Source organism: Pseudomonas hefeiensis, assembly GCF_030687835.1.
GTDB lineage: Bacteria > Pseudomonadota > Gammaproteobacteria > Pseudomonadales > Pseudomonadaceae > Aquipseudomonas > Aquipseudomonas hefeiensis.
Map to the genome: position 1 here is coordinate 5,279,786 of NZ_CP117449.1, position 56,299 is coordinate 5,336,084.

The following is a 56,299-nucleotide window of genomic DNA, read 5'->3' on the forward strand; positions in this document are numbered from 1 at the left end:
GCCAGGGAAATGGGTTACAGCGGCGTCTGCGAAAACTCCATCGATGCGGTGGCCAGCCGCGATCACGTCGCCGAATTCCTGTTTATTGCCAGCATGCTCGGGATCAACATTTCCCGCCTTGCCGAAGAATTCTGTCTGTGGTCATCGCGGCAATTTCGCTGGGTTGCCCTGGACGATGCCTACGCCACCGGCAGCTCGATCATGCCGCAGAAGAAAAACCCGGACATTGCCGAACTGGCCCGGGGCAAGGCAGGTCGCCTGATCGGCAACCTCACCGGTCTGCTCTCTACCCTGAAATCGCTGCCGCTGTCATACAACCGCGACTTGAGCGAAGACAAAAACGGCGTGCTCGACAGCGTCGACACCTTGCTGCTGGTCCTGCCCGCCATGGCCGGGATGGTCGCGACCATGAAGGTCAACGTTGAAGAGTTGCGCCGCCAGGCACCGCTCGGGTTCACCCTCGCCACCGAAGTGGCCGACTGGCTGGCGGTGCGCGGCGTGCCGTTCAAGGAAGCCCATGAAATCACCGGCGCGCTGGTTCAGGCCTGTGAGAAACACGACATCGAGTTGTGGGAAGCCTCGCCGGCGCTGTTGGCCGAAATCGATCCGCGCCTGACCCCGGAAGTACGCGACAGCCTGACGCTAGAAGCCGCCATCGCGGCGCGTAGCGGTTGGGGTGGTACCGCGCCGCAGCAGGTGCGCGAGCAGATCGGCCGGTTGAAAACCGCCCTCGCCGCGCAACACGAATGGACCGAGAACTATCAGGGCTTGCGCCTCTGATAGACAACGCAAAACCCGGTAGGCGCTGGCAAGCCGGCGCCTACAAGGAAATGTGGTTGACCTGCAATACCCGTGTTTGGAGAAACAACATGAGTCAGACTCAGGCAGAACGACTTCAGGCGGAGCGCAAACTGGCGGAAAACCAGTTTGATATCACCCAGTACGATCACGTGCCACGGCGTTATTACGGGCGGATTTTTTTCGCCACCGTGATCCTCATAGCGATCATCGGCCTGGTGCGTGCCTTTGCCGAAGGCAAGATCGAATGGTCGTACATCGGCCAGTTCCTCACCTCCCAAGCGATCATGTGGGGCTTGCTCAATACCATCGTCATGGCCGTGCTGGCGATGGGGCTGGGTATTGTGTTCGGGGTGATCACGGCGATCATGCGCATGTCGGCCAACCCGATCCTGCGTTACGTGGCGGTGACCTACACCTGGCTGTTTCGCGGCACGCCGCTGATCCTGCAACTGCTGTTGTGGTTCAACCTGGCGCTGATCTTCCCCACCATCGGCATCCCCGGCGTGTTCGAAATGGACACCGTGAGCCTGATGACGCCATTCGCGGCCGCCCTCCTGGGCTTGAGCATCAACCAGGGTGCCTACACCGCCGAAGTGGTGCGCGCCGGTCTGTTGTCGGTGGACACCGGGCAGTACGAAGCCGCCAAGTCGATCGGCATGCCACGCCTGCAAGCGCTGCGGCGGATCATCCTGCCGCAGGCGATGCGGATCATCATTCCGCCGGTCGGCAACGAGTTTATCGGCATGGTGAAAATGACCTCGCTGGCGAGCGTCATCCAGTACTCGGAACTGCTCTACAACGCCCAGAACATCTACTACGCCAACGCCCGGGTGATGGAGCTGCTGATCGTCGCGGGTATCTGGTACCTGGCCACCGTCACCGTACTGTCCTTTGGTCAAAGCCGTCTGGAGCGTCGTTTCGCTCGCGGCGCCGGCAAGCGTTCTTGAGGAGCCCCCCATGAGAAGCATCGTCAAGGCCGTGAGTCTGAACAAGTATTACGACCAGTTCCACGCGCTCAAAGACATCAATATCGAAGTCGACCAAGGTGAAGTGCTGTGCATCATCGGCCCGTCCGGCTCCGGTAAAAGCACCTTGTTGCGTTGCGTCAACCAACTGGAAAAGATCGACAAGGGCGGCCTGTGGGTCGATGGCGAACTGGTGGGTTACCGCATCGTCGGCAACAAACTGCACGAACTCAACGAGTCCCAGATCGCCCGTCAACGTCTGTCCACCGGCATGGTGTTCCAGCGTTTCAACCTGTTTCCGCACATGACTGTGCTGCAAAACATCATCGAAGGGCCGTGCCAGGTGCTCAAGCGTTCGCCCAAAGAGGCGAATGAAGAAGCCCTGGAGTTGCTCGCCCGCGTCGGCCTGACCGACAAGCGCAACAGCTACCCGATCGAGCTTTCGGGTGGCCAGCAGCAACGCGTCGCCATTGCGCGTGCATTGGCCATGCGCCCCAAGCTGATGCTGTTCGATGAACCCACTTCGGCACTCGACCCGGAACTGGTCGGTGAGGTGCTGTCGGTGATGCGCGATCTAGCGCAGACCGGCATGACCATGATCGTCGTCACCCATGAACTGGGCTTCGCTCGCGAGGTTTCCAACCGCATGGTGTTCATGGACGGCGGGCAGATCGTGGAGGCTGGAAGCCCCGAAGAAATACTAATAAGTCCGCAAAACCCTCGCACCCAAAGCTTCATTTCTGCCGTTCGAACCTAAGCGCCCGTTGGCGCTCACAACACTCAAAAGAGAACGACCATGAAGAACTTCGTAATCCCAGCAGTACTCGCAGGCTTGATGGCCTCCAGCTTCAGCTTCGCCGCCGAACTGCCGGCCAGCATCAAGGAGAAGGGCGAGATCGTCGTCGCGATCATGCCGAACTATCCGCCGATGGATTTCAAGGACCCGGCCACCAACCAGTTGACCGGCCTGGACTATGACCTGGGCAACGCCTTGGCCGAACGCTTGGGCATCAAGATCAAATGGCAGGAAACGGGCTTCGAGCAAATGATCAACGCGCTCACCACCGACCGCGTCGACATGGTGCTGTCAGGCATGACCGACACCGCCGAACGTCAGGCCAGCGTGACCTTCGTCGACTACTTCACCAGCGGTCCGCAGTTCTACACCCTGCAAAAGAACAAAGACACCAACGAGATCGTCGACCTGTGCGGCAAGAAAGTCGGCACCAGCCGCCGCACCACCTTCCCATCGGAAATCGCCGAGTGGAGCAAGGCCAACTGCGAAGCAGCGGGTAAACCGGCGATCAACGTGGTGGGCACCGAAGGTTCCGCCGACGCCCGTGCGCAACTGCGCCAGAGCCGTATTGACGCGGCGATGCAAGGCAGCGAAACCCTGCCGTACCTCAAGACCCAGGAAAAGGACATGTACAAGACCGTGGGCCTGCCGATCTCGTCGCAGTTCACCGGCCTGGGCGTCAGCAAGAAAAAACCGGAGCTCAGCGAAGCGGTGAAAGTCGCGCTGCAGAGCATGATCGACGACGGTAGTTACCAGACGATCCTGAAGAAATGGGAGCTGGAGCTGGGCGCGATCAAGACGGCGACCATTAACGCCGGGAAGTAAACGCGCAGGCAACCTGAGTCCAATGTGGGAGCGGGCTTGCTCGCGAATGCAGTGTGTCATTCAACGTCAATGTTGCCTGACTTGACGCCTTCGCGAGCAAGCCCGCTCCCACAAGGGTCTGGTGTTTGCAGATAAACAATGGAGCACCACCGATGCCCTCCTTACCCACCTGGCCTGACAAATACAAAGCCTGCCTCGCCCTGGCCTTCGACCTCGACGGCCCCACCGGCGATGCCATGCTCAACGGCTCGATCTGGCACAAGCCCGAGTACTTCGGTTTCGGTGGCTATGGCCCTTACCGGGCGCTGCCGCGACTGCTCGATCTGCTCGACGCCTTCCGCATCCCGACCACTTTCTTCGTCCCGGCCTGGGTCGTGGAGAACTGGCCGAAGCAGTGCCAGGCGATTGTCGAGCGCGGGCATGAGGTGGCGTACCACGGCTACAAACATGAATCCTTTTACGCCCTGACGCTGCAACAGCAGAAGGACGTGATGAAGCGCTGCCGCGAGGTGTTCTGGAACCACCTGAACATCCGCGCCGAAGGCTTTCGCACCCCCTCCGGCGACTGGCGCGCCGAGACCCCGGCGATGCTGGTCGAGGCCGGCGTGACCTATTCCAGCAGCATGCGTGGCGATGACCGCCCGTACCTGGTGAAGGTGCCGGGTTTCGACACGCCCCTGGTGGAGATCCCCGGTCGCTGGGAAATGGATGACTACGCCTCACTGGCCTATACCCGTGCGCCGGATTTTCCGTCAGGGCTGGATCGCACCGCCAGTTATGAGCTGACCCTGGACAACTGGTGTCGCGAATACGACGGCGCCATGAATGAAGGCCTGTGCCTGACCACCCTGTTCCATCCCAAGATCACCGGCAAGCCGGGACGCATCCTGCTGCTGGAAAAACTCTTCGAACACATGCGCCAGCGCAACGACGTGTGGTTTGCCACTTGCCGCGATGTCGCGCAGTGGTGGCTCAAGGAGCATCACCATGGCTGATTCGGTTTTCTGGCCCCAGGGCTACCGCTGCGCTGTCGTGTTGACGGTCGACTACAACGACATCCACGGCATTCTCACCCAGGCCCCGGAAGTCGCCGGACGCGACAAGACCCTCTCCGTGTGGCGCTACGGCACACAACGGGGTGTCGAGCGCCTGTTGGGGCTGTTCGACGAACTGAAGGTGTGCAGCAGTTGGTTCATTCCCGGCATCGTTGCCGAAGAAAACCCGCAGCACATCCAGGCGATTCAAGCAGGCGGGCACGAGATTGCCTGCGCCGGTTATCGCCACTGCAACTACGACACCCTCGATCTGGCGCAGCAGCGTGACGAAGTCGCCCGAGGGTGTGCAGCGTTGCAGGCGCTGACCGGCCAGCGCCCCAGCGGTTTTCGCATCCCCGCCGGCAATGGCGCACCGGGGTTCATCGAGGCCTTGGGCGAACACGGTATAAGCTGGTCGTCGTCATGGCGTGGCGATGATTTGCCTTTCGCTCACCCCACGGCACCCGGGATTATCGAACTGCCGTTGCACTATGAACTGGAGGACGAGCCCTACTTCGCCTTCAACCTGAGCCCGGCGGTGCCGCCTGCGCAATCGCGGATCGCTTCCTACAGTCACACGCTGGGCAATCTGCAAATGGACTTCGCCGGGTTTCACCGCTTTGGCCTGTGTTACCTGCTGCGCCTGCATCCCGAGATCATCGGCACGCCCGGGCGGATCGGCGTGTTGCGCGAGCTGCTGCAGGGCATCCAGCAGCACGATGATGTATGGATCGCCCAAGGTTGCGAAGTCGCCCAATGGTGGGCGGACTCGGCGCTGCCAACGGCCAGCGATCACCCCGCCTCGGTGTACGAGCGGCACTATCGGGACTACCTGCTATGACCGAGCGCCTGCAGCGACTGGCGCAGTTCTGCGTCGACACCCGCTTCGAAGACTTGCCAGCGGCACTGGTGGCGCAAGCCAAGCGGCACATCCTCGATACGTTCGGGGCGGCATTGGCCGGCGCGGACAGCGACGTCGCACGGCAGGCACGTCAGGTCTTCGAGGGTGAAACCGGCAGCAACCTGGTCTGGGGCACCAACCTGCGACTCGGCGCCGCCCAGACGGCGATGCTCAACGGTGTCGCCGCGCATGCGCTGGAACTGGACGACACCGGTGGCTGCGACCACTCCGGGGCGGTGGTCCTGCCGGCGGCGATGGCCGCGGTGTCGATGGCACCCGGAACGGTCAACGGTCGTGAGCTGATCACGGCCGTGGTGCTTGGCTATGAAGTCGGTCGCCGGGTGCTCGAAGCCTGCGGCGGCTATTCGGCGCACAACGGCGCGGGGTGGCATTCCACTGCAACCTGCGGGGTGTTCGGCGCGGCAGCCGCCAGTGCGCGCATCCTGCGACTGGACGCCGGGCAAACGCTCGCTGCGCTTGGCATTGCCGGCAGTTTCAGTGGGGGCCTGTGGGCATTCATCCATGACGGTTCGCAAAGCAAGAAGCTGCACAGCGGCCGTGCGGCTGAAGGAGGATTGCTGGCCGCGCGGTTTGCCCAGCAGGGCATCACCGGGCCGACCAGGCTGTTCGATGACGTCTGGGGCGGTTTTCTCAAGACCCTGGCCGGGCAGACGGCAGAACCGCAAGCGCTGGACGCGGATCTCGGATCGGTGTGGAAACTCGCACGCTGCTCGATCAAGCCCTATGCCTCGTGCCGTGGCACCCATTCGGCCATCGATGCGCTGGGGTTGCTGCTGGATCAGTTGCAAGTCGGCGCCGATCAGGTAGAAGACATTCAGGTGTCGTTGTGCGGGTTTCTGCAGGACATGTGCGGTGGCCAGGATGTCAGCACGCTGCCGGCGGCGCAGATGAGCCTGCCTTACGCCTTGGCGGCGCGGCTGGTGCACGGCCATTGCGGACTTGAAGCCTATGATGAGACCGCGCGCCGCGACCCGCGGATTGACCGCTGGCTGTCGCGCATTCGCCTTGAAGTGGACCCGCTACGGTCAGAGGATGGCGAACCTGTGGTCTGCGTGCGGACCGTGGACGGTCGGCAGGCGCGGCTGTGCGTCGATCCGCCCTTGGGTGCGCCAGCCAATCCGTTGAGCGATGCGGCGCTGGAGCAGAAATTTTTCAGCCTGGCGGAGCGAGTGATGCCGCGGGTGCAGGCTGAGGCGTTGCGGGGGCAATTGGCGCGGCTGGAAACGCTGGAGTCGGTTGGACTGCTCGAGCAGTGGTTGGGTTGAAACTTTTATTGCCTGCTCGCGATGGCAGTACCTCGGCGCAAACACACACTAAAAATGGAATAAGGATATCTGCCCCACCGTGGCCACTTACTCGCTCGTCATCCGCCGCCTGATGATCGCTTCACTGACCATCGTCGTCAGCCGCGCCATTACCAGCCCGTTGCTCACCCTGTTCCTGAGCAACAAACTCGGTCTCAACCAACAGGACGTCGGTTTGTTGCTGGGCATCGCGGTGTTCATCGCCACCCTGCTCGCGCTCTACGGCGGCTACATCATCGATCGCCTGGAGAAACGCCGGTTGCTGATCCTGACCATGCTCTCCAGCGCCATCGGATTCGTACTGCTGACCTTCGCCCAGAACCTCTACCTGACTACCCTGACCCTGGTGATCACCGAAACCGCGTCGGCCCTGTTCCTGATCGGTTCCAAGGCGATCCTCAGCGAGAACCTGCCCGTGGGCCAGCGGGCCAAGGCGTTTTCCCTGCGCTACACCCTTACCAATATCGGCTACGCCATCGGCCCGATGCTCGGCGTGGTGATTGCCGGGGTGTACCCGATTGCGCCGTTCCTGATTGCCGGCGCCATCGCTTTCGGCAGCATCTTCCTGATGAGCGGCATTCCCAGCGACTCGGCCCCGGCCCCCGCGATCGGCCAGCCACAGAGTTTTCTGAAGACCCTGGTGACCCTGAAAAACGACCGCACGCTGATCATGTTCACCTGCGGCTGCCTGCTCAGTACCGTGGTCCATGGGCGTTTTACCCTGTACCTGTCGCAATACCTGCTGGTGGTCGAGGACTCCCAGCGCGCGCTGCAAACCATGGCCGCCCTGCTCGCCTGCAATGCGATTGCGGTGATCCTGCTGCAATACCAGATAGGCCGCTTTCTCAAGCGCGAACAGCTACGTTACTGGATCGCCGGTGGCACCAGCCTTTTCATCCTCGGTTTGATCGGCTTTAGCCTGGCCGACAGCCTGGTGTCCTGGTGCGTGGCGATGTTCATTTTCACCCTCGGCGAGATGATCATTTACCCTGCCGAGTTCCTCTTCGTTGACACCCTGGCTCCGGAAGAACTGCGCGGCAGCTACTACGGCGCGCAAAACCTCGCGGCCCTGGGCGGCGCGTTGAGCCCGGTGATCTGCGGCTTCCTGCTCATGCACACCCAAGCGCCAACGATGTTCTATGCCTTGAGCTTGTTGACCGCGCTGGGCGGCACACTGTGCTTCATGAGTGGTCGGCGAGTGGCGTTAAAGCAAAATAACTCACTTTAGATCTGCTTGCCGCGTACAGAACCATCCGTGCATTAACCCCGCCTGAAAGAACTGCACAGGGGCGTCAAACCCGGCGGCCTTAATAAGGCCCGCGACCTGTTGCACAGGCAGGATCGCAACATTGCTGGCGTAGGCAGTACGCGCTCGCTCCAGCACTTCCGGCTGAAGACCATCGGAGGACATCAAGGTCATCCAACTGCGTAACAGCACCTCATAGGCCGGCGATTCGGTATCAGAGGCGAGGTCGGCGTTCGCCAATATTCCGTGGGGTTTAAGGCGCTGGGCAATCTCGCGAAAGAACGTGGTGCGGGCGCCGCCTTCTAACAAGAATTGGGAGACCAGAAAACAGGTAGCCGCGTCGTAGCGGGCCTCGGCGGCGAGCGTGTCAAGGTAACCTTCGTGAAAATGGCAGCGCGCGAGAAAGCCCTTCTGAACGGCCCTCTGTCGACAGACGTCAAGCATTGCGCCCGAAGGGTCGACAGCAGTGAAATGCCAGCCGGGGAAGCGCTCTGCCAGATGGGCAAGTTCCGCCCCCGTGCCAACGCCGACGCAGAGTATCCGGGCATTTTCCGGCAGACCGCTGAACTGAGATTCGAGCAGCAAATAGAGGGCGGCGCGAATCGGCGCCATCCTTTCCCATTGCTTGTCGTAGCTGACAGCTTGCTGGTCGAACACTATCTTGAGTTCTTCATTGCGCATAGGGCACCTTGAGTCGTGATAGATGCATCGCGTTAACCGCGGTACTGCTTTGAGTATCCCAGACCTGTCAAGCCCGACACATTTGCGGCCGCGATGCCACGGATCTGACCGACAGGGGCTTTGAACGTAGGATCTGGCCGCGTAATTGTCGCAAGGACGAACTCCCGATTGCTGAATGGCTGGAGGATGAGGTGGAGAAACGGGCGCAGGGCAGTTCGCCAGTTTGCTATCGATCCGAATTCCCCGGCCATTGATGTGAGCTGCTCGGCGGCATTTTCCGGGTGCAGTACATCGCGCAGGGAAGCCATTTTTCCGACGCGCGACAGGTTCTATAAGCATTACTCGCTCAGCTTTCTCTCATTGCGGCCGATGCCTCTGGCTTAGGGCAAAGGAGCGCTATTGATGAGAAACAACCAACCCGTTACGCAGCGCGAGGTGACCCTCGGACCTCAACAAAAACTTATCTCGACAACCGATGCACGAGGCGTCATCACCTACTGTAACGATGCTTTCGTCGAGATAAGCGGTTTCAACAAGGTGGACCTCATCGGCGCGCCGCAAAATATCGTTCGTCACCCCGATGTACCTTCTGCCGTATTCGCCCATATGTGGGGGGCGCTAAAGCAGGGCAAACCGTGGATGGGAATCGTCAAGAACCGCTCGAAAAACGGCGATCACTATTGGGTCAATGCCTACGTCACGCCGATTTTCGAAGGCAGTCAGGTCGTTGGCTACGAATCGGTCAGAGTGAAGCCAACCGCCGAACAGATCCGTCGCGCCGAAATGCTCTACAAGCGCATCAGTCTCGGAAAATCAGCCGTCCCAGGCAGTGACAGATGGCAACCCGCCCTGCTCGCTTGGCTGCCGGTTTTGGTCATGAGTTTAGTGGGCACGCTGGGTGGTGCGCTGCTGAGTATTCCTGAAGCGATTATTCTCGCTGTCGCAGCATCGGTTCCAATCGGGCTGTTTGTGTCGCATTGGCAAAACCGAGGCGCGTTGCGCCTGCTGGAATTGGCAGAAGCCTCAACCTCCGACGCGTTGCTGGCGAAAATGTACAGCGATGAGCGCGGCCCTCAGGCGCGTCTTGAAACGGCATTCGTTAGCCAGACATCCCGGCTCAAGACCTGCCTCACTCGACTGCAAGATACGGCAGAACAATTGAACCAACTCGCCGGCAGATCCGATAGTCTTGCTGTCGACAGCTCCCGCGGACTTGAACGCCAACGCGTGGAGACCGAGCAAGTATCGACCGCCGTCAATCAGATGGCAGCCACCACACAAGAAGTCGCCAGCCACGTTCAACGCACCGCTGATGCTACCCAGCAAGCCAACGTGCTTACCGGGCGTGGACGCGAGGTGGCTCGGGACACCCGCGAAGCTATTGAGCGCCTCTCGGCGGTGGTGGGTGAAACCGGGCTCACAGTCGCGCAATTGGCTAAGGACAGCAACGAAATCGGCACAGTGGTGGACGTGATCAAAGGCATTGCCGATCAGACCAACCTGCTGGCACTGAACGCGGCCATTGAAGCCGCTCGCGCAGGAGACATGGGTCGAGGTTTTGCCGTAGTCGCCGATGAAGTCCGTCAGTTGGCCCAGCGCACGACGGAGTCGACCGCACAAATCCATAGCCTGATTTCAAAGCTGCAGACTTCGTCCAACAACGCCGTGAAGACCATGGAGAGCGGGCATCGCCAGGCCGAAGAAGGCGTGACGCGGGTGCTTGAAGCGGACAAAGCCTTGGTGGGCATCAGTGAAGCCGTCGCACACATTACCGACATGACCAGCCAGATTGCCGCTGCGACTGAAGAGCAAACTGCGGTTGCCGAGGAAATCAGCCGCAACATCCACACCATCGCGAATCTGGCGGATCAAACGTCGGAGCAAGCAAGGCATTCGGCGGAGCTCAGCAAGGAATTGACCCAGACGGCCAAGACTCAGTATTCGTTGGTTGAACGGTTTAATCGATAGTTCGCGGTGGTGTTGGCCGAATGGCTTGAGGATGAGGTGGAGAAGCAGGTGCAGGGGAGTTCGCCGGTTTGCTATCGATCCGAACTCCCCGGCCACTGATGTGAGGTGAATTTGATTCCGATCAGTGGAGTGCGGCTCCTTGAAACTCACCGAATTCATCCTCGTGATCAAACTCCAACAGGTAGCTTTCGGTCACATGCCCACCGGGAAGGACGTAGCTTGCCAGTAGCGCATGCAGGTCGTTGCACAGGTGGGTCCTCGATTGATAAGCACCGACACCGTAGTTGGGGTCAAAGAGTCTGCCCGTCTGGCCCTCATCGAAGGACGCCGCGATGGCGTGAGCACCGCGGCCCTGCGGACCACCGACGAAATAGAACGAGATAATGAAGTGGCGTGCCCCAGTCCTCTGGAGGACGTCGAGGACGATGTGGCTGGCAACGCCATCAGCGTAAGCCGTCTCTTTGATCGAGTCGCGTCCGATGACCGCATCGGCGGTGCTGCCCATCGCCACGAGTTCGCCCAACGTCATTGACTCGCTCAGCATCTCCTGCGTCCGGGAGACGTCCTCCTTCCTGGCCCGCAACGTGGCGAAACAGTCAAAGGGCGCACCGATCTTGGCCCAGAGCGTACTGAAACCGAAGCACACGCCCAGGCCCTCCCCTCCATACCAAGGAATTCCCCCACCTAATAGGGCTCCTTGCCCTTCCCATCTTCTGCTCTGGTGTGCTCGGGGGAAGGTGAACATGGGGGCTTTCTCCAGGGGGGTGACGGTTCCTGTCAACGGTAGACGAGGGCCAACCCGGGCGCCATTTTCCTGGTGCATTGTGTTGGATGGTTTGGGGCTGCTGCGCAGCCCAGCGGGGATAAATCCCCTCGCCACAAGTTCGGGTGTTCTCGCGTGCCGTACGGCGGGAGGGTTCGGTGTAGGGCGGGCGAAAAAGCACAACACCGGCGCATGGCCGGTGTCGTGTTCATTGGGTTTAGCGGTGGGCAATGGCGCCCATGGGTTGCTTAGAAGCGGTACTTCGCCGAAGCGGTGAGGCTGCGCGGTGCGCCGTAGGTCAGGGCTCCGTAGGCGTCGAAGATATCGAAGTACTTTTCGTCGGTGACGTTGTTGGCATTCACCTGCGCCGAGAGGTTGTCGGTGATTTCGTAACGCGCCATCAGGTTGACCAGGGCGTAGGCATCTTGCTGGATCTTCTCGGGGTTGCCGGCCGGATTGGTGGCGTAGGTGTAGATCGAGTCTTGCCAGTTAACGCCGCCGCCGATGGTCAGTTTATTGAAGGCACCTGGCAGGCGATAGGTGGTGAAGGTACGCAGTAACTTGGTGGGGTACAGCGTGTTCACTTCGTTGCCATCAGCATCTTCGGCGGTGAATTGGGTGTAGCCCACCGAGGCGTTCCAGTCGGTTGCCAGTTCGCCGGAGACTTCCAGCTCGAAGCCCTTGCTGGTGGCGCCTTCGCTGGCTTCGTAGGCATAACCGCCGACGGGGTTCGAAGGGTCGATCAACTGGCCGGTGCTCTGGCCCAGGTTGTCCTGTTTGATCTGGAAAATCGCAGCGGAAGCGTTCAAACGGCCCTCGAAGAATTCACCTTTGAGCCCCATTTCATTGCTTTCACCCACGATGGGCTCCAGTGTCTGGCCGCTGCTGTCGCGCACCGACTGCGGCAGGAAAATTTCCGTGTAGCTGGCATAGGCCGAGATATTGTCGGTGAGGTCATAAACAATGCCGGCATAGGGCGTTAGCTCGTTATCAACATCGATCTTGCTGACTTCTGAATAGATGTCATCACTGGTCTTTTCGTACCAGCTTTCACGGGCGCCAAGAATCACTTTCAAGTCATCGGTCACGTTCAAGCGGGTGGCGGCGAAGAGGCCTTTTTGCCGGGTTTCGCTGTAGCCGTAGTCGGACCGTGGCCCCCACACCGGCTCGGGGAAGTTGCCGTTATAAGCATCGAAATTGGCCACGCCGCCAAAACCGGTTTGCGCATTGAGTGCATCGGCGTCGAACTTCTGTTTGCTGTCCACGTAACCGAAGGCCAACTCGTGCTCACGGCCCAGCAACGAGAACGGGCCATTGAAACGAATGCTGTAGTCATCCTGGGTGGTTTCAGTCTTGTAGGTCGCCGGGAACGAACTCATCCCGGAGCTGCCATCCCTGCCGGGATTGCCGGAAAGGTACAGCAGGGAGGAGTCGCCAGTGCGTTCGCCGCGGTTGTAGCTGAGGTTGACTTGCCAGTCGTTGGCAAAGGTGTGGTCGAGGTTGATGAAGTAGGTTTCGTAAGTGGTGTCCCACTTGCTCCAATCGGCGGAGGTGGTCTTCGAGCGGCTCCAGCGAGTACGGCTGCCGTCGGCGTACCAGACGGGCAGGCCGCCCCACATCGGCGAATCCTCTTTGGTTTCCTGTCGGCTCAAACCGAACCACAGCGTGGTGTTCGGCGTCAGGTCGATGTCCATGGTGCCGTAGAGGGTTTGGCGCTGGGTCGAGTTCATGTCCATCCAGCTATCGCCCTCGTTGGTCTCCCCGACCAGACGCGCGCGAATGGTGCCTTCCTCGTTCAACGCGCTCGACACATCAGCCTCAACGCCATAGGTGTCCCATGTGCCGGCGCTCAGTTCTACCGAACCCTTGAGCTCAGTGCTGCTGGCGCGCTTGCGCACCATATTGATGGACGCGGAGGGATCGCCGGCCCCCGTCATCAAACCGTTAGCACCGCGCACGACTTCAACCCGGTCATACATCGCCAGGCTGCTGAAAATTTCTCCTGAACTCCATGGCTGCTCGTAGATGGTGGGTACGCCATCAATCATCAACGAGTTGAGTTCAAAACCCCGGGCGTTGAACTGCGCCCGGCTTGTTTCGTAGCGGTTGACCGAAACCCCGGTGGCGTTATTGACCACGTCGAGAATGGTTTTCAGGTCCTGGTCTTGAATGCGCTGCTGGGTAACGACACTGACCGACTGTGGGGTTTCGCGCAAAGACATGCTCAATGGCGTGGCCGTGCGCGCCGCGTCAGTGGTGTACGAGTGGGTGTCTTCGGTGACGGCACTGCGCTCGCGGGGAGCAGTCTCCGTGATCGAGATAGGGGCCAGGGTGAGAGAATTTTCCGACTCGACCTGCTCGACCTGCTCCGCCGCCTGTACAGAGGGCCCGCAGAAGACGATACCGATCGCCAGCATGTGCACTGAAAGAGCCAGGGGCCGAAGTGCCAAAGGCGGGCGTGGGGCAGCAGTGTTTTGTGCGCAGGAGAGGTTGGAGGCGGACATGGGGACTCACGTGTGATTGGCGTTATTGAGAATGCCTATCATACGTAAACTCATCCTGAATCCAAATAGGATTAATACTCAATTGAGATTGAATACCATGTTAGCCCGCCCCGCGCATTCCACGGCCGGGGGCTCTGAGCGAAACCTTACCGAGCCGCCCTCCCTGAGCTGTCCCATCCGTCATCGCGTCGAACATTGTTCAGGCGTCTGGAAAGCCTTGGCGTGGGCTTGTCCATATGAACCATCAAACACAAAGCAAACCCCGAAACCCTCGGGCCGCGTAATACGACTGCACGCCATTGTGGTAGATGAACACTCGCTCATAACGGTAATCACCGAACAGCGCCCCGCCGAGCGTGCGAAGTTCAGGGGGCGTCGCCAGCCAACTGGAAGTCTTGGCATCAAACTCACCGAGCGTTTGCAGGGCGCGGTATTGGTCTTCCGTCAGCAGGGCGATGCCCATCGCTTCGGCCATTTCGACGGCGCTGCCCTTGGGTTTGTTTTCCTTGCGCGCGTCCAGAGCGGCGCGGTCGTAGCAGAGGCTTCGGCGGCCGGTCGGGCTTTCTTTGGCGCAATCGCAGAAAGTGATGAGGCCGGACTCTTTGTTCTGGTCGATGACGTCGGGTTCGCCGCCGGTGGCTTCCATGGCCTGGAGGGATTTGAGGGCGTTGGGGTTGGCTTCGAGTCGGGTTTGGACGTCGGCCCAGGGGATGTTGGGATGGCGCTGGGGGTTTTGGTCGAAGCGGGTTTTCAGGGTTCTGAGGAGGTTTTCCTGATCTTGTTTTTTCATGACTCTGACGTCCGCTAGCAATCGGTTGCTCAATGATAGTTACTTCGGAACGTCCAATTAAGGTGCATAAACTCACGGACCTGCCTGAAGATAGTCGTATTCAGCTCAAGTAAGGCGCAGAGGCTTACCAAATGGTTATAGAAAATGCGCCAGGCGCTCTGCTGAATTTTCGTCCGGTTAACCTCAGTCAAGACGGCAATGTTTGCGTAGGTTTCTTTGAAGACATGCTGCTCTGTGCGTTCGGTTCAGCACAACAGATTCAAAGCCCAGATGGCAAGCAGCGTTACCTTCAGTCGTTACGAGAAAAGGCAGCCGAGGTTCCTGGCAGCATTGTCCATGCCTGGGATGAAACACGAATTGTGGGGCAGATAGAGATGTCGCTGCTGAAGACAGAACCTGCGGTGGGTTACATCCACTTTTTCTATCTCACCCCTGAGTGGCGATCACGCGGTGCTGGGAAGTTGCTGCTCGCTTACGCGACCAACTTTCTTGCAGGGCTGGGCTGCGAGCGGATGAGATTGTCGGTGAGCGAAACGAACCAGAGGGCGGCGCGGTTTTATAGTCACCATGGCTGGACTGATATAGGGCCCAGGCAAGATAGGCCAGAACTGCCCTTGCGCTTGATGGAAAAGGCTATTGGCTCGACGCAAACGGCAAGCGTTTGATCGAGATTTTCCAGGAAGCTTCAGCCTCGGTTGAATCATGTTTTTCGCACGGCATCAGAAGCATTGATAGCGTGCGGTATTCCTGTTCCAAACAGCGCGCGTTCGTGGTGGATGTGCCGGCGTCTTCGCGAGCAAGGCTTCGTGTTGAGAAGACATTCCAGCATGAATAGCTAAGGTGAAGTAACCCGTAGCGTCCACTGAGCACATGAGGCCTGTTATGAAGAACTTCACGATTCAATGTATTGACCATATCGTCCTGCGGGTGAAGGACCTCGATCGCAGTCTCGCGTTCTACACCTCGGTGCTCGGTTGCGAACTCAAGAAGCGCCGGGACGATCTTGGGATGCTCCACCTCAGCACCGGTGTTTCGATGATTGATCTGGTTGCCGTCGACGGGCCGCTGGGTCGCGAGGGTGGGCCGGCGGCTGGCAAGCAAGGGCACAATGTCGACCACCTCTGCTTGCGCATCGAGCCGTTCGATGAACAAGCCCTCCTCGCTCATTTGGCCTCAGCCGGCCTGAGCGTTGAGAAAGCGCAGATGCGCTATGGCGCGCAGGGTAATGGTTGGTCGATCTACTGCTTCGATCCGGACGGCAACCAGATCGAGTTGAAGGGCCCGGCGCTGAAGCCCTGAACTTCACGGTCGGTCTGGGCCAGTGATGCTGAATGTGACGCCATCATCGCGAGCAGGCTCGCTTCCACAGGGGATTGGTGGCGGGCACAAATCCGTGAACACCGCCAATCAAAACTGTGGGAGCGGGCTTGCTCGCGATAGCGGTGGCTCAGCTTGCATCAATGTTGAATGTACCAACGCCATCGCGAGCAAGCTTTGCTCCCACAGTAGATCTGTGGTGTTCATGAATAATGTGTTCAACACAAAACCCCTGGTGGGAGCGGGCCACAGGGGAATTGCGGCGGACACAAAATCTGTGCCCCCCAATCAAAACTGTGGGAGCGAGCCTGCTCGCGAAAGCGGTGGCTCAGCTTGCATCAATGTTGAATGTACCAACGCCATCGCGAGCAAGCTTTGCTCCCACAGTAGATCTGTGGTGTTCATGAATAATGTGTTCAACACAAAACCCCCGGTGGGAGCGGGCCACAGGGGAATTGCGGCGGGCACAAAATCCGTGAACACCACCGATAAAAACTGTGGGAGCGAGCCTGCTCGCGATAGCGATCTGTCTGGGCCGGTGATGTTGAATGTGCCGCCGTCTTCGCGAGCAGGCTCGCGCCCTCTGGCATCAGGCCAAAAGGTGCTTGGAGATCAGTCTCGATATTTCGACAATGCCCGTCTTGCCGGTGAATTCGAACTTCACCTTGCCCAGGGATGAAAAGTAGATCTCCAGCTCCGAATCCAGATCGAAGGTGCCGGAGGTTTCTACCGAGTAGGCTACGATGTTTTTATAAGGCAGAGAGGTGAAGTCTTTTTTGCTGCCGGTGATGCCTTGCACGTTCACCGCAATAATGCGTTTGTTGGTGAAGACCACGCCGTCGCGCATGGATTTATAGGCGTCGATGACCTGTTCGCCGTCCAGCAGCAGGGCCGTTACACGTTCGGCATACTCGTCGTTTTGCTTGAGCTTGAAGAAGCCTTTGTTGTTGAAATCGATCATCCGTAAATCCTTGTGGGGTTGAAAAGCGTTCCAGGCTTCCTGGGGCCAGTAGAGTCCGGCAGGGAGATTCTGGCTCAGCCATAAATGACATCACAAGGCCATGACGGGCCATTTCACGTCCTCACCGGGGTTAAATCCCTCGTCACTGGGTTTGATGCGGACCAACAGGCCAGTAGCCATTATTTCGCTTTTATGGTTTCCTGACCCCCGTTACGGTTGCAGGCTGAAACCTTTCGCCTTGTGTCGGTCACGACGGTTCCCGCCCCGGCCCAGGAAGGCTCTAACGCACCCTTTTGAGGCGTTTAACAATACTGGCGATTTTTCCCGTACTGGCCGTCACAATCCCCCGGCAAACTGTTTTTCTGCCTAGACTTGCAACTGTCCCGCCGTGCGCTGTGTTTTGAATGAGCCCGCACGATAAATACAAAAACAACGAGGAACCCCACAATGTTCAAACCTATCTGGAAAGCGCTCGCCTGTACGCTGGCTCTCAGTGCGTTGAGCACGGCCATGGCGGCTGATCCTGTGATCATCAAGTTCTCCCACGTGGTAGCCGAGCAAACGCCCAAGGGCCAGGGCGCGATGCTGTTCAAGAAGCTCGTGGAAGAGCGTCTGCCAGGCAAAGTCAAGGTCGAGGTCTACCCCAACTCCTCGCTGTTTGGCGATGGCAAGGAAATGGAAGCCCTGCTGCTGGGTGACGTGCAGATGATTGCGCCGTCGCTGGCCAAGTTCGAGCACTACACCAAGTCCGTGCAGTTGTTCGACCTGCCGTTTTTGTTCGATGACATCTCCGCCGTGGACCGCTTCCAGTTGAGCCCTGAAGGCCAGAAGCTGCTCAAGTCCATGGAAAGCAAGAACATCACCGGCCTGGCCTACTGGCACAACGGCATGAAGCAGTTGTCGGCGAACAAGCCGCTGCGTGAACCCAAGGATGCCCGTGGCCTGAAGTTCCGCGTGCAGGCCTCGGCAGTGCTGGAAGAGCAGTTCAAGGCAGTGAACGCCAACCCGCGCAAAATGAGTTTCGCCGAGGTGTATCAAGGCCTGCAGACTGGCGTGGTCAACGGTGCGGAAAACCCGTACTCGAACATCTACAGCCAGAAAATGCATGAAGTGCAGAAGTACATCACCGAGTCCAACCACGGTGTACTCGACTACATGCTGATCACCAACACCAAGTTCTGGAACGGCCTGCCACCCGACATCCGTACCGAACTGGACAAGATTCTGGTTGAAGTCACCACCCACGTGAACAACGAGGCGGCGCAACTGAACCAGAAAGACAAACAGCGCATCCTGGACGCCAAAACCACCGAAATCATCACCCTCACGCCGCAAGAGCGCGGCGAGTGGCGCGACAAGATGAAGCCGGTATGGAAGAAGTTTGAAGGTGACATCGGTGCTGATCTGATCAAAGCCGCCGAAGCCTCCAACAAGGCTCAGTAATGGGTTGGCCGGTGCTGCCACCCTGGCAGCGCCGGCCTGTCGTCCCCCCTGCAGGAGATGTCATCCATGAACGCCCTTCGGCGCATCTGGGAACACTTCGAGGAAGGTTTCATTGCCTTTCTTCTGGCCACCATGACGCTGGTTACTTTCGTCTATGTGGTGCTCAACAACCTCTACACCGTTTTTTATAGCCTCGGTGACAACTGGCCTGCCGCCAGTGAGCCGGCGTTCGCCATTGGCGACAGCATCATGGGCATGGCCCAGGCCATGACCTGGAGCAGCTCGCTGACCAAGGCACTGTTTGGCTGGCTGATCTTTTTCGGATTGTCCTACGGCGTGCGTACGGCCGGGCATATCGGCGTGGATGCGCTGGTGAAACTGGCGAGCAAACCAGTACAACGCTTTATCGGCGTGATCGCCTGCCTGTGCTGCCTGACTTACGCCGGGCTGCTGGCCGTCGCCAGTTTCGAGTGGATCAACACCCTGATGATCGCGCAGATCGGCGCAGAGGACCTGGGCCACTTCGGCATCATGCAATGGCACATCGGCCTGATCGTGCCGGTGGGTTTTGCGTTGGTGTTTATCCGTTTCGCGGAAATTCTCGTGCGCATCCTGATGAATCGTCAGACAGGCCTGGGCCTGGCCGATGAAGCGGCGGAAGCCATCAAATTGACTGAACACGAGGAAGACAAGCCATGACCATTGCCTTCCTGTTCGTGGCGCTGTTCGTGCTGATGTTTATCGGCGTGCCCATCGCCATTTCGTTGGGGTTGGCCGGTTCGCTGACCATCATTTTCTTCAGCCCGGACTCAGTGCGGTCCCTGGCGATCAAGCTGTTCGAAACCTCTGAACACTACACGCTGCTGGCGATTCCGTTCTTCCTGCTGGCCGGTGCGTTCATGACCACCGGTGGCGTGGCGCGACGCCTGATCGACTTTGCCAACGCCTGCGTCGGGCATATCCGTGGCGGTCTGGCGATTGCGGCGGTGCTGGCGTGCATGCTGTTTGCGGCATTGTCGGGCTCAAGCCCTGCGACCGTAGCGGCGGTCGGTTCCATCGCCATCGCCGGTATGGTGCGCTCGGGTTATCCACAGTCGTTTGGCGCCGGCATCGTCTGCAACGCCGGCACCCTGGGTATCCTGATTCCGCCGTCGATCGTGATGGTGGTCTACGCCGCTGCGACGGAAACCTCAGTCGGCAAGCTGTTCATGGCCGGGGTGATTCCCGGTGTGCTGCTGGGGTTATCGTTGATGGTGGCGATTTACATCGTCGCGGTGAAAAAGAACCTGCCCGCCCTGCCCCGCGCAACATTGCGCGAATGGCTGGCCACAGCGCGTAAGGCGGCCTGGGGCCTGTTGTTGATGGTGATCATCCTCGGCGGGATTTATTCGGGGATGTTCACGCCGACCGAAGCGGCTGCGGTGGCGGCGGTGTACTCGGCGTTTATCGCATTGTTCGTCTACAAAGACCTGACAATTCGCGAAACCCCGAAGGTGCTGCTCGAATCGGCCAAGCTGACCATCATGCTGATGTTCATCATTGCCAACGCCATGCTCTTCGCTCATGTGCTGACCACCGAGCAACTGCCGCAACAAATCACCGCGTGGGTGATCGAGGCCGGGCTGACGCCGGTGACCTTCCTGCTGGTGGTCAACATCGTGCTGCTGATTGCCGGTGCGTTCATGGAGCCTTCGGCGATCATTCTGATCCTGGCGCCGATCCTGTTCCCTATCGCCATGCAACTGGGCATCGACCCGATCCACCTGGGCATCATCATGGTGGTGAACCTGGAGATCGGCCTGATCACGCCTCCGGTGGGGCTGAACCTGTTCGTCACCTCAGCGGTGACCGGCATGTCGCTGCCCGCCACCATCCGCGCGGCCATGCCATGGCTGATGATCCTGCTGACGTTCCTGATGCTGATTACCTATGTGCCATGGATCTCGCTGGCCTTGCCGAACTGGCTGGGGATGAACTAGCCCCGACTGAAGACACACGCAGTGGCGGGGGAGTCTGCTCCCTCGCCACCGCGCTGTCGGGCTAAGCCTGTGTCGCACCGTCGACCAATAAAAGGGAAGCCTCTCCATGCTAAGACCTCTTCGCAAAGCGCTCGCCTTTACCTTGAGTTTCAGTCTATTGGGCTCAGCCATGGCGGCTGAACCGATCGTGATCAAGTTTTCCCACGTGGTGGCCGAACAAACGCCCAAGGGCCAGGGCGCGTTGATGTTCAAGAAACTGGTGGATGAACGCTTGCCGGGCCGCGTGAAGGTCGAGGTGTATCCCAACTCCACGTTGTTTGGCGATGACAAGGAGATGGAAGCGCTGTTGCTGGGTGACGTGCAGATCATTGCGCGCTCGCTGGCCAAATTCGACCAGTACACCCGATCAGTGCAGTTGTTCGACTTGCCGTTTCTGTTCAACGACATTGCCGCGGTGGACCGCTTCCAGCAGAGCACGCCAGGGCAGAAGCTGCTCAAGTCCATGGAAAGCAAGAACATCACCGGCCTGGCCTATTGGCACAACGGCATGAAGCAGTTGTCGGCCAACAAACCCCTGCGTGTACCCGAGGATGCCCGTGGCCTGAAGTTCCGGGTCCAGAGTTCGGCCGTGCTGGAAGAACAATTCAAGGCGGTGGAGGCCAGGCCCCAACCGATGATTTTCTCTGTGGTGTACCAGGGTCTGCGCACCGGTTTGGTCAACGGCACGGAAAACACCTACTCAAACTTCTACAACCAGAAACAGCATCAAGTACAGAAGTACATCACCGAATCCAACCACGGCATCCTCGACTACATGCTGATCGCCTCGTCCGACTTCTGGAACGGCCTGCCGCCGGATATCCGCAGCGAACTGGACAAGATCGTGGCCGAGGCCACCGCCTATGCAAACAGTGAGGCGGATCGACTGAACCAGCAGGACAAGCAGTTCATCCTCGACGCCGGGACTACCGAGATCATTAGCCTCACGCCGCAGCAGCGCAACGCCTGGCGCGACAGGATGAAACCGGTGTGGGCCAAGTTTGAAAAAGAAATTGGGCCGGATTTGATCAAAGCCGCAGAAGCGTCCAACCAGGTGCAGTGACGCAACAAAGCCCAGTGCTCCCTCACCACAAAAGCCGGAGCACTAGGCCTTTTCACCGAGCCCCAGCTACCCAGCGCATTGCGTTATGATCCCCGGCTCCACCGGAACCAGAGCTTTACTCGCGAATGTTGCCGTCCTCCTCTGACATCTCCCCTGCCCTGCCCCCTGTCCTGGTCGGCCCGCTGTTGCGGCGGCTGGAGCCCACGCGGCTGGTGATGTGGCTGGTGGGTACACGCCCCCTCACATTGACGCTGCGTGTGGACGGTGTCGGCGATCTCCCCCTGGATGCCACACGCTGCACCGTCGTGCCCGTGGGGCAGCAGGCTTTTGTACACCTGATCGATGTACGACTGGACACCGCCCTGCCCCAGGACGTGGCGATTGACTACGACCTGCTGGTGGACGGCGCCTCCATTGCCGAATGGGCGCCCCATCTGTTGTATGGCCAGGCGCAGTGCCCGAACTTCGTACTGCATTCGCGTATCGATCAGTTGGTCCATGGCTCCTGCCGCAAACCCCACTACCCGACCAACGACGGCTTGCTCTGCGTCGACCGGCTGTTGGCACAAGCCCCGCAGCAGCGTCCGGCGCTGTTGATGATGAGCGGTGATCAGGTCTATGCCGATGACGTCGCCGGACCGATGCTGCGGGCGATTCATGGGTTGATCGAGCGGCTGGGGTTGTTCGAGGAATGCCTGGACGGCGCGGTGGTGGAAGACAGCGCCAAGCTCTATGAACACCCGGCCAGTTACTACCACCGCGCCGATTTATTACCGGCGCTGGAAAGCAACGAAACCCTGCGCGAGCGGTTTTTCGGCGGGGCCCGTAAGCCGATATTCACCAGCAGCAGCGCCGACAACCATCTAGTGACCTTCGCTGAAGTCATGGCGATGTACTTGCTGGTGTGGTCACCCGTGCCGTGGACGCTGATCGACCCGCAACCGCCGGAACTGACCGCCGAGCGGCGCCAGCGCTACGCTCTGGAACAGCAGCGCATCGATGGCTTCAAGACCGGTCTTGGGGGCGCGGCGCGGGTGTTTGCGCACCTGTCGTGCCTGATGATTTTCGACGATCACGACATCACCGATGACTGGAATTTATCGGCGCAGTGGGAAGAAACGGCCTACGGCCACCCGTTCTCCAAGCGCATCATCGGCAACGCGCTGATCGCCTACATGCTCTGCCAGGGCTGGGGCAACAACCCGGACGCGTTTGATGACGTAGTCCAGCAAACCGTGGCCCTGAGCAACACCGCCCGGGACCGCTACCTCGACAGCGGCCCGCAGGACAAATTGATCGACACGCTGCTGGGTTTCCAACAATGGCATTACGTATTGCCGACCACCCCGGCCCTGGTGGTGCTCGACACCCGCACCCGCCGCTGGCGCAGCGAGCGCAACCTCAAGCAGCCTTCGGGATTGCTCGATTGGGAAGCCCTGAGCGAACTTCAGCAGGAACTGCTGGATCACCCCTCGGCGATCATTGTTTCACCGGCGCCGATCTTCGGTGTGAAGCTGATCGAAACCGTGCAACGGGTGTTCAGTTGGTGCGGTTATCCGTTACTGGTGGACGCGGAAAACTGGATGGCTCATCGCGGTGCGGCGCAAGTGATCCTGAACATTTTCCGGCACTCGCGCACACCCGGTAATTACGTGGTGCTGTCCGGGGATGTGCATTATTCCTTCGTCTATGAGGTGTTGATCCCACACCGCAAGGGCGGCCCACGCATCTGGCAGATCACCAGCAGCGGCATCAAGAATGAGTTCCCGCCGGCGCTGCTGGAATGGTTCGATCGCCTGAACCGTTGGCTCTACTCGCCCCGCTCACCCCTGAACTGGTTCACCAAGCGCCGCAGCATGCGCATCGTTCCTCACACCCCCGAACATGCCGAAGCTGGAGAGCGGTTGTGGAACTCGGCGGGGATCGGGCAGGTGTTCTTCAATGAACTGGGGCAGCCGACGCAGATATTCCAGCACAACGCCAACGGCAAACCGCCGACGCGCATGCTGGCGCCGCAAGAGCCTTCGGCCTGAGCCGAGTGGGAGTGGGCTCGGTGGTGAGCACTCTAATGTGTGGGAGCGGGCTTGCTCGCGAAGGCGGCGGCACCTCCAATACTTGCGCAAGCTGACACTGCGCTTTCGCGAGCAAGCCCGCTCCCACAGGGTTGATGGTGTCCGTCAGCTGTCGGCCAGACCAACCAGGGCATTCAAAACACCAACTGCAGCGTCTGCTGACCTTCCAGGCTCAGGAGGAACTGTTTGGCCGCAAGGCCGCCCGCAAAGCCGGTGAGGCTGCCACCGGTGCCGATGACGCGGTGGCAGGGGGCGATGATGGAGATGGGGTTGCGGCCGTTGGCGGCGCCTACCGCCCGCACCGCCGTAGGTTGGCCGATCTGGATGGCGATGTCGCGGTAACTGCGGGTTTCACCGAACGGAATCGTCAACAGCGCCTGCCAGACCCGGACCTGGAAGTCGGTGCCGGCAAAGTCCAGCTCCAACTCGAACCGGCGGCGCTGGCCGGCGAAATACTCCATGAGCTGGCGCTCGGTTTCCTTGAGGACCGGGTGCTGGCTGTGCTCTTCCAAAGGCCCCAGGCGCACGCGGTTGAGACGCTCGTTTTCCCAGAGGATGGCCGCCAGTTTTGTATCCCGGGCAACGAGGATCAGTTGGCCCACGGGGGATGGGATGGTTTTGTACAGGGGTAACATCAGGTAATTCCTTTACTGACCTCTGACTGGCTTTTTGTGGCGAGGGGTTCATCCCCGCTGGGGTGCGCAGCAGCCCTAAAACCTGAGATATCGATGTGTCAGGCAAAAATCATGTCTTAAATTTCCAGGGGCTGCTGCGCACCCCAGCGGGGATGAATCCCCTCGCCACAGGGCCTCATGTCATGCCAGCTAGCCTCTAGCCCAACAACCCCAACACCTTCGCTCGCGCCACAGCCTGGGTGCGGCGCTCCACGCCGAGTTTGCTGTTGATATGGCTGGCGTGGGTCTTGACCGTGTGCAGCGAGATGAACAACTGCTCGCTGATTTCCTGGTTCGAACAGCCTTGGGCAATCAATTGCAGCACCGCCCGCTCACGGCTACTGAGGTTTTCTACGGGGACCGACGGTTCGGCAGTTTGCGCCGTCATCGACGGCAGGCGCTCGAGCAGGTTCTGACGCAAGGTACTGGGTGGTGCGTGCAACAGTTGCTCGCGCAGCCACTCGCGATGTTCGCCCAGTAACCATTCGAACGGCTGCAGCACGCCGCCAGCGGCGGCTTCGAGGGCTTGGGCCAGGGTAATGCGGGCTTCGGGCTCGCGACCGAGGCTCAGCAACAAGGCAACCTTCTGGTTAAGTGCCATCACACTGAGCATCTGTCGGCCGGTTTGCTGGCCGTGTTCAAGCAAGGCATTGAGCCGACCTTCGGCCAACATGGGCTGGCCCCGGATGGACTCCAGCACCGCCTGTTGCAACTCGACATGCAGCGGCAGTTGCGGGTGAAATTCCGGCGGCGCAGCGGCGCGCTCACCCGTGTAGGTCTGCCCCAGTCGCGCCAGCCAGGCTTCGGCCAGGTCCGTACGGCCCTGGGCCAGCCAGAGTTCGCATTTGACCAGGGTGATCATGGCCAGGTAGTAAATCGGCGGAACGTCCCAGATATGCATCAGGCGCTCGGCTTCGGCCAGTTCGGCAAAGGCCCGGGCGAATTCGCGAGCATGGCCTTCAACCCGCGCGATCACGCAGTGGCCGATCAACACGCTGATGTCACGGCACGCCCGCGCTTCGGTGAGGCCGGCCTGCAACCGCGCCAACCCGGCCTGGGGTTGCATGCGCAAGGTCAGCAGGAACCCCTCGTAAAGAATCAACCGCGCCCGCACGGCATACAACCGTTGCGGCGAGAGTGCGTGCAGACGTTGCAGGCCCTGGCGCACTTCATCGAGCGCCCGCAGGATCTCCCCTCGCGCTTGCAACACCCGGGCGCGGTCGTAATGGGCCAGGGCCTCGAACAACGGGTTACCGACGCGCTGCGCCAACTCCAGGGAGTCACGGTTCAAGGCCCGGGCGCGCCACAGGTCACCGTCGGCAATCGCCAGGTTCGACAGCGTGGACAGGCACATCAGACGTTGGCCGTAACGCTTTTGCGGCAGGCTCTCCAAGGCTTCGGTGCAGTAACGCACAGTGGTCTCGCGATCCCCACGGCCACGGGCAATGATCCCGCTCAGGGCCAGCCATTGGGCGAGCATGGATTTTTGCGCGGTGGCCGAAGGCGCCGGCAGGAAGCGACTCAGATGGGCGGCCAGTTCTTCAGCGGCGTCCAGCTGGCAGGCCAGCCCCAGCGCCCAGCTATACAGCACGATCAACCGCGGAGTGCTGATGAGCAGGCTGTCGGGCAAGTCCATTTTCCAGCGCAGCAACATGCCGACGTTCTGTTCGGCCAGCAATTGCTCCTCAGAGAGGTTCTGCACCAGGTTCGCCGCCACATCCAGGTGCCCGGCCCGTAGCGCCTGCTCCACGGCCTCGTCGATCAGGCCCTGGGCATTGAACCAGCGGCAGGCCCGCAGGTGCAGGGTCGCGGCCGGCACCATGGCCGGCGCACTGGGACGGCTGCGCAGCAAGTCGGAAAACAGATGGTGGTAACGGTACCAGTGGCCATGCTCGTCCAGCGGCACCAGGAACACCTGGTGGGCCGCCAGATACTCGAGGATTTCGGCGCTGTCATGGGCTTCGCGCACGGCATCACACAGTTCGCTGCAAAAACGCTCCTGGGACGCGGTGTCGTAGAGAAACGCCTGCACCTCGGCGGGCAAACAATCGATGACTTCCTCAAGCAGATAATCGCGAATCAGCCCTTCGCCGCCATGCAGAGCCTGGGGCATGCGGCCCTCAGTACCGGCCTCGGAAGCGGCCAGCAACCAGAAACGCAGCCCGGCCACCCAGCCTTCACTGCGCTGGATCAGGCTCTCCAGGGCTTCCCCGCGCAGCGAGCTGCTGTGGTGCTGCAGCAAGGTCAGGGATTCTTCATGGGTCAGGCGCAGGTCCTGCTCGTTCAGTTCGAGCAATTGGCGCGACAGACGCAGGCGCGCCAGATGCCAGTCCGGGCGCTGTCGACTGGTGACCAGCACCAGCAAACCCTCTGGCAGGTGATTAAGGAAAAATTGCAGGCAACGGTCCAGCACCGGACTTTGAGCCAAGTGGTAGTCGTCGAGCACCAGAAGCAAGGGTTTATCCGGTGACAGATGCGCGGACAGCTCATCCAGCAGGCCGTCGAGCCATTCTTCGAAAGCGAAGGGTTGGTGGCGCTGGCGCATTTTCAACAGACCCAACGCCCGGCCTCCCAACTGCGGGAAGAACGCCTGCAGCCCTTCGAGCAGCCGCTCCAGAAAGCGTCCCGGGTCGTTGTCCCGGGCACTGAGCCCCAGCCAGAGGCTTTGCCAATGAGGCGGCAGGCTCTGGCAGAACTCCACCGCCAGTGAACTTTTGCCGAACCCCGCCGGGGCGCTCACCAACAGCAACCGACCTCCAAGCCCCGCACTCAAACGCTCGCACAACCGCGGCCGCACCACATGGCCGTCAGGCAAGGGCGGGCGGTAGAAGCGCCCGTCCTGTACCGCGACGGCGGTGCGGGCAGAACCCGGGAGTGAAGACAGATCAGTCATGGCCGGCTCTTGTTGAAATGCGGGTGGCGGCGTTGCAGATGTCCGCAGACTAGCGGTAAACGAGGAGGTATTGAAGGGAGTTGCTACAAATGGCTACAAAAAGGCTACAAGCCGACCGACTTGAAAAAAAATTCAGACAGCCACCGCTCCTGTGGCGAGGGAGCTTGCTCCCTCACCACAGGGGTTTTGTGTTGGTCAAAAAAACGCCCCGAACCAGTCGGGGCGTTTTTTGAGGATGCGGCCTCGGGTGAAGCTATTTAGCGGATACCCTGCTGACGCAGTGCGTTGGGAGTGAACTCGGCGGTGCTGGCGGTGAAGCCGAAGTCGTAGGCCGATTTCTCTTCGTTCTTCATGCCCAGGGCCAGATAGCGGCCGGACTGCAGGTCGTAGAGGGTTTCCAGGGCGTACCACGGCACTTGCTTGTCGTAGTAGTTCTCGGCATGGGCCTCGGCAACGCGCCACAGTTGACCACGACCGTCGTAATGGTCGATCACCGCAGCTTGCCAGGTGTCTTCGTCGATGTAGAAGTCACGCTTGGCATAGATGTGGCGCTGGCCTTCCTTCAGGGTCGCGGTCACTTGCCAGACACGACGCAGCTCGTAGCGAGCCAGGTCCTGGTTGATATGGCCGGCCTTGATGATGTCGGCATACTTGAGCTGGGGCGAATCGATCTTGTAGCTGTTGGAGGCTATGTACAGTTCTTTCTTGCCCACCAGTTTCCAGTCATAGCGATCCGGCGCACCGTTGTACATGTCCAGGTTGTCGGAGGTACGCAGGCCGTCGGCGGCGGTGCCCGGACCGTCGTAGGACACTTGCGGCGCACGACGCACGCGACGCTGACCGGCGTTGTAGACCCACGCAGAACGCGGTTCCTTAACCTGGTCGAGGGTTTCGTGCACCAGCAGTACACCACCGGCCAGACGCGCCGGCGCGGTGACTTGCTGCTTGAAGTAGAACAGGATGTTGCCAGGGTTGGCCGGATCGAAATCCTTCATCTTGTCGCGGAACACGAACTGGTCCCTGAAGTACACCAGGCTGTAGGAGCCGTTGGGCTGCGGCGTGGCCTGGGTCACCAGGCGGGTCACGCTGCCGCCGCGATAACGGGTGATGTGGTTCCAGATCACTTCCACACCGCTCTGGGGAATCGGGAACGGCACAGCCGTCTCGAAGTTCTCCAGACCGTTACCGCCGGACACCAGCTTGGTGTTGACCGCGTTTTTCTTGATGGAGGCAAACACATCATCCGGCACGGTGGCACCGCGATGGGATGGGTAGACCGGCATCTTGAAGGATTCCGGGTAGCGCTTGAACATCGCGTACTGGCCCGGCGCAAGTTTGTCTTTGTACTGGTCGACGTTCTGCGCGGTGATGGTGAACAGCGGTTTTTCACTGGCGTACGGGTCGGAAAGGAAACCCTTGCTGTCCACGCTCCCGGCGTTCTGGGCCATGGGTTTCCAGGCCGGAATCGAACCGTCGGCATTGCCGGCCATTTCGGCGCCCATCGGCGTCAGGCTTTTGCCCAGTTTGTCGGCTTCGGCGGCAGGCACCGCCGCCATGACGCTGGCGGCCAGCAGGGATAGCCCCAAAACACCGACCTGCAACAGACTCTTTGTTATTTTCATAGTGTGTCGTCCTGAAATACTGTGCTTAGAAGGTCACGCCGACGCTGAGCGCCAGGAAATCGCGATCGTCCACGGTGCTGAAGTCGCCACCAAAGAAGTTGGTGTAGGCCAGGCTCGCGTTGTAGGTGTTCTGGTACTCGGCATCCAGTCCGAGACTGACGGCTTTGCGGCCTTCTTCGAAGTTGCCGCCCGGGCCTGGCGAGTAGCCTTTGACGTCATGGGACCAGGCCACGTTGGGCTTGAGGTTCACACCGGCGAATACGTCCGGGTATTCCCAGATGGCACGGGCACGGTAGCCCCAGGAGGTGGAGGTGGTGAAGCCATCGTTGTTGCAGTTGCTGTTCACATCGGCACTGGTCTGGCCACCACCGGCTGCGGTCGAGCCATTGAGCACGTTACAGAAACCGCTGGGCAGTTCGCCCGGACCGAACACCGGGTCGCGGCCATAACGAGCGTCGGATTTGCTTTCCAGCCCGCCCACGTAGGTCACGCCGACTTCGCCTACCAGGGTCAGGCGGCTGGCGCCCATGACCTGATCCAGGAAGTGGGTGAACGTGGTCTGGAACTGAGTGATTTCCTTACGGTTATAGCCATGCAGGTCCTGACCCGGCGAGCCAGGGAGTATCGAAGCATTGCCAAGACCGGGAAGTGGCGTCACACCGGCGAAAAGAATGTCCGTGGTGCTCAGTTGCACCGGGGCGTTCGGGCGATAGCTCAGCTCGCCGCTCCACGCCGTGCCGGTAGGCAAGGTGGTGGAGAAACTCAAACCGTAGAGACGGATGTCTTCAGGGTATTCGATGAAATAGTTCGAGTTACCCGCAACCAGCAAAGGCGCCAGCGCGGCGAACGCAGGCGGCAATCCTGCTGCCAGGTCAAAAACGGACTGCGGAGCACCGGTGGCACTGAAAATCGGCGCACGGCTGTGGTAGTTCATGAAGTAAGCACCGAACTCGGTGTCCAGCGGCTCGAACATGTACTTGAACGACACGCCCCACTGGCCACTGTCGCGAGCATCGCGATCCGCACCGCGACGCACCAGCACGCCCTCTTCGTTGACGTTGACTCCGAGCGCTTCCGCTGGACCGAGTGCGGCCGCGGGGAGCGTAGAGCGCTTGTTCAGCACTCGCAGGTTGTCGCTGCAACCATCGGCAACCACGTCCGGCTGCGAGAAGAACGTACCGCAGTTATCGACGACCGTCTGATCCCATTCCAGCTGGTAGAACGCTTCGGCCGACAGATTGTCGGTCAGGCTCTGGGACACATAGAACATGTTGACCGGGATCAGGCCTTCCTTGACCTCGGCACCTGGACGGCGGAACGCCGACACGTCGACCGGGTTGATCGAGTTGATCCCGCCCTGGATGAAGGTGCTTTCACCCCAACTGACCACCTGTTTGCCCAGGCGAACCGAACCCGGCTGATCGTCAATAGCGTAGTTGTGGTAGATGAACGCATCGAGGATCTGCCCGCCGGAAGACTTGGCGCCTTCCTTGCGGTTGCTGTCGCTGATGTCCTTGTACAGGCGATGTTCGTCCTTGAGTTCGAAGTCGTACCAGTACTTGCCGCGCACAAACACGCCGGTATCGCCGTACTTCAGTTCCAGATCGTGGATACCCTTGAAGATCTTCGAAAAGGTTTCCCCGCGCTTGAAGTTCAGGTGACCGTCGTCGGAGGTCTGGGACAGGCCCTTGCCGCCGTTGTTGACGCCGATCAGGTCTCTGTTGGCCTTGGCCGTGGACCAGCTTGCGCCTACCGACAGGGCCGAGTCGAACTGGCCCTCGATTTCACCGATGTTGAAACTGACGCCGAATGCTGGCCCGGCGAGCGAAGAGGCGAGACTGACCGCCAGAGGCAGTTTTGCCCGGCGCCAGAACGTGTTTGCTGAGGTCATCGACGCTACTCCATGTGCTTTTATTTTTATGGCAGTCAGTATTTTTCAAAAACACTTTCAACGGCTGGGAATGGCAACGTTCCGCCCCGTTCAAAGTCGCATCGCCCGTTTAGTGCGTGCGCCCCGTTCTTGAAAATCCTTAAACGGACTATAGCCAGCAGGTAGTACGGCTTGATCCCTCTAAAGTGTGATTTGCAGCCCGCGACCACTCTGGAACAGTCCTTTCGCCAGGCCGACAGATGCCGGCACGGCAAGGATGGCTGAAATTTTCGGTTTGACAAGGCAAGCGCTTGCTTGGTGGGGCTGCCGTGCCCTTTTGGACACGGCAAAAACGCTTAAAGCGTCGACAGGAAGGTGCTGTTATTGCTCTGCCATTCGGTGACGTCGATGCGGATACGCTTCTTGTCGAGCTTGCCGACGCTGGTCTTGGGAATTTCCGTAACAAGGGCGATCTGGCTCGGGATCGCCCATTTGCTCAGGTGCCCCAATTCGACGAACGGCTTGAGATGTTCCTTGAGCTCGCGAGCCCCGATCTGATGCCCTTCGCGGATGACCAGCAAGGCAAATGGGCGCTCGCCCCACTGCGGATCGGGAATACCCACCACTGCTACTTCGCGTACCGCCACGTGACGGCTGATGAGGTCTTCCAGGTCCAGGGAGGGACGAGATCCATTCACCGCCGGTCTTGATCACGTCCTTGATGCGATCGCGAATATCGATCACGCCCATGCCGTCCAGCGTCGCAACGTCGCCGGTGTGCAGCCAGCCGCCGGCCCAGAGCTCGGCGCCCTTTTGCGGTTCGTTGAAATAACCCTCGGTGAGCCACGGTGCGCGCAGCACCAGCTCGCCCTGGGTCTCGCCGTCAGCAGGCAGGAAACGCCCCTCGGTGTCGACAATCGCCGCCTCGACCAGCGGCCCCGGTACGCCGGCCTTGATCCGGTAAGTGATGCGTTCGTCTTCGCTGCCGGCCATCAGTTCGTCGTTGAGGTGGGCGCAGGACACCAGCGGGCCGGTTTCGGACATGCCATAGGCGGCGGTGAGCTGGATGCCCCGGGCCTTGGCCGCTTCATACAAACTGCGGTTCAGGGCACTGCCGCCGATGACGATTTTCCAGCCAGCGAAATCGGTGTCCTGGGCGCCCTTGGCATTGAGGACCATTTGCAGGATGGTCGGCACGCAGTGGGAAAAGGTGACTTTCTCCTTGCGCCACAACTGGATCAGGAACTCGGGGTCGTAACGACCGGGGTAGACCTGCTTGAGCCCGAGCATGGTTGCCACGTACGGCAGACCCCAGGCATGGACATGGAACATCGGCGTAATCGGCATGTACACGTCGTTGGTGCCCAGCAGCCGCACGCTGTCGATGGCGCCCATGATGGTCGACACGCCCATGGTGTGCAGCACCAGTTGCCGATGGGTGAAATACACGCCCTTCGGGTTGCCGGTGGTGCCGGTGGTATAGAACGTGGTGGCGACCGAATTTTCGTCGAAATCCTGGAAGTCGTAGGCGGGGCTGGCGGCGGCGAGCAGTTGTTCGTATTCGCCCACCAGGTTCGGCAGGTCGGCGGTTTTTTCAGGCAGGTCGGTCAGCAGGAGGGTTTTTTCTACGGTCGTCAAATGCCCGGCAATCGCCTGGTACAAACCGACGAACTCGCTGTTGACCAGCACGAAGCGGTCTTGCGCGTGGTTCATGGTGTAGAGGATCTGCTCCGGTGACAGGCGCACGTTGATGGTGTGGATCACCGCGCCGATCATCGGGATCGCAAACATGCATTCCAGATAACGATGGCTGTCCCAGTCCATCACCGCCACGGTGTCACCGGCCTTGACCCCGGCCTCGGTCAGCACATTGGCCAACCGCGCGACGCGTTCGATCAGGGTCGGATAGCTATAGCGCAGCTGGTCGCGGTAAATGATCTCGCGGGTTTTCTCGTAACGCGCACCGGACATCAGCAGCCGCTTGATCAGCAGCGGGTATTGATAAGCGCCTTCGGCTGGAGGAATAACGCGAGTCTGCAACATAAGAGTCCCTTTTCTGACTGCACGGTCTTGGCTGGAAGCAAGCACTTTAGAACCCTTATGTTTCAATCAAATCAGCCAAAGGAATGATTTGATCGGCCCGCAAATACTAGCCTTGAGCCATATATCCTCGCCTGCAGTCAGGAGCCGGGGCGATCAACGCATCTCGGTAAACGCCAACTTGATGCCAATGGCGACGAGTACCGCGCCCATGGTCCGGTCGAACCAGTGGCCCATGCGGGCAAACCCGGCGCGCACTCGCTGCTGGCTGAACAGCATGGCCACCAGGCAGAACCACACTGCCGTCGCCACCGCCAGGTACACGCCGTAGCCGGCCTGGATTGCCAGGGGCGTATGAGGGTTGATCACCACGGTGAACAGCGACAGGAAAAACAGCGTCGCCTTGGGGTTCAGGCCATTGGTGACGAAGCCCGAAGTGAACGCGCCACGGGCGGTACGTTCGCCGGCCTCTTTGTGCAGGTTGTCCGCCGTCGGCTTGACCGGTTGCGCCCGCAGCGCCTTGAAGCCGATGTACAGCAGGTAGGCGGCGGCGGCCCATTTCAGCGCGTTGAACAGCACGATCGATTGCGACACGATCAGGCCAATGCCCAGCAGCGAATAACCCACATGCAGGAAAATCGCCGTGCCCACGCCCAGCGCTGTCCAGGTTCCGGCGCGGCGGCCATGGGTCACGCTCTCGCGCACCACCACGGCAAAATCCGGCCCGGGGCTGGCCACGGCCAACAGGTGGATCAGGGCGACGGTGAGGAATTCGGTGAGGTACATGGGGGCTCCTTGGCTAGCTCAATCTCAAAACAAACATCAACTGTGTAGTGAGGGGGCTGTGTGGGAGCAAAGCTTGCTCGCGAAACAGGCGACTCGATTCCTGGAAGACCGCATCGTCGGTGTCGCGAGCAAGCTTTGCTCCCACAGACATCTGATAGGCTCGCCACATTACGCCTTCGATTCCTGAGATAAAAGGTACAGCTGATGACGAACAACGGCCGCGCAGTTTTCCTCGATCACCCTTCCCTGGACCTCGGCGACCTGGACCTGGGACCGCTGCGCAACTGCTTCAGCGAACTGCAACTGTTCGCCCGTACGACCCGGGATGAAGTGAGCGAGCGGCTCAAAGGTGCCACGGTGGCGATCACTAACAAGGTCGTGATTGATGCGACTGCCATGGCCGCCAACCCCGAACTGAAGCTGATCCTGATCAGCGCCACCGGCACCAATAACGTCGACCTGGACGCCGCTCGTCAACACGGCATCACAGTGTGCAATTGTCAGGGCTATGGCACGCCATCGGTGGCACAGCACACGATCATGCTGCTATTGAATCTGGCGACACGCCTGGGTGATTACCAAAAAGCGGTGGGCGAAGGTCGCTGGCAACAGGCTTCGCAGTTCTGCCTGCTGGACTATCCCATTGTCGAACTGGAAGGCAAAACCCTCGGACTGCTGGGTCATGGTGAACTGGGCAGCGCCGTCGGGCGACTGGCCGAAGCCTTTGGCATGCGCGTGCTGCTGGGACAGATTCCCGGACGCCCTGCCCGCCCCAACCGCTTGCCATTGGATCAACTGTTACCGCAAATCGACGCGCTGACCCTGCACTGTCCACTCAACGAACATACCCGCCACTTCATCGGTGCCCCGCAACTGGCGCAGCTTAAACCCGGCGCCTTTGTGCTCAACACCGCCCGTGGCGGCCTGATTGACGAACAGGCCCTGGCCGATGCCTTGCGCAGCGGCCATTTGGGCGGCGCGGCCACCGATGTGCTGAGCGTGGAGCCACCGACCCAGGGCAATCCGCTGCTGGCCGCCGACATTCCTCGCCTGATCGTCACGCCCCACAACGCCTGGGGCAGCCGCGAGGCGCGGCAGCGGATCGTCGGTCAACTGACGGAAAACGCCCAAGGCTTTTTCAGCGGTACAGCGCAGCGAGTCGTCAGTTGATAAACTGCCGCACTTTTTTTCAAGGAGCAGACCATGGATCCGCGCAGTGAAGTACTGCTTCGTCAGGCCGAGTTATTCCAGGGTTCAGTCCTGCTGGCCGGCCTGCCCGCCGACGATCTGCTCGGCCGCTTGCCCCAAGCCCATGGCTGGTGCTGGCACGCCGGTGATCAAGCCGCGCTGGAGGCCCGTTTTCCCGAGCGCAGCCACTTTGGCGTGAACGTGCCGGCCCGTGAGTTCGACACCGCCGTGGTGTTCCTGCCCAAGGCCAAGGACCTGACCGACTACATCCTCAACGCCGTGGCCTCGCGCCTGGCCGGTCGCGAGGTGTATCTGGTGGGGGAAAAGCGCAGTGGCATCGAAGGCGCGTCCAAGCAGCTCAATGCCTTCGGCAAGCCGCGCAAGCTCGACAGCGCGCGCCATTGCCAGTTGTGGCAAGTCACCGTGGCCGATGCGCCCGAAGCCAAGCCTTTGGAAAGCCTGGCCCAGACCTACGAGTTGCCCCTGGCCGAAGGCGCGCTGACGGTCATCAGCCTGCCGGGGGTATTCAGTCACGGTCGCCTGGACCGCGGCAGCGCGCTGTTGCTCGAACACCTGGATAAACTGCCCAGCGGCCACTTGCTGGACTTCGGTTGCGGCGCCGGTGTGCTGGGGGCAGCAGTCAAGCGTCGCTATCCGCACAACACGGTCACGCTGCTGGACGTGGATGCCTTCGCCGCCGCCAGCAGCCGCCTGACCCTGGCCGCCAATGGCCTGGAGGCCGAGGTGCTGACCGGCGACGGTATCGATGCCGCGCCGATGGGATTAAGCGCGATTCTGAGCAACCCGCCGTTCCATGTCGGCGTGCACACCGACTACCTCACCACGGAAAACCTGCTGCGAAAAGCGGCAAAACATCTGAAAAACGGCGGCGAACTGCGCTTGGTAGCGAACAGTTTCCTCAAATACCAGCCGCTGATCGAAGAGCATCTGGGCGTGTGCGCGATCAAGGCCGAAGGCCAGGGTTTTCGCATCTACCGGGCCAAGCGCGGCTGAAGCAATTTTAAGAAACAGCACTTGCCCAATCGGATTTGCCTAGGCAGAATCCGCTCCGTCCTAGGGGAGTAGTCTCCCGCGAGCGCCATGCTCGCCCGGCATACGTCAACATACTTGGTCAGCAGACCATGGCGTATGCGGCCCAAGCGTCCACGCAGATGGTCGCTGGGTTTGACAAGACCTATGACACGCACACCTTACCCGGGGCGGGAAGGCTGTACGTGTCATAGCCGTGTCGACCCGCCCCTCTAGGAATCACCTGATGCTGGACTCTTTCCTCGTACCTACCGCTATCGTTGCGCTGGCCGAAATCGGCGACAAGACGCAATTGCTCGCGCTTATTCTCGCGGCTCGCTTTCGCAAACCCTGGCCGATCATTGCCGGCATCGTTGCCGCAACCTTGGCCAACCATGCGGCGGCCGGAGCAGTGGGAGCCTGGGTCGGTAGTATTTTCTCGGACGCGATCCTGCACTGGATCCTGGCGGTGAGCTTTGCCGCTACGGCACTGTGGACGCTGGTGCCGGACAAACTGGACGATGACGAAGCCAGTACGGCCCGCAAGTTCGGGCCTTTCCTGACCACCCTGATCGCGTTCTTCCTGGCGGAAATCGGCGACAAGACACAGATCGCCACGGTGATGCTCGCCGCGCAATACCCGGAACTGTGGCTGGTGATCATCGGCACCACCGTGGGCATGTTGATTGCCAACGTGCCGGTGGTATTGGCCGGTAACTTCGCCGCTGAAAAGCTCCCCCTGACGCTGATCCGCCGACTGGCCGCCTCGGCATTTTTTGTCCTGGCAGCCGTGGCGGTCTATAAGGCGATGCAGAGCAGTGGCTGGGTTTGATCCTGTGCCGCACCTTGCAGAGGACCACTGTGGGAGCATAGCTTGCTCGCGATAAACGATGACGCGGTCTGATTGAAGTCTGCGTCGCCTCTGTCGCGAGCAAGCTTTGCTCCCACAACGATGGTTACTTGCGGGCCTGCTGATAAAGCGGCATTACCTTCGGAATCGCCGCCTGCAGCGACGCGATCCGGCTGCTGGACGACGGGTGGGTGCTCATGAACTCCGGTGGCGCGCCTTCCGAAGCCTTGCTCATCTTGTTCCACAAGGTGATCGCAGCATTCGGGTCGTAACCGGCGCGAGCGGCCAGTTCCAGACCGATCAGGTCGGCTTCGTTCTCATTGCCGCGGCTGTTGGGCAGGGTCATGCCGTAGTTGGCCACGGTATCGGCCAGTGCCAGGCTGTCCTGGCCCAGGCCGAACAACGCACCGGCGCCCTGCTTGGCCATTTCGATGCCATAGGCCTTGGACATCGCTTCGCGGCCGTGCTCGCGCAAGGCGTGAGCGATTTCATGGCCGATGATCGCGGCAATTTCATCGTCAGTGAGCTTGAGCTTGTTGATCAACCCGGTATAGAAAATGATTTTGCCGCCGGGGCCGCAACTGGCGTTGAGCTCATCGCTTTTGATCAGGTTCACTTCCCAGTTCCATTGCGCCGAATCCGGACGGAACACGGGTGCCTGAGCAATCAGCCGACTGGAAATGGCCTGGACGCGCTTGGCATCGCTACTCGTCTTGTCCAATACACCCTTGGCGCTCGCTTCGCCCATGGTCTTTTGGTAGGACTGGGCATACATCTGATTGACCTGGTCGGTGGACAGCATGCTGAACATGTATTGCTTGCGTTCCACGCCCACGGCTCCGCCGCTGGTGGTGTTGACCGACTGGCAACCGGCAAGCAGCAGACCCGCGCTCAGTGCACTCACCATCAATATCTTGTTCATGTAAGAAGCTCCCTGGAAACGTGGGCGTATCCTAGGCGCTGATTTGTATCAGCGCCAGATACATAGCGTGGGACTACAGCTTTTTCAGACAGACCCTACTCCAGTCCATTTACGACACCCATAAAGCCAAAACAGTCATCCGACGAATAGCGCCTCATGCCGAGCTGAAGAAACGCCGATACAAGCTTCAGACGTCATTCCCGCGTCCGGAGCCCTTATGAAATTCAAATCGATCCAGTTTTCCGTGGCCGCGCTGGCCGGCACCATCATCCTCATTGTGGTCGGTGCCCTGGTGCTGTACGCGCTGTTTGCCGGTGCCCGCACCCAGGAAATGGTGCAACAGCGGACCAAGGCGCAGTTCGAGCATCTGATCGAACAACGCCTCGACGCGCTGGCCCGCACCCAGGCCAGTCTGATCCAGCGGGAACTGGAGGCGCCGCTACTGCTTGCCCGGGGCCTTGCGACTACCAACGCCTTGATGGGCATGAATGGCACGGACGGCAACGCGCAACTGAAGGTGCCCCGCGAGCAGATGATCAGCCTGCTGCGCGAAACGGTGGTGCGTAACCCGAAGATTCTCGGCGCCTACATCGCCTGGGAACCGAATGCCATTGACCACGACGACGCCAATTACGTGAACAGCCCGGTGCTGGGCATGGAAACCGACGGGCGCTTCCTGCCCTGGTGGTTTCGCAACCAGGACGGCACCCTGGGTCTGGAAAAGCTCGCCGATGTGACGGACCAGAAACTGCTGTCCACCGGCATTCGTGCCAGTGAGTATTACCTGTGTTCCCGGGACAGCAAGAAAGCCTGCGTGATCGACCCGGCGCCCTATCGCGTGGGCGATACCATGACCATGCTCGCCTCGTTCATCGAGCCGATCATGGTCGATGGCAAGTTCCAGGGCATCGTCGGCGCCGACCTGTCGGTGAACTTCATCCAGGACATGCTCGTCGCCGCCGACCGCAAGTTGTATGAGGGCGCCGGGGAAATGGCCTTGCTCTCCAGCAACAACCGCTTGGTGGCCTTCACAAAGGACCCGTCCAAACTGGGAGAGAAGGCCAGCGACCTGCTGGACGCCAATGAACTGGACAATCTGTCCAAGCTCAGCGTCGGCCAGGTGCGTTACGACGTCGATGAAACCCATGGGCATATCGAGGTGTACATGCCGTTCGGCATCGGTGAAACCGAGGCCCGCTGGACGCTGATGCTGCAACTGCCACTGGATGCGGTGATGGCCGAACTGCAAGCGTTGCAGAAAGACCTGGACGCGCAGCGCCAGACCGACATCTTCGGCATGACCATGGTGGGCCTGCTGATTGCAGGCATCGGCTTGCTGGTGATCTGGCTGGTGGGCCACGGCATTGCCCGGCCGCTCAAGCAAATGGTGGCGATGCTCGATGACATTGCCCAAGGCGAAGGCGACCTGACCCGTCGCCTGGTGAGCGACCGCGCTGATGAACTGGGTGCGATCGCCAAGGGCTTCAATACCTTCCTGAGCAAGTTGCAAGGAATGATCACCCAAGTCGTCACCTCGGTGCAGAGCGTCAGCGATTCCTCGGAGCACACGGCCGACATCGCCATCCGCACCAATCAGGGCGTACACAAGCAATTGGTGGAGATCGATCAGGTTGCCACCGCCGTACACGAGATGACCGCCACCGCCCAGGACGTAGCCCGCAACGCGACCCAGGCTGCCCAAGCCGCCGGCCACGCAGATCAGGCCGCCAGCCAGGGCATGCAGATCGTGCGGGACACGTCCACCTCCATCGGCGCCCTGGCGGTGGAAATTGGCAAGGCCGTGGGCGTGGTGCAAGCTCTGGCCAAGGACAGCGAGAATATTAATGCGATTCTCACCGCCATCCGCGGGATCGCCGAGCAGACCAACCTGCTGGCCCTCAACGCGGCCATCGAAGCGGCTCGCGCCGGTGAGCAAGGGCGCGGGTTTGCGGTGGTAGCCGATGAGGTGCGCAACCTGGCGCAGAAAACGCAGCAGGCCACTGAAGAAATCCAGACGATGATCCAACAGTTGCAGCAAGGCACCCGGGACGTGGTGCGGGTGATGGAAGACAGCCAGCACCGCACTGACGAAAGCGTGCAACACGCGGCAAAAGCGGCCCAGGCCCTGGAGACCATCACCCAGGCCGTGTCGGTGATCAACGACATGAACACCCAGATCGCCAGCGCCGCCGAGGAACAAAGCGCCGTGGCCGATGACATCAACCGTAACGTGATCAACATCGGGCAAGTGGCAAACGAAGTGGCCGGTGGCGCGGACGAGTCCAGCGCGGCCAGTGCGGATCTGACCAAACTGGCGGAGCAGCAGCGGCGGTTGATCAATCAGTTCAAGGTTTGATCCAAGGGCCCCATCGCGAGCAGGCTCGCTCCCACACGGGTTTAGTGGTGAACACAACTTCTGTGTATACCCCAGCCCAATGTGTGGGGTTGCTCGCGATGAGGGCGTGTCAGGCAATACTACTTTGTCTGATAGACCGCTTTCGCGAGCAAGCCCGCTCCCACACGGGTTTAGTGGTGAACACAACTTCTGTGTATACCCCAGCCCAATGTGTGGGGTTGCTCGCGATGAGGGCGTGTCAGGCAATACTACTTTGTCTGATAGACCGCTTTCGCGAGCAAGCCCGCTCCCACACGGGTTTAGTGGTGAACACAACTTCTGTGTATACCCCAGCCCAATGTGGGAGCGAGCCTGCTCGCGATGAGGCCGGCACAGGCGCCTCAACACTCAAGCCGGGGTCAGGCACTCCGGCCCGTTGAGCTTAGGATCATTGACCATGTTGGCCAGTACCCGCTCGCGCAGTTGCGCCGGTTCACTGGCCAGCAAACCTTGCAGGGTATGCAACGGCGTCTCGGGATCGAGCCACAGGCGCTGGCCCTCTTCATCCAGAATCAACGGCCGGCGCTGCCCCGCCGCCGGCTGGGTGATGACCGCGGTGCTCAGCCACACCTGCTCCTGCACTGGATAAGCTTCCCAAATCGCAGCGAAAAACAACGACGAGCCCTCCCCCGGCGTCAGCCAGTACGGACGCTTGCGCGTGCCGCCGCGCCATTCATAGAAGCCGTTGGCCGGCAGCAGGCAACGGCGCAGGCGCAGGGCTTCACGGAACATGGGTTGTTCGGCCACGGTTTCGGCCCGGGCGTGGGCAGGCGTACGGGACAGATCAGTCAGCCACGGCGGCGTGAGGCCCCAGCGGGCCCGGGCCAGTTCGCGCTGCCCCTCAGCACCGGCGCGTAGCATCAACACCGAATCGTTGGGCGAAATATTCCATTGGGCCTTCTGGTCGGCGGGGAAGCCGGACAAGGCCGCAAAGGCGGGGTTCCAGCGAAACAGGGCATAACGTCCACACATGGGGCAACACGACTCTTGATCAAACGGTCGTCAGCCTAACAGACCAATGTGCCGGGGTAACTGTCCGGCTCATCGCCGGGCAATGGCAGCGCGGCATTGTAGGCGGCGATCAGCTCCCGGGCGTATTGCGCCTGGTCGTCCTCCACCGCCAGCCCCAGCAGGCCGTACATCGGCAACTCGCCGGCACCGCCCACCAGATCCCGGCCCACCAGGTGCGCCGTGATGCCTTCGCTGGCGAGCATGCCCTGGAGCAGTTCACCTTCCATCAGGTTTTCCAGCTCGTAGATTCGCTGCATGGACATCCCCCATCATTCGTTTTCACTGAAGACTTCCAGATGCCATTCTTCATCGTGGACCTGCAGGACAAATGTTATCGGTCGGCAACAGACCTGACAGTCCTCGATATAGGTCTGATCGCCGCCGGACAGGTCCACCAACGTTTCCACTTCCTCACCACAATACGGACATTCATACGGAGCGGTTTCCAGCATCGCGGTCTCCCAGGTGACTTGTGCGTATAATCGCCGGTCTGTTTGCAGGGCTATTTTTGTCTGGCTTATCTTCCAGACCGTGCCTTGTCGGTTTTTCGATCGAACCTTTACTTACCCTAGCCGTTTCCTACAAGAGAGCATGATGGGCGAATTCGATGCCATCCGACCTTACGACGACAGCGAAGTCCCAGCGGTGCTGGCGCGGCTGCTCGGCGACAAGGCGTTTCTAGATATCCTCACCCACTTCCGCTTCCCACGCCTGGCCGGGGCTTTCGGCTGGATGCTCAAGCCTCTTATAGCGCAAAGGTTGCGTCGTGAGTTTGCCGGCGTGACATCGGTCGCCACATTGCAGGACAAAGTGGAGTTCTATGTCGACCACACGATCGAGCGCGCCACCGATGGCGTGACCTACACCGGGGTGGAGCAATTCAAATCCGGCAGCGCGTACCTGTTCATCGCCAACCACCGCGACATCGTGATGGATCCGGCCTTCGTCAACTACGCCGTGTACCACGCCGGCTTGCCGACGCCACGCATCGCCATTGGCGACAATCTGTTGCAGAAGCCCTTTGTCAGTGACCTGATGCGCCTGAACAAAAGCTTCATCGTGCACCGCTCCATCACTGGGCGACGGGAAAAAATGGCCGCGTACCAGTTGCTCTCGGCGTACATCAATCACTCGATCCGCAACGACTGCGCTTCGATCTGGATTGCCCAGGCCGAGGGCCGGGCCAAGGACGGTGACGACCGTACCGAATCGGCGATCCTCAAGATGTTCCACATGAGCCGCAAGGACGAACCGTTCGGCGAGGTCATCCAGTCGCTGAACCTCACACCAGTGTCCATCAGCTACGAATACGACCCGTGCGACCAGGCCAAGGCCCGTGAGCTGTACATCCGCGCCACCACCGGCACCTACACCAAGGTACCGGGCGAGGACGACGTGAGCATCGCCAAGGGCATAACCGGCTACAAGGGCCGGGTCCACGTGAACTTCGCCGCGCCGATCACCGAGCTGTTCGAGGACACCAAGCAACTGGCCCAGGAAATGGACCGGCAGATTCTCGGCGGCTACCGCCTGTTCCCGGTGCATTACCTGGCTTACGCCCAATGGGCCGACGCCGACCCGCAGTTGCAGGTGCCGACAGCGGCCCAGGTATTCGGCGCCGACGAACTGGCCAAGGCCCAGGAAGAATGGCAACGCCGGCTGGACGCTTGCCCGCCTGAGCACCGGCCGTTCCTGGTGCTGCAATATGCGACGCCGGTGCGCAATCAGTATCGGGTCAAGGCGGGATTGGCGCTTTAAACGGCGCCTGTCAAAAAGATCGCAGCCTTCGGCAGCGCCTACAGGATGAATATCGATCCATGTGGAGCTGCCGAAGGCGGCGATCTTTTTTTAGCCATCAGAACTGTGTGCTGACCCACGACACCAGCAGTGCCAGTCCCAGGCAGGCAAAACCGAAACGGTAGAAAAACCGGTTCATGCGCTGGGTCGCCAGGTCCAGCAAGGCTTCGAATCGCTCCTCACCGTCGCCTTTGCGCGCCTCAAGACAGGCACGCGCCCGCTGTTCACGGCGGCGCGTGGCATGCAGCACCCAGCCGCCCGGACAGGCAAACAACAATGCGAGCAGGTTGATCAGTTTGGCGGGGTGAGCAGCGAACAACGAAAACAAATGCAGCGACATCACAAACCTCAAGCAATAGACGGACAGGACGCGCCCGAAACCTACGAACGGTGTGAATTCTACCGAAAGCTCCCTCGCCTACTGCACTTTTTCCGACCAATAACGATCAATTGGGACGATGGCGCGCAGACTTTGTGGCGAGGGGATTTATCCCCGCTCGAGTGCTCAGAGCTCGCAAACGCTTAAGCAAGACAGACGTCCCAGGGGCCGCTTCGCGACCCAGCGGGGATAAATCCCCTCGCCACAGGTTCAATCCTGCTAATTCCAGTCGTCACGGTTTCGTCATCTGGATAGGCCACCCTGTCGCCCTTCAAACCCGCCCGGAACCCGCCATGCTCCACGCCGAAAACCAGGACCGTCTCTATCTCATCAGCCCGAGCGACGAGCAACAGAACCTCGTCGGCAGCCTGTCTTTCAACGTGCAGGACCGGCATTGGCTGGTGTATTGCGCCCTCGGCGGCCATCAACACGCCGACCTGCCCGAGGCAGACCTGCTGACCGGAATCAGTGTGCTGGAGTTGTATTCAGAGGCTGCATGAAGGTTTCACTCTGTGGGAGCAAGGCTTGCCCGCGATGAGGACGGCACCTTCGATAATGCGGTGAAGCACAGATCGCTATCGCGGGCAAGCCTTGCTCCCACAGGTCTTGTTCCCACAGGTCTTGCTTTCACAAGTTTTGCTTTCACAGGTCTTGCTTTCACACATCTGATCGCAACCACTGGGCCATTGCAGCCCAGGGTCATGTGGTCGATACCTTACTCAGCCAGCACCTGACCGATGCTCGGGTCCTTGAACAGACGTGTCAGAGCGTCACTCAACACGTCGCTGACCAGCTTGGTGTTGGTGTCCTGGTTAGGCGCCATACCGAAGCGCTGGTCCAACGAAGCACCATAACGACCGCTGTAGCGGCGATTGGCGTTCTGCACCTCGGAACGGAAGGTCGCGCCGATGGTGGCTTCGGTCACATACATGCCTTCCTTGGGCGACTGGTACTTGAGCTCGGCCAGGGTGACGGTCAGTTGCGGTGCATTCATCGCGTTGGCGGTGGGGGTGAAGCCCAGCAAACGCACCGCCGCTTCGGCCTGGGCCTGCAGCTTGGGCAGGATCTGCGCGCCCTGCACCGTGATCACGCTGGTTTCCGGGTACAGGCCACCGCGGGTGCCGAGGGTCGGTGACGGACGACCGTCCACTACCCGCACCACCACCGGCTGACCGCGCCCTACAGGCGCCAGCTGGGCGTTGAGCTTGGGCTCCGGGTTAAGTTGTTGCGGGCTGTGGGCGCAGCCGACGAGGGCCAGACTGGTCACAGCGATCAAACCGAACAACAGGCGTTGCAACATGCTCTTCTCTCCAGAATCGGGCACAAAACAGGCCCGCAGTATAGCGGTGCGCCATGGCGGTGAACTAGCGCTGCACGATGAATACTCAAATGCCTGACACGGCGTGGGAAAACCGGCTCGTGTCATGGCATTGTCATGATCCTTACACCGGTGTGTCATGGCCCCCTGTCAGCCTTGTCACAAGCTCTCCGACACGGTGTCCGACCATGCGTTTTCTCATTTCCCTGTTCACCCCGCGCCCACAGCACCGCTGCTTCGCCCTGCTGGACCGCGACGGCCGTTGCCAGGCCTTCAAGCAATGCAGCCTGCAGCCCATGGGCGAAGGTTGGGTGGAAATCGAAGAGATCCGTCTGAACTGGCTGCACCAGCCATTGCCCGCCAGCGCCCGCGTGCGAACCCTTGGCACTCGCCCACGCAACCGTCAACTGTTGGCCGTCTGACCGGAAGGCTAATAAAAGTCATTAAACACGACCATTTCCCTGCGTTTCTTCGATACAATCTGCCCCCGATTATAAGGACGTCTCCTGATCGGGCCTCGCAACACCGCTAATGCACTGGTATTGGCACCTCGCACCGCCCACAGAGAGCCGCCCACACAGATCGAGTGAAGCTGGCGCGCTTGCTGTTCTTCAAGCAAATCACCGCTTTTCGCGAATCTGCAGAGCTGTCATTACGCTCGGTCACTGAGCTGTCTGCCCGTTTTGCCTGTCATGTATTACATGGGGGCAAACCAAACCGGGCGCGGTGCCAGGCTGGGACAGCCCTTTTTTGAGGTTCACGTCTTCAAAAGAGCGTGAAAAAACGGGTTTTCACAACTTCACGAGAGTGTGGCGAGCAAATGAATAGTTTTGCGTCTGAACAAGCACCATTAGCGTCTGAAACAGCCCAACGACACAGGACCGCCTATCGCTCAAGAACCGGCGCCTGAAGCCTGTCCGCTACGGATTTGGTTGCACGAACGGATGTCTCGGCCATAAGTCGAATTGCCTGCCCGGCGCTTAAATGAGTTCATGGGACTCTGAGGCCAGGCTGCATGCATCCGCAGTAGTTGCAAAAAATTGCGAAGATTCGGACATGGCGATCCTGGCCATGGATACCTGGGGCGCAACTGACCTGCCCCGCCACTCCTGGCCGCCATGCCGACAATTTGGTGCTGCAGATTTTGGAGACGCGTTAAATGGCGCATAACGAAGCAGTCGATGTAGTTCTGGTAGGGGCCGGCATCATGAGTGCCACCCTGGCCGTGCTGCTCAAGGAACTCGACCCCGCGATCTCGCTGGAAGTCGTCGAGTTGATGGATTCCGGTGCCGCGGAGAGTTCCAACCCGTGGAACAACGCCGGCACCGGCCACGCCGGGCTGTGTGAGCTGAACTACACGCCCCAGGCAGCCGATGGCAGTGTCGACATCAAGAAAGCCGTGCACATCAACACCCAGTTCGAGGTGTCGAAGCAGTTCTGGACGTACCTGACCAAAAAAGGCACGTTCGGCTCATCCAAATCCTTCATTGCCCCCGTCCCGCACCTGAGCTTCGTGCAGGGTGAAAAAGGCGTGTCGTTCCTGAAAAAGCGCTTTGAACTGATGCATCAGCATCATGCCTTCGCTGACATGGAATACACCGAGGACAAGGCCCTGATGGCCGAGTGGATGCCGCTGATGATGCCGGGCCGGCCAACTGACGAAGTCATCGCCGCCACCCGTGTAATGAATGGCACCGACGTCAACTTCGGCGCCCTGACCAATCAGTTGCTCAAGCACCTGACCAGCGCCCCGGACACCCAGGTCAAGTATTGCAAGCGCGTCACCGACCTCAAGCGCAATGGTGCTGGCTGGACCGTCAGCATCAAGGACGTCAATTCCGGCAGCAGCCGCGAAGTCGATGCCAAATTCGTCTTCCTGGGCGCCGGTGGTGCTGCATTGCCGCTGCTGCAAGCCTCGGGCATCGAAGAAAGCAAAGGCTTCGGTGGCTTCCCGGTCAGCGGCCAGTGGCTGCGTTGCGACAACCCGGAAGTGGTCAAGCACCACCAGGCCAAGGTCTACAGCCAGGCCGCCGTGGGCTCGCCACCGATGTCCGTGCCGCACCTGGACACCCGCGTGGTCGATGGCAAGAAATCCCTGCTGTTCGGACCATACGCCGGCTTCACCACCAAGTTCCTCAAGCACGGCTCGATCATGGACCTGCCGCTGTCGGTACGCGCCGGCAACATCGGCCCGATGCTGGCCGTGGCTCGGGACAACATGGACCTGACCAAGTACCTGATCAGCGAAGTGATGCAGTCCATGGACCAGCGCCTGGAATCCCTGCGCCGCTTCTACCCCGAGGCGAAAGCCGAGGACTGGCGCCTGGAAGTGGCCGGCCAACGGGTTCAGATCATCAAGAAAGACCCGAAGAAAGGCGGCGTCCTGCAGTTTGGCACCGAACTGGTGGCGGCCAAGGACGGCACCCTCGCCGCCTTGCTCGGCGCATCGCCCGGTGCTTCGGTGACCGTCTCGATCATGCTGGACCTGATCGAGCGCTGCTTCCCGGACAAAACCAAGGGAGAGTGGGCGAGCAAACTCGCGGAGATCTTCCCGGCGCGGGAAAAAGTGCTGGAAACCGACGCGGCGCTGTATCGCAAGGTCAATGCGCAAAACAACGTCGCCCTGGAACTGGTTGAAGAAAGCAGCGAGACACCCAGCTTCGCTTGATCCAACCGCATAAAAAACGCCCCGTTCTTTCTGAGAGCGGGGCGTTTTTGTTTAAAAGGTTTAACCGCGAGCCTTGTTGATCAACTCGACGTACTCCTCGGCATGGCGCTGATCCTGGATCAGCGCGACGAAATCGTTGCCGTGCTCATCCTTGCCATTGAGGTCGTAACCGGCCTCGACGAAAAACGCCAGGAACCGCTCGAAGTCGTCGACCCGCAAGCCACGGTAGGCCTTGATCAGTTTGTGCAGCGACGGCGAAGTGGCATCGACCGGATCGAAATTGAGGAACAGCTTGATCTGCTCATCGCCAATCTCGTCACCAATCACTTGTTTCTTGTCTTTACGCATTGCCGGGCTCCAGCTCGCACAGTTCACGGGGCGGGCAGTTTACCCCCGGCAGGCCTCGGGGCTCAACGCGGGCGTACAGCGCCAGTGTGCAGATCGGCCCAGATATGGCCGTTGGCGTAGCTGAGGAACTGCACGTACACCGTGTCGCTGCGCAGCAGATCGATCACCACCTGATACTGGGCCTGTGGATAAGACAGGGTCAGGGTCCTGCTCGCTTCGTCGAAGGCAGGTTTCTTCAGGCTTTTGCTTTCGCCGTCGAAGTTCAGGATCACCTGGTTGAGGGTGGCGCCTTTATTCAAGGGCTTGCCTTTCAGGCGTACCAGCAATGGCGATGTGACCGGTATCGGCTGCTGGTTGGACTGACGCTGATTGCCCAGCACCACCGAATACTCAGTGACTTGGAGTAATTGCTGGTGTTCGGGTTGTTCCTGACGCACCGCCAGATCATCGGGAGGCAGAAATTGACTGTGCATCGGCGCGCCCACGGCCGCCCACGACAGGCTGGACATCAGCAACAGAGCGGCGCAGCGGCGGGTCAGGACACTCATGACAGGCTCCAGGGTCTTGGCCGGGCACTCTAGCATGAGCCCAGGTGGTAAAAATAACGATCCAGGTCAATACATCCGCGCGACGAGCACGGCATACTCAAGGAGCCATCAGCCCTCGCATCACATGATGCCCCTTGTGGCGAGGGGATTTATCCCCGCTGGGCTGCGAAGCAGACCTAAACCGGATACTCGGTGATTCAGACAGATCACCCCACCCGACGGGAGCTGCTATGCAGCCCAACGGGGATAAATCCCCTCGCCACTGGTTAGGTGTTTGCCGGGAATTCGGTATTTGCCCCGCTCATTTCGTGGAGTGCCCATGTCTTTCTCCGCCCCACCCTTATTCGCCGCTTGGCGCCAAACCTGGCGCGCCGGTTACACCCTTGAGCGCCTGCGTGGCGATCTTGTGGCCGGCCTGACCGTTGGCATTATTGCCATCCCCTTGGCCATGGCCCTGGCAATCGCCGTCGGCGTCCCACCGCAACACGGCTTGTACACGGTGCTGGTGGCCGCCCCCCTGATTGCCCTCACCGGCGGCTCGCGTTTCAACGTGAGCGGGCCGACAGCGGCGTTTGTGGTGATCCTGCTGCCCATCACCCAGCAATACGGCCTGGGCGGCCTGCTGCTGTGCACGATGCTGGCGGGCATGATTCTGATCGCGCTCGGCCTGATGCGAGCCGGACGGCTGATCCAGTACATTCCTTATCCGGTCATTCTCGGCTTTACCGCGGGAATCGGCGTGGTCATTGCCACTTTGCAGCTCAAAGACTTGCTGGGCCTGAGCACTGTCGGCAACGCCGAGCATTACATCGAGCAACTGGGCGCCTTGATCACGGCGCTGCCCAGCGCCCGGCTCGGCGACGGCCTTATCGGCGTCATCTGCCTGGCGGTATTGATTGTCTGGCCACGCTGGGTGCCCCGTATTCCAGGACATCTGGTAGCCCTGTTGGTGGGTGCCCTGTTGGGGCTGGCGCTGGAAAGCGGCGGATGGCAGATCGCGACACTGGGCGAACGTTTCAGCTACGTGGTCGACGGCATCAGTTACCCCGGCATCCCGCCATTTTTGCCGAGTTTCGACTGGCCTTGGAATCTGGCGGACGGTCAGGGCCAGCCCTTGGGACTGTCCTACGAGCTGATCCGCCAATTGCTGGCGCCTGCCTTCGCCATCGCCATGCTCGGTGCCATTGAGTCGCTGTTGTGCGCGGTGGTGGCCGACGGCATGACCGGCAGCAAACACGATCCCAACGCCGAACTGATCGGCCAAGGGCTGGGCAATCTGGTTGCGCCACTGTTCGGCGGCATTACTGCCACGGCGGCGATTGCCCGCAGCGCCACCAATGTGCGCAGCGGTGCGTCGTCACCACTGGCGGCGATCATTCACAGCCTCGTGGTGCTGGTGGCGATTGTGCTGTTGGCGCCGTTGTTCAGCTATCTGCCCATGGCGGCGCTGGCGGCGTTGCTGGTGATGGTGGCCTGGAACATGAGCGAAGCCGGACACGTGCTGCACACTTTGCGTATCGCCCCACGCAGTGACGTGCTGGTGCTACTGACCTGCCTGAGCCTGACTGTCCTGTTCGACATGGTCCTGGCCGTCGCCGTCGGCCTGCTGATGGCCGCCGGGCTGTTCATCAAACGCATGAGCGAGCTGACGGACACCGCCGAACTGCCGCGCCATTTCCATCAGGCCCTGCTGGAGATGCCCGAGCACGTTCGCTGCTACGCAATCCGCGGACCGCTGTTCTTCGGCGCGGCAGAAAAGGCCCTGGATGTGCTGCGCAAATTCGATCCGGGCGTTCGAGTGGTGGTGGTGGAAATGAGCGCCGTGCCGATGCTGGACATGACTGCGCTGGCGGCTTTTGAAAGTATCCTCAAGGACTACCGCAAGCAGGGCATCGGCCTGATTCTGGTGGCGACCGCGCCACGGGTACGCCTGAAGTTGCGCCGCGCCGGCATCCATCGCGAGCAGCGCCAACTGGCGTATGTGCAAACCCTGGAGCAGGCACGGGTCAAAAGCGCGCAGTGGCTGGCCGGTAGCACGGCTCACTCGAAGCTGGCCTGATCTGTGACGAGGGTGTAGCTGTGCAGCGGATTCATGTGGCGAGGGGATTTATCCCCGTTGGGCTGCGAAGCAGCCCTGAAATCAGGCGACTCAGTGTGTCAGGCTGATCGGGGTCGATCGGTTTAGGGTCGCTTCGCAACCCAACGGGGATAAATCCCCTCGCCGCAGAAGCTTCACTGCCAGCCTGACGCAACGTCAGTCGAACTGAGCGCGCATCCAGGCCTGGTACTGCGCCACCCCCGCCTCGCCTTCGCGGGGCGCCCAGAGGGCCAGTTCACCGTCGCCTACCGGGCGGTAAGGCCCGGCCTTGCACTCGAACATCATGCTGTCGGCTTCCAGCACCACTAAACCGTGGTACACGCCGGCCGGCAGGTCGACACCCAGGCAATCGCCACCGGCCTGCAGGATGCGCTTGTCCACCACCGTCCCGGCTTCATCAAAGATCAACACACCGAGCCGGCCCTTGAGTACCAGCAAGGTTTCAGCCTTGTCGGCGCTCAAGTGGCGATGCGGCGCAATGTAAGTGGACGGTTGCAAGCCCACCGCCATGCGATGGCAAGGCTCGTCCATCTGATGAAAATTATGGTGCTGGCGCCCGCGAGGACTGGCCGCGGCTTTCTCGGCCAATTCAGCGAACAGCACTTGATCCAGAAAGCCCGGCCGAGTCATCGATTACATTCCCTTGACGGCAAAAATACCATTGGCGTTGCGCCAGTAACCTTTGTAGTCCATGCCATAGCCGAAGATGTAGCGGTCAATGCACGGCAGGCCAACGAAATCGGCTTTCAGGTCTGGACGAGCCTTGCGGTCGTGGTCCTTGTCGATCAGCACGGCGGTGTGCACGGCGCGGGCACCGGCATGTTTGCAGAAGTCGATGATGGCGCCCAGGGTGTGACCTTCGTCGAGGATGTCGTCGATGATCAGCACGTCGCGGTCGATGAACGAAACTTCCGGCTTGGCTTTCCAGAACAGGTCACCGCCACTGGTTTCGTTGCGGTAACGGGTGGCATGCAGGTAGGACGCTTCCAGCGGGAAGTTCAGGTAGGTCAGCAGCTTGCCGGAGAAAATCAGCCCACCGTTCATGACGCAGAACACCACCGGGTTGGAATCGGCCAATTGATCGTTGATTTGCGCACCGACACGGGCGATGGCCGCTTCGACTTCAGCTTCGGTGTACAGGCAGTCAGCCTCTCGCATGATTTGACGGATATGCTCGAGATCAGCGGACATGGCGCTCTCCAGGGGAGGTTGAGGGGAGGGACGGTTTCGGAAAAGCGGGCAAAGGTACGCATCCCGCCCGGCCAGATCAAGCGTTTGTGGACTAACGTTCTGTATTGTCTATAGGACAACACCCTCGGATAGATTAATCTAGGCCGGTTTTTTTGCCCGCCGCCGGAGCTTTCCCCATGCCCATCCTCGAGATCCGCCACCCGCTGATCAGACATAAACTCGGCCTGATGCGCCGCGCCGACATTAGCACGAAGAACTTCCGCGAACTTGCCCAGGAAGTCGGTGCACTGCTCACCTACGAAGCCACCAAGGACCTGCCGCTGGAGTCCTATGAAATCGACGGCTGGGCTGGCACGGTCCAGGTGGAAAAAATCGCCGGCAAGAAGATCACCGTAGTGCCGATCCTGCGTGCCGGTATCGGCATGCTCGAAGGCGTGCTGAGCCTGATCCCGGGCGCCAAGGTCAGCGCCGTGGGCGTGGCCCGCAACGAACAGACCCTGCAGGCTCACACCTACCTGGAAAAACTGGTGCCGGAAATCGACGAGCGCCTGGCAATGATCATCGATCCGATGCTCGCCACCGGCAGTTCCATGGTCGCCACCATCGACCTGCTGAAAAAAGCCGGTTGCCGGGACATCCGCGCCATGGTGCTGGTCGCCGCCCCCGAAGGTATCAAGGCAGTGCAGGACGCGCACCCCGACGTCACCATCTACACCGCTTCCATCGACCAGAAACTCAACGAACATGGCTACATCATCCCGGGCCTGGGCGATGCCGGCGACAAGATCTTCGGCACCAAGCAGAAGGACGCTTGAGCATGCAGGATGAGTTCAACGATCCGCTCTGGCGCCAGGTATTATCCGGCGCGCAGATGCTGTTCGTCGCCTTCGGCGCGCTGGTACTGATGCCATTGATCACCGGGCTGGACCCGAACGTAGCGCTGTTCACCGCAGGCCTGGGAACAATCCTGTTCCAGATCATCACCGGGGGTCAGGTGCCGGTGTTCCTGGCATCGAGCTTTGCCTTCATCACCCCGATCATTCTCGCCAAGGGCCAGTTCGGCCTGGCGGCGACCATGGGCGGGGTGATGGCGGCCGGTTTCGTCTACACCTTTCTGGGCCTGGCGGTGAAGGTCAAGGGCACCGGATTTATTGACCGTTTGCTGCCGCCGGTGGTGATTGGGCCGGTGATCATTTCCATCGGCCTGGCCATGGCACCGATTGCCGCCAACATGGCCATGGGCAAGGCCGGCGACGGCACTGAACTGATTGCCTACCAGACGGCGATGCTGATCTCGATGCCAGCGCTGCTCACTACCCTGATCGTCGCGGTGTTCGGCAAAGGCATTTTCCGCCTGGTGCCGATCATCTCCGGCGTGCTGGTGGGCTTTGCCATGGCGTTTTATTTTGGTGTGGTGGACACCGCCAAAATCGCCGCCGCACCGTGGTTCGCCTTGCCGAACTTCACCGCGCCGGAGTTCAACTGGCAGGCGATCCTGTTCATCGTGCCGGTGGCCCTGGCGCCGGCCATCGAGCACATCGGCGGGGTCATCGCCGTGGGTAGCGTGACCGGTCGCGACTACCTGAAAAAACCCGGCCTGCACCGCACCCTGCTCGGCGATGGCATCGCCACCACCGCAGCCGGCCTGTTCGGCGGCCCGCCCAACACCACCTACGCCGAGGTCACTGGCGCGGTGATGCTGACCAAGAACTACAATCCGAAAATCATGACCTGGGCGGCGATCTTCGCCATCAGCCTGGCGTTCATCGGCAAGTTCGGCGCGCTCCTGCAAAGCATCCCAGTGCCCGTAATGGGCGGGATCCTGTGCCTGTTGTTCGGCTCGATCGCGGCGGTGGGCATGAACACGCTGATCCGCCACCAGATCGACCTTGGCGAAGCGCGCAACCTGGTGATCGTTTCGGTGACGCTGGTGTTTGGTATCGGCGGTGTGCTGGTAGGCACCGGCACTGGCCCGGACGACTTCGGCCTCAAAGGCATCGCGCTGTGCGCGGTGGTGGCAATCGCCCTGAACCTGATCCTGCCGGGCAATGACAGCTGGAAGCACAAGAAGGCGGAGGAGCCGCTCCAGTAAAAACGCATAACTTTCATCGCCTGCACTGCCGTCATCGCGGGCAAGCCTTGCTCCCACAGATTTTGTCTTGGCCCCTTAAGTATGGACCACTCGAAACCTGTGGGAGCAAGGCTTGCCCGCGATGCTTTTCGAGGTTTACAGAGCTATGGGCGCCCGCTCGCACAGGGTGCTCAACGCCTGCGCCCACTGCGCATCATCATTGAGACACGGCACCAGCACTAACTCCTCCCCGCCCGCCTCACGAAACTGCTCGCGTCCGCGATCACCGATTTCTTCCAGGGTTTCGATGCAGTCGGCCACGAACGCCGGGCACATCACCAGCACTTTTTTCACGCCGCTTTTGGCCAGTTCATCCAGGCGCGCTTCGGTGTAGGGTTCAATCCACTTGGCGCGCCCCAGTCGCGACTGGAACGACACTGACCATTGGCCATCCTTGAGCCCCATGCGCTGGGCGAACAGGTCGGCGGTGCGAATGCATTGCGCGCGGTAACACGTAGCCATGACTTCAGGCGGCGCGTTTTTGCAGCAATCAGCGTCCTTGAAGCAATGAAAACCCGTGGGATCGAGCTTGGTCAGGTGCCGCTCCGGCAAACCATGGAAGCTCAACAGCAAATGGTCGTAGTCCTGCATCAGATACGGCTTGGCGCTGGCAACCAGGGCGTCGAGGTATTCCGGCTGATCGTAAAACGGCTGGAGAATCGAAAACTGCACATTGAGCTTCTTCTCGCGCACCACCCGCTTGGCTTCTTCGATCACCGTGGTAACCGTGCTGTCAGCAAATTGCGGATACAGAGGCGCCAACGTGATCTTCTTGTGGCCCTGGCTTGCCAGGCGCACCAGCGTCGATTCAATGGACGGTTCGCCATAACGCATCGCCAGTTCAACCGGCCCCTGGGTCCATTGCGCAGTCATGGCTTGCTGCAAGCGACGGCTGAGCACCACCAGCGGCGAGCCGTCCTCCCACCAGATCGACGCATAGGCGTGGGCCGATTGCTCGGGGCGCTTGATCAGGATCAGCGACACCAGCAAGCGCCGCACCGGCCATGGCAGGTCGATGACGTAAGGGTCCATCAGAAACTGATTGAGGTAGCGGCGCACATCGGCCACCGAAGTGGAAGCAGGCGAACCCAGATTCACCAGAAGCAACGCGTGATCGGTCATGCAACGTCCTATTTCAAAGGCGGTCCGACAAGTCGTCGAGAGCCGCATGCAAATCAGTGAACCGGAAAGTGAAACCCGCCGCCTGCAATCGGGCCGGTGTTGCGCGCTGGCCGCCCAGCAACAGCAATGACAATTCTCCCAGTGCGACCTTCAGCACCAGCTCCGGCATCGGCACCACGGCCGGCCGATGCAACACGCGCCCCAGGGCCTTGGCAAAATCGCGGTTGCGCACCGGGTTCGGCGCGCAGGCATTATAGGGACCGCTGGCCTCATCGCGATGCAGAAGAAAATCAATCAGAGCGATTTGATCGGCAATGTGAATCCATGGCATCCATTGCCGACCATTGCCAATACGCCCGCCCAGCGCCAGTTTGAACGGCAGCAGCAGGCGCGACAAAAAGCCGCCCTCGGCCGACAGGACCAGGCCGGTGCGAACCAGTACCACGCGTATGCCCATGGCCTCGGCTCGCTGCGCGGTTTCCTCCCAGGCGATGCACAACTGGCTGGCGAAGTCCTCGCTCACCGGGCCCGACTCCTCGGTCAGCTCACGCTCGCCACCGTCGCCGTACCACCCCACCGCGGAACCGGAAATCAACAGCCCAGGTTTTTGTTCGCAACGCTCCAGCCATGCCAGCAATACTTCTGTCAGGGTGATGCGACTGCTCCACAACAACATCTTGCGTTTGTGGCTCCAGGGTCGATCCGCAATCGGCGCCCCCGCGAGGTTGACCACCGCGTCCACCGGCTCGGTAATTTCGTCGAGCCTGGCGACGCCCCGCGCCTGCGCGCCGCAGATTTTTGCCACTTCTTCGGGTCGACGACTCCACACCGTCAAGCGATGGCCCTGCTCCAACCAGTGGTGGCAGAGCTGACGTCCGATCAAACCAGTACCGCCGGTCAGCAATATGTGCATGAGGTGTTCCTCGCATCGCATTTTACCCGGCCCATTAGTCTATTTTTATAAGCAGGGAATTTTCGTATCAGGCAGGGTCTGTGTTTAACAATAGGACAACCTGTCGAAACGCGAACGGTAAAACCTATACCAAAAATCCGAATTGTACAGGTTTAAACGACGGCGTAGTCTGTACAGAAAGGTAAACGAGGCCCTCATGACTGTACCTATCGCAATCATCGGCACCGGCATCGCCGGACTTTCAGCCGCTCAGGCCCTGACGGAGGCCGGGCATGTCGTTCAACTCTTCGATAAAAGCCATGGCAGTGGCGGACGCATGGCCAGCAAACGCAGTGATGCCGGCGCACTGGACATGGGCGCGCAGTACTTCACCGCTCGCGATCGCCGCTTCGTCATGGAGGTCCAGCGTTGGCAAGCCAAGGGCTGGGCGGCGGAATGGACTCCTCAGCTGTATCACTTCAAGGATGGGCAACTGAGCCCGTCGCCGGACGAACAGACCCGCTGGGTCGGCACTCCGCGCATGAGCGCCATCACCCGCGCCCTGCTTGGCGAGTTGCAGGTACAGTTCTCCTGCCGTATCACCGAGGTGTATCGCGGCCAGGAACATTGGCACTTGCAGGACGCGGAAGGCTTCACCCACGGCCCCTTCGGCCAGGTGGTGATCGCCACGCCCGCGCCCCAGGCCACCGCATTGCTGGCGGCCGTGCCTAAGCTGGCCGCAGTGGCGGCGGGCGTGAAGATGGACCCGACCTGGGCCGTAGCCCTGGCCTTCGAAACCCCGCTGGATACGTCCATGGAAGGTTGCTTCGTCCAGGACAGCGCCCTCGATTGGCTGGCTCGCAACCGCAGCAAACCGGGACGCGACAGCACGCTCGACACTTGGGTGCTGCACGCCACCAGCGACTGGAGCCGGCAACACATCGATATGGCCAAGGAAGCGGTGATCGAACACCTGCACGGCGCATTTGCAGAACTGCTGCACAGTGCAATGCCAGCCCCCAGCTTCAGCGTGGCCCATCGCTGGCTTTACGCC

Annotated in this window: 50 protein-coding genes, 3 pseudogenes and 1 riboswitch (2 of these 54 cut by a window edge); of the genes and pseudogenes, 30 read left to right on the forward strand and 23 right to left on the reverse strand. The window is 60.4% G+C overall.

The features are described from left to right. From argH to PSH57_RS23820, 8 genes are all read left to right on the forward strand, one after another. Positions 1-780: the 3' portion of an argininosuccinate lyase gene (argH, locus tag PSH57_RS23785; protein ID WP_305385837.1), read on the forward strand. 648 nt of this gene lie to the left of the window's left edge; the window shows 780 of its 1,428 coding nt (coding positions 649-1,428); its start codon lies off the left edge, out of view; the stop codon is at positions 778-780. A gap of 89 nt (positions 781-869) precedes the next feature. Further along, positions 870-1,748, forward strand: a complete 879-nt coding sequence (locus PSH57_RS23790; RefSeq protein ID WP_305385838.1) for an amino acid ABC transporter permease — start codon at positions 870-872, stop codon at positions 1,746-1,748. A 10-nt stretch (positions 1,749-1,758) separates the two neighbouring features. Beyond that, positions 1,759-2,523, forward strand: coding sequence for an amino acid ABC transporter ATP-binding protein (locus PSH57_RS23795; protein WP_256230900.1), 765 nt, complete (start codon positions 1,759-1,761; stop codon positions 2,521-2,523). Between the two features lie 39 nt (positions 2,524-2,562). Beyond that, entirely contained in the window at positions 2,563-3,387 is an 825-nt protein-coding gene (locus PSH57_RS23800) for an ABC transporter substrate-binding protein (RefSeq protein ID WP_305385839.1), read from the forward strand. A 152-nt stretch (positions 3,388-3,539) separates the two neighbouring features. Next, the gene (locus tag PSH57_RS23805) at positions 3,540-4,382 is read left to right on the forward strand and encodes a polysaccharide deacetylase family protein (RefSeq protein WP_305385840.1); all 843 of its coding nucleotides are present in this window, start codon (positions 3,540-3,542) and stop codon (positions 4,380-4,382) included. Continuing rightward, complete coding sequence (locus PSH57_RS23810; RefSeq protein ID WP_305385841.1) at positions 4,375-5,262, forward strand: polysaccharide deacetylase family protein; 888 nt, start codon at positions 4,375-4,377, stop codon at positions 5,260-5,262. The genes PSH57_RS23805 and PSH57_RS23810 overlap by 8 nt, the downstream gene beginning before the upstream one ends. Further along, entirely contained in the window at positions 5,259-6,608 is a 1,350-nt protein-coding gene (locus tag PSH57_RS23815) for an MmgE/PrpD family protein (protein ID WP_305385842.1), read from the forward strand. The genes PSH57_RS23810 and PSH57_RS23815 overlap by 4 nt, the downstream gene beginning before the upstream one ends. Positions 6,609-6,687: 79 nt before the next feature. Further along, positions 6,688-7,875: an MFS transporter gene (locus tag PSH57_RS23820; RefSeq protein ID WP_305385843.1), complete on the forward strand. Its 1,188-nt coding sequence runs from the start codon at positions 6,688-6,690 to the stop codon at positions 7,873-7,875. Here PSH57_RS23820 and PSH57_RS23825 read toward each other — a convergent pair. Further along, entirely contained in the window at positions 7,867-8,574 is a 708-nt protein-coding gene (locus PSH57_RS23825) for a class I SAM-dependent methyltransferase (RefSeq protein ID WP_305385844.1), read from the reverse strand. The two genes, PSH57_RS23820 and PSH57_RS23825, sit on opposite strands and share 9 nt — an antisense overlap. 402 nt (positions 8,575-8,976) lie before the next feature. On the opposite strand from PSH57_RS23825, the pseudogene PSH57_RS29415 reads away from it, so the two are divergent. Together PSH57_RS29415 and PSH57_RS23830 are read left to right on the forward strand one after the other, a co-directional pair. Further along, a pseudogene (locus tag PSH57_RS29415) lies at positions 8,977-9,249 on the forward strand (PAS domain-containing protein); the annotation flags it as partial. Between the two features lie 201 nt (positions 9,250-9,450). Continuing rightward, complete coding sequence (locus PSH57_RS23830) at positions 9,451-10,542, forward strand: methyl-accepting chemotaxis protein (protein ID WP_422766112.1); 1,092 nt, start codon at positions 9,451-9,453, stop codon at positions 10,540-10,542. A gap of 121 nt (positions 10,543-10,663) precedes the next feature. Here the strand turns inward: PSH57_RS23830 and PSH57_RS23835 are convergent, their stop codons facing one another. The 3 genes from PSH57_RS23835 to PSH57_RS23845 form a co-directional block, all read right to left on the reverse strand. Then, positions 10,664-11,287, reverse strand: coding sequence for a YopT-type cysteine protease domain-containing protein (locus PSH57_RS23835; RefSeq protein ID WP_305385846.1), 624 nt, complete (start codon positions 11,285-11,287; stop codon positions 10,664-10,666). A gap of 266 nt (positions 11,288-11,553) precedes the next feature. Next, a complete protein-coding gene (locus tag PSH57_RS23840) occupies positions 11,554-13,722 on the reverse strand; it encodes a TonB-dependent siderophore receptor (RefSeq protein WP_305390465.1) in 2,169 nt (722 codons plus the stop codon). A 331-nt stretch (positions 13,723-14,053) separates the two neighbouring features. Continuing rightward, positions 14,054-14,599: a DUF4256 domain-containing protein gene (locus PSH57_RS23845; RefSeq protein ID WP_305385847.1), complete on the reverse strand. Its 546-nt coding sequence runs from the start codon at positions 14,597-14,599 to the stop codon at positions 14,054-14,056. A 131-nt stretch (positions 14,600-14,730) separates the two neighbouring features. Here PSH57_RS23845 and PSH57_RS23850 point away from each other — a divergent pair, with 131 nt between their 5' ends. Next, positions 14,731-15,264, forward strand: a complete 534-nt coding sequence (locus tag PSH57_RS23850; protein WP_305385848.1) for a GNAT family N-acetyltransferase — start codon at positions 14,731-14,733, stop codon at positions 15,262-15,264. A gap of 217 nt (positions 15,265-15,481) precedes the next feature. Then, a complete protein-coding gene (locus tag PSH57_RS23855; protein ID WP_305385849.1) occupies positions 15,482-15,898 on the forward strand; it encodes a VOC family protein in 417 nt (138 codons plus the stop codon). Positions 15,899-16,505: 607 nt separating this feature from the next. On the opposite strand, the gene PSH57_RS23860 is transcribed toward PSH57_RS23855, so the two are convergent. Next, the gene (locus PSH57_RS23860; RefSeq protein ID WP_256230912.1) at positions 16,506-16,877 is read right to left on the reverse strand and encodes a PH domain-containing protein; all 372 of its coding nucleotides are present in this window, start codon (positions 16,875-16,877) and stop codon (positions 16,506-16,508) included. 447 nt (positions 16,878-17,324) lie between these two features. Between PSH57_RS23860 and PSH57_RS23865 the strand changes: the two genes are divergently transcribed. From PSH57_RS23865 to PSH57_RS23885, 5 genes are all read left to right on the forward strand, one after another. Beyond that, the gene (locus PSH57_RS23865; RefSeq protein WP_256230913.1) at positions 17,325-18,320 is read left to right on the forward strand and encodes a TRAP transporter substrate-binding protein; all 996 of its coding nucleotides are present in this window, start codon (positions 17,325-17,327) and stop codon (positions 18,318-18,320) included. 66 nt (positions 18,321-18,386) lie between these two features. Beyond that, positions 18,387-19,019, forward strand: coding sequence for a TRAP transporter small permease (locus PSH57_RS23870; RefSeq protein ID WP_305385850.1), 633 nt, complete (start codon positions 18,387-18,389; stop codon positions 19,017-19,019). Beyond that, a complete protein-coding gene (dctM, locus tag PSH57_RS23875; RefSeq protein WP_305385851.1) occupies positions 19,016-20,299 on the forward strand; it encodes a C4-dicarboxylate TRAP transporter large permease protein DctM in 1,284 nt (427 codons plus the stop codon). Before PSH57_RS23870 ends, dctM begins: the two co-directional genes overlap by 4 nt. 106 nt (positions 20,300-20,405) lie before the next feature. Further along, positions 20,406-21,401: a TRAP transporter substrate-binding protein gene (locus PSH57_RS23880; RefSeq protein ID WP_305385852.1), complete on the forward strand. Its 996-nt coding sequence runs from the start codon at positions 20,406-20,408 to the stop codon at positions 21,399-21,401. Between the two features lie 125 nt (positions 21,402-21,526). Beyond that, positions 21,527-23,434, forward strand: coding sequence for an alkaline phosphatase D family protein (locus PSH57_RS23885; protein WP_305416147.1), 1,908 nt, complete (start codon positions 21,527-21,529; stop codon positions 23,432-23,434). Between the two features lie 173 nt (positions 23,435-23,607). Here PSH57_RS23885 and PSH57_RS23890 read toward each other — a convergent pair whose 3' ends face one another. From PSH57_RS23890 to PSH57_RS23915, 6 genes and pseudogenes are all read right to left on the reverse strand, one after another. Beyond that, on the reverse strand, positions 23,608-24,108 hold the full coding sequence (locus PSH57_RS23890) for a methylated-DNA--[protein]-cysteine S-methyltransferase (RefSeq protein WP_305385853.1): 501 nt from the start codon (positions 24,106-24,108) through the stop codon (positions 23,608-23,610). Positions 24,109-24,304: 196 nt separating this feature from the next. Next, positions 24,305-27,040, reverse strand: coding sequence for a winged helix-turn-helix domain-containing protein (locus tag PSH57_RS23895; protein WP_305385854.1), 2,736 nt, complete (start codon positions 27,038-27,040; stop codon positions 24,305-24,307). A gap of 257 nt (positions 27,041-27,297) precedes the next feature. Continuing rightward, entirely contained in the window at positions 27,298-28,662 is a 1,365-nt protein-coding gene (locus PSH57_RS23900; protein ID WP_305385855.1) for a DUF1329 domain-containing protein, read from the reverse strand. 25 nt (positions 28,663-28,687) lie between these two features. Further along, a complete protein-coding gene (locus PSH57_RS23905) occupies positions 28,688-30,553 on the reverse strand; it encodes a DUF1302 domain-containing protein (protein ID WP_305444761.1) in 1,866 nt (621 codons plus the stop codon). A 335-nt stretch (positions 30,554-30,888) separates the two neighbouring features. Continuing rightward, positions 30,889-32,575, reverse strand: a pseudogene (locus PSH57_RS23910) (fatty acid--CoA ligase). Between the two features lie 153 nt (positions 32,576-32,728). Beyond that, on the reverse strand, positions 32,729-33,358 hold the full coding sequence (locus PSH57_RS23915) for a LysE family translocator (protein ID WP_305385856.1): 630 nt from the start codon (positions 33,356-33,358) through the stop codon (positions 32,729-32,731). A gap of 204 nt (positions 33,359-33,562) precedes the next feature. Here PSH57_RS23915 and PSH57_RS23920 point away from each other — a divergent pair, with 204 nt between their 5' ends. The 3 genes from PSH57_RS23920 to PSH57_RS23930 all read left to right on the forward strand — a co-directional run bounded on the left by PSH57_RS23920 (position 33,563) and on the right by PSH57_RS23930 (position 36,407). Further along, a complete protein-coding gene (locus PSH57_RS23920; RefSeq protein ID WP_305385857.1) occupies positions 33,563-34,528 on the forward strand; it encodes a 2-hydroxyacid dehydrogenase in 966 nt (321 codons plus the stop codon). A 33-nt stretch (positions 34,529-34,561) separates the two neighbouring features. Further along, positions 34,562-35,560: a class I SAM-dependent methyltransferase gene (locus PSH57_RS23925; RefSeq protein WP_305385858.1), complete on the forward strand. Its 999-nt coding sequence runs from the start codon at positions 34,562-34,564 to the stop codon at positions 35,558-35,560. Positions 35,561-35,610: 50 nt separating this feature from the next. Beyond that, positions 35,611-35,733, forward strand: a riboswitch (yybP-ykoY riboswitch). Between the two features lie 89 nt (positions 35,734-35,822). Further along, positions 35,823-36,407: a TMEM165/GDT1 family protein gene (locus PSH57_RS23930; protein WP_305385859.1), complete on the forward strand. Its 585-nt coding sequence runs from the start codon at positions 35,823-35,825 to the stop codon at positions 36,405-36,407. 124 nt (positions 36,408-36,531) lie between these two features. Here the strand turns inward: PSH57_RS23930 and PSH57_RS23935 are convergent, their stop codons facing one another. Then, the gene (locus PSH57_RS23935; RefSeq protein WP_305385860.1) at positions 36,532-37,347 is read right to left on the reverse strand and encodes a M48 family metallopeptidase; all 816 of its coding nucleotides are present in this window, start codon (positions 37,345-37,347) and stop codon (positions 36,532-36,534) included. A 1,393-nt stretch (positions 37,348-38,740) separates the two neighbouring features. On the opposite strand from PSH57_RS23935, the pseudogene PSH57_RS29420 reads away from it, so the two are divergent. Continuing rightward, positions 38,741-38,797: pseudogene (locus tag PSH57_RS29420) on the forward strand (hypothetical protein); the annotation flags it as partial. Positions 38,798-38,998: 201 nt separating this feature from the next. Next, entirely contained in the window at positions 38,999-39,703 is a 705-nt protein-coding gene (locus PSH57_RS29425) for a methyl-accepting chemotaxis protein (RefSeq protein ID WP_422766113.1), read from the forward strand. Between the two features lie 387 nt (positions 39,704-40,090). Here PSH57_RS29425 and PSH57_RS23945 read toward each other — a convergent pair whose 3' ends face one another. From PSH57_RS23945 to PSH57_RS23955, 3 genes are read right to left on the reverse strand one after another with little or no spacing between them, the layout of a single operon-like run. After that, positions 40,091-40,714: an SOS response-associated peptidase gene (locus PSH57_RS23945; RefSeq protein WP_305385862.1), complete on the reverse strand. Its 624-nt coding sequence runs from the start codon at positions 40,712-40,714 to the stop codon at positions 40,091-40,093. A 35-nt stretch (positions 40,715-40,749) separates the two neighbouring features. Next, the gene (locus PSH57_RS23950) at positions 40,750-41,010 is read right to left on the reverse strand and encodes a putative signal transducing protein (RefSeq protein ID WP_014340166.1); all 261 of its coding nucleotides are present in this window, start codon (positions 41,008-41,010) and stop codon (positions 40,750-40,752) included. 12 nt (positions 41,011-41,022) lie between these two features. After that, on the reverse strand, positions 41,023-41,205 hold the full coding sequence (locus PSH57_RS23955; protein WP_047229423.1) for a CPXCG motif-containing cysteine-rich protein: 183 nt from the start codon (positions 41,203-41,205) through the stop codon (positions 41,023-41,025). Positions 41,206-41,344: 139 nt separating this feature from the next. Between PSH57_RS23955 and PSH57_RS23960 the strand changes: the two genes are divergently transcribed. Continuing rightward, positions 41,345-42,511 (forward strand): 1-acyl-sn-glycerol-3-phosphate acyltransferase, encoded by a 1,167-nt coding sequence (locus PSH57_RS23960; protein WP_256230927.1) that lies wholly within the window; start codon positions 41,345-41,347, stop codon positions 42,509-42,511. Between the two features lie 97 nt (positions 42,512-42,608). Here the strand turns inward: PSH57_RS23960 and PSH57_RS23965 are convergent, their stop codons facing one another. Then, complete coding sequence (locus PSH57_RS23965) at positions 42,609-42,890, reverse strand: hypothetical protein (RefSeq protein ID WP_256230928.1); 282 nt, start codon at positions 42,888-42,890, stop codon at positions 42,609-42,611. Between the two features lie 332 nt (positions 42,891-43,222). On the opposite strand from PSH57_RS23965, the gene PSH57_RS23970 reads away from it, so the two are divergent. Then, a complete protein-coding gene (locus PSH57_RS23970; RefSeq protein WP_305385863.1) occupies positions 43,223-43,429 on the forward strand; it encodes a hypothetical protein in 207 nt (68 codons plus the stop codon). A gap of 215 nt (positions 43,430-43,644) precedes the next feature. On the opposite strand, the gene PSH57_RS23975 is transcribed toward PSH57_RS23970, so the two are convergent. Beyond that, positions 43,645-44,229 carry a YajG family lipoprotein gene (locus PSH57_RS23975; RefSeq protein ID WP_305385864.1) on the reverse strand — a complete coding sequence of 195 codons (585 nt, stop codon included), beginning with the start codon at positions 44,227-44,229 and terminating at the stop codon, positions 43,645-43,647. Positions 44,230-44,435: 206 nt separating this feature from the next. Here PSH57_RS23975 and PSH57_RS23980 point away from each other — a divergent pair, with 206 nt between their 5' ends. Beyond that, a complete protein-coding gene (locus PSH57_RS23980; RefSeq protein ID WP_305385865.1) occupies positions 44,436-44,669 on the forward strand; it encodes a hypothetical protein in 234 nt (77 codons plus the stop codon). Positions 44,670-45,406: 737 nt separating this feature from the next. Beyond that, the gene (gene mqo, locus PSH57_RS23985) at positions 45,407-46,915 is read left to right on the forward strand and encodes a malate dehydrogenase (quinone) (RefSeq protein WP_305385866.1); all 1,509 of its coding nucleotides are present in this window, start codon (positions 45,407-45,409) and stop codon (positions 46,913-46,915) included. A 60-nt stretch (positions 46,916-46,975) separates the two neighbouring features. On the opposite strand, the gene PSH57_RS23990 is transcribed toward mqo, so the two are convergent. Then, a complete protein-coding gene (locus PSH57_RS23990; protein ID WP_305385867.1) occupies positions 46,976-47,263 on the reverse strand; it encodes a PA4642 family protein in 288 nt (95 codons plus the stop codon). 62 nt (positions 47,264-47,325) lie between these two features. Next, a complete protein-coding gene (locus PSH57_RS23995; RefSeq protein ID WP_305385868.1) occupies positions 47,326-47,811 on the reverse strand; it encodes a hypothetical protein in 486 nt (161 codons plus the stop codon). Positions 47,812-48,130: 319 nt separating this feature from the next. Here PSH57_RS23995 and dauA point away from each other — a divergent pair, with 319 nt between their 5' ends. Next, positions 48,131-49,870, forward strand: coding sequence for a C4-dicarboxylic acid transporter DauA (gene dauA / locus PSH57_RS24000; protein WP_305385869.1), 1,740 nt, complete (start codon positions 48,131-48,133; stop codon positions 49,868-49,870). 195 nt (positions 49,871-50,065) lie between these two features. On the opposite strand, the gene PSH57_RS24005 is transcribed toward dauA, so the two are convergent. Together PSH57_RS24005 and PSH57_RS24010 are read right to left on the reverse strand one after the other, a co-directional pair. Next, the gene (locus tag PSH57_RS24005; protein ID WP_305385870.1) at positions 50,066-50,539 is read right to left on the reverse strand and encodes a WbuC family cupin fold metalloprotein; all 474 of its coding nucleotides are present in this window, start codon (positions 50,537-50,539) and stop codon (positions 50,066-50,068) included. Between the two features lie 3 nt (positions 50,540-50,542). After that, a complete protein-coding gene (locus tag PSH57_RS24010; RefSeq protein ID WP_047229412.1) occupies positions 50,543-51,100 on the reverse strand; it encodes a hypoxanthine-guanine phosphoribosyltransferase in 558 nt (185 codons plus the stop codon). Between the two features lie 176 nt (positions 51,101-51,276). On the opposite strand from PSH57_RS24010, the gene upp reads away from it, so the two are divergent. Together upp and PSH57_RS24020 are read left to right on the forward strand one after the other, a co-directional pair. After that, the gene (gene upp, locus PSH57_RS24015; RefSeq protein ID WP_003185330.1) at positions 51,277-51,915 is read left to right on the forward strand and encodes a uracil phosphoribosyltransferase; all 639 of its coding nucleotides are present in this window, start codon (positions 51,277-51,279) and stop codon (positions 51,913-51,915) included. Positions 51,916-51,917: 2 nt separating this feature from the next. After that, a complete protein-coding gene (locus tag PSH57_RS24020; protein WP_305385871.1) occupies positions 51,918-53,192 on the forward strand; it encodes a uracil-xanthine permease family protein in 1,275 nt (424 codons plus the stop codon). Between the two features lie 135 nt (positions 53,193-53,327). Here PSH57_RS24020 and hemH read toward each other — a convergent pair whose 3' ends face one another. Continuing rightward, positions 53,328-54,353 carry a ferrochelatase gene (gene hemH, locus PSH57_RS24025; RefSeq protein ID WP_305385872.1) on the reverse strand — a complete coding sequence of 342 codons (1,026 nt, stop codon included), beginning with the start codon at positions 54,351-54,353 and terminating at the stop codon, positions 53,328-53,330. Between the two features lie 13 nt (positions 54,354-54,366). Continuing rightward, positions 54,367-55,266, reverse strand: coding sequence for a TIGR01777 family oxidoreductase (locus PSH57_RS24030; RefSeq protein ID WP_305385873.1), 900 nt, complete (start codon positions 55,264-55,266; stop codon positions 54,367-54,369). A 196-nt stretch (positions 55,267-55,462) separates the two neighbouring features. On the opposite strand from PSH57_RS24030, the gene PSH57_RS24035 reads away from it, so the two are divergent. Next, positions 55,463-56,299: the 5' portion of an NAD(P)/FAD-dependent oxidoreductase gene (locus tag PSH57_RS24035; RefSeq protein WP_305385874.1), read on the forward strand. It continues 150 nt past the right edge of the window; only the first 837 of its 987 coding nucleotides appear in the window; it begins with the start codon at positions 55,463-55,465; the stop codon falls past the right edge of the window.

Coding starts and splice junctions, on each gene's coding strand:
- PSH57_RS23790 (WP_305385838.1), top strand. CDS start 870: ATGAGTCAGACTCAGGCAGAACGACTTCAGGCGGAGCGCAAACTGGCG.
- PSH57_RS23795 (WP_256230900.1), top strand. CDS start 1,759: ATGAGAAGCATCGTCAAGGCCGTGAGTCTGAACAAGTATTACGACCAG.
- PSH57_RS23800 (WP_305385839.1), top strand. CDS start 2,563: ATGAAGAACTTCGTAATCCCAGCAGTACTCGCAGGCTTGATGGCCTCC.
- PSH57_RS23805 (WP_305385840.1), top strand. CDS start 3,540: ATGCCCTCCTTACCCACCTGGCCTGACAAATACAAAGCCTGCCTCGCC.
- PSH57_RS23810 (WP_305385841.1), top strand. CDS start 4,375: ATGGCTGATTCGGTTTTCTGGCCCCAGGGCTACCGCTGCGCTGTCGTG.
- PSH57_RS23815 (WP_305385842.1), top strand. CDS start 5,259: ATGACCGAGCGCCTGCAGCGACTGGCGCAGTTCTGCGTCGACACCCGC.
- PSH57_RS23825 (WP_305385844.1), bottom strand. CDS start 8,574: ATGCGCAATGAAGAACTCAAGATAGTGTTCGACCAGCAAGCTGTCAGC.
- PSH57_RS23830 (WP_422766112.1), top strand. CDS start 9,451: ATGAGTTTAGTGGGCACGCTGGGTGGTGCGCTGCTGAGTATTCCTGAA.
- PSH57_RS23835 (WP_305385846.1), bottom strand. CDS start 11,287: ATGTTCACCTTCCCCCGAGCACACCAGAGCAGAAGATGGGAAGGGCAA.
- PSH57_RS23840 (WP_305390465.1), bottom strand. CDS start 13,722: ATGCTGGCGATCGGTATCGTCTTCTGCGGGCCCTCTGTACAGGCGGCG.
- PSH57_RS23845 (WP_305385847.1), bottom strand. CDS start 14,599: ATGAAAAAACAAGATCAGGAAAACCTCCTCAGAACCCTGAAAACCCGC.
- PSH57_RS23850 (WP_305385848.1), top strand. CDS start 14,731: ATGGTTATAGAAAATGCGCCAGGCGCTCTGCTGAATTTTCGTCCGGTT.
- PSH57_RS23855 (WP_305385849.1), top strand. CDS start 15,482: ATGAAGAACTTCACGATTCAATGTATTGACCATATCGTCCTGCGGGTG.
- PSH57_RS23860 (WP_256230912.1), bottom strand. CDS start 16,877: ATGATCGATTTCAACAACAAAGGCTTCTTCAAGCTCAAGCAAAACGAC.
- PSH57_RS23865 (WP_256230913.1), top strand. CDS start 17,325: ATGTTCAAACCTATCTGGAAAGCGCTCGCCTGTACGCTGGCTCTCAGT.
- PSH57_RS23870 (WP_305385850.1), top strand. CDS start 18,387: ATGAACGCCCTTCGGCGCATCTGGGAACACTTCGAGGAAGGTTTCATT.
- dctM (WP_305385851.1), top strand. CDS start 19,016: ATGACCATTGCCTTCCTGTTCGTGGCGCTGTTCGTGCTGATGTTTATC.
- PSH57_RS23880 (WP_305385852.1), top strand. CDS start 20,406: ATGCTAAGACCTCTTCGCAAAGCGCTCGCCTTTACCTTGAGTTTCAGT.
- PSH57_RS23885 (WP_305416147.1), top strand. CDS start 21,527: ATGTTGCCGTCCTCCTCTGACATCTCCCCTGCCCTGCCCCCTGTCCTG.
- PSH57_RS23890 (WP_305385853.1), bottom strand. CDS start 24,108: ATGTTACCCCTGTACAAAACCATCCCATCCCCCGTGGGCCAACTGATC.
- PSH57_RS23895 (WP_305385854.1), bottom strand. CDS start 27,040: ATGACTGATCTGTCTTCACTCCCGGGTTCTGCCCGCACCGCCGTCGCG.
- PSH57_RS23900 (WP_305385855.1), bottom strand. CDS start 28,662: ATGAAAATAACAAAGAGTCTGTTGCAGGTCGGTGTTTTGGGGCTATCC.
- PSH57_RS23905 (WP_305444761.1), bottom strand. CDS start 30,553: ATGACCTCAGCAAACACGTTCTGGCGCCGGGCAAAACTGCCTCTGGCG.
- PSH57_RS23915 (WP_305385856.1), bottom strand. CDS start 33,358: ATGTACCTCACCGAATTCCTCACCGTCGCCCTGATCCACCTGTTGGCC.
- PSH57_RS23920 (WP_305385857.1), top strand. CDS start 33,563: ATGACGAACAACGGCCGCGCAGTTTTCCTCGATCACCCTTCCCTGGAC.
- PSH57_RS23925 (WP_305385858.1), top strand. CDS start 34,562: ATGGATCCGCGCAGTGAAGTACTGCTTCGTCAGGCCGAGTTATTCCAG.
- PSH57_RS23930 (WP_305385859.1), top strand. CDS start 35,823: ATGCTGGACTCTTTCCTCGTACCTACCGCTATCGTTGCGCTGGCCGAA.
- PSH57_RS23935 (WP_305385860.1), bottom strand. CDS start 37,347: ATGAACAAGATATTGATGGTGAGTGCACTGAGCGCGGGTCTGCTGCTT.
- PSH57_RS29425 (WP_422766113.1), top strand. CDS start 38,999: ATGACCGCCACCGCCCAGGACGTAGCCCGCAACGCGACCCAGGCTGCC.
- PSH57_RS23945 (WP_305385862.1), bottom strand. CDS start 40,714: ATGTGTGGACGTTATGCCCTGTTTCGCTGGAACCCCGCCTTTGCGGCC.
- PSH57_RS23950 (WP_014340166.1), bottom strand. CDS start 41,010: ATGCAGCGAATCTACGAGCTGGAAAACCTGATGGAAGGTGAACTGCTC.
- PSH57_RS23955 (WP_047229423.1), bottom strand. CDS start 41,205: ATGCTGGAAACCGCTCCGTATGAATGTCCGTATTGTGGTGAGGAAGTG.
- PSH57_RS23960 (WP_256230927.1), top strand. CDS start 41,345: ATGATGGGCGAATTCGATGCCATCCGACCTTACGACGACAGCGAAGTC.
- PSH57_RS23965 (WP_256230928.1), bottom strand. CDS start 42,890: ATGTCGCTGCATTTGTTTTCGTTGTTCGCTGCTCACCCCGCCAAACTG.
- PSH57_RS23970 (WP_305385863.1), top strand. CDS start 43,223: ATGCTCCACGCCGAAAACCAGGACCGTCTCTATCTCATCAGCCCGAGC.
- PSH57_RS23975 (WP_305385864.1), bottom strand. CDS start 44,229: ATGTTGCAACGCCTGTTGTTCGGTTTGATCGCTGTGACCAGTCTGGCC.
- PSH57_RS23980 (WP_305385865.1), top strand. CDS start 44,436: ATGCGTTTTCTCATTTCCCTGTTCACCCCGCGCCCACAGCACCGCTGC.
- mqo (WP_305385866.1), top strand. CDS start 45,407: ATGGCGCATAACGAAGCAGTCGATGTAGTTCTGGTAGGGGCCGGCATC.
- PSH57_RS23990 (WP_305385867.1), bottom strand. CDS start 47,263: ATGCGTAAAGACAAGAAACAAGTGATTGGTGACGAGATTGGCGATGAG.
- PSH57_RS23995 (WP_305385868.1), bottom strand. CDS start 47,811: ATGAGTGTCCTGACCCGCCGCTGCGCCGCTCTGTTGCTGATGTCCAGC.
- dauA (WP_305385869.1), top strand. CDS start 48,131: ATGTCTTTCTCCGCCCCACCCTTATTCGCCGCTTGGCGCCAAACCTGG.
- PSH57_RS24005 (WP_305385870.1), bottom strand. CDS start 50,539: ATGACTCGGCCGGGCTTTCTGGATCAAGTGCTGTTCGCTGAATTGGCC.
- PSH57_RS24010 (WP_047229412.1), bottom strand. CDS start 51,100: ATGTCCGCTGATCTCGAGCATATCCGTCAAATCATGCGAGAGGCTGAC.
- upp (WP_003185330.1), top strand. CDS start 51,277: ATGCCCATCCTCGAGATCCGCCACCCGCTGATCAGACATAAACTCGGC.
- PSH57_RS24020 (WP_305385871.1), top strand. CDS start 51,918: ATGCAGGATGAGTTCAACGATCCGCTCTGGCGCCAGGTATTATCCGGC.
- hemH (WP_305385872.1), bottom strand. CDS start 54,353: ATGACCGATCACGCGTTGCTTCTGGTGAATCTGGGTTCGCCTGCTTCC.
- PSH57_RS24030 (WP_305385873.1), bottom strand. CDS start 55,266: ATGCACATATTGCTGACCGGCGGTACTGGTTTGATCGGACGTCAGCTC.